The sequence below is a fragment of the Lysinibacillus sphaericus genome (assembly GCF_001629735.1).
GTDB lineage: Bacteria > Bacillota > Bacilli > Bacillales_A > Planococcaceae > Lysinibacillus > Lysinibacillus pinottii.
Genome location: NZ_CP015224.1, coordinates 865,072 through 922,742, shown reverse-complemented (window position 1 = coordinate 922,742; position 57,671 = coordinate 865,072). Strand labels below are relative to the sequence as shown.

The 57,671-nt window shown below is 37.8% G+C and carries 53 protein-coding genes, 2 pseudogenes and 1 riboswitch (1 of these 56 running past the window's edge); of the genes and pseudogenes, 24 read left to right on the top strand and 31 right to left on the bottom strand.

Features of this window, described 5'->3' with window-relative positions:
- From A2J09_RS04360 to A2J09_RS04350, 3 genes are all read right to left on the bottom strand, one after another.
- Nucleotides 1-1,558 carry the 5' portion of a hydantoinase B/oxoprolinase family protein gene (locus tag A2J09_RS04360; protein WP_012293860.1) on the bottom strand. It extends 122 nt beyond the left edge of the window, so only the first 1,558 of its 1,680 coding nucleotides appear in the window; it begins with the start codon at nucleotides 1,556-1,558; its stop codon lies beyond the left edge, outside the window.
- 3 nt (nucleotides 1,559-1,561) lie between these two features.
- Nucleotides 1,562-3,598, bottom strand: coding sequence for a hydantoinase/oxoprolinase family protein (locus A2J09_RS04355; protein WP_012293859.1), 2,037 nt, complete (start codon nucleotides 3,596-3,598; stop codon nucleotides 1,562-1,564).
- 436 nt (nucleotides 3,599-4,034) lie between these two features.
- Nucleotides 4,035-5,714 carry a formate--tetrahydrofolate ligase gene (locus tag A2J09_RS04350; RefSeq protein WP_031419539.1) on the bottom strand — a complete coding sequence of 560 codons (1,680 nt, stop codon included), beginning with the start codon at nucleotides 5,712-5,714 and terminating at the stop codon, nucleotides 4,035-4,037.
- A 213-nt stretch (nucleotides 5,715-5,927) separates the two neighbouring features.
- Here A2J09_RS04350 and A2J09_RS04345 point away from each other — a divergent pair, with 213 nt between their 5' ends.
- Complete coding sequence (locus A2J09_RS04345) at nucleotides 5,928-6,128, top strand: cold-shock protein (protein ID WP_004269397.1); 201 nt, start codon at nucleotides 5,928-5,930, stop codon at nucleotides 6,126-6,128.
- A gap of 104 nt (nucleotides 6,129-6,232) precedes the next feature.
- On the opposite strand, the gene A2J09_RS04340 is transcribed toward A2J09_RS04345, so the two are convergent.
- A complete protein-coding gene (locus A2J09_RS04340; RefSeq protein ID WP_031419536.1) occupies nucleotides 6,233-7,018 on the bottom strand; it encodes a VOC family protein in 786 nt (261 codons plus the stop codon).
- A gap of 158 nt (nucleotides 7,019-7,176) precedes the next feature.
- Here A2J09_RS04340 and A2J09_RS04335 point away from each other — a divergent pair, with 158 nt between their 5' ends.
- Nucleotides 7,177-7,662, top strand: coding sequence for a flavin reductase family protein (locus tag A2J09_RS04335; protein WP_012293854.1), 486 nt, complete (start codon nucleotides 7,177-7,179; stop codon nucleotides 7,660-7,662).
- A gap of 83 nt (nucleotides 7,663-7,745) precedes the next feature.
- Here the strand turns inward: A2J09_RS04335 and A2J09_RS04330 are convergent, their stop codons facing one another.
- From A2J09_RS04330 to A2J09_RS04310, 5 genes are all read right to left on the bottom strand, one after another.
- Complete coding sequence (locus A2J09_RS04330) at nucleotides 7,746-7,901, bottom strand: YezD family protein (RefSeq protein ID WP_012293853.1); 156 nt, start codon at nucleotides 7,899-7,901, stop codon at nucleotides 7,746-7,748.
- A gap of 69 nt (nucleotides 7,902-7,970) precedes the next feature.
- Nucleotides 7,971-8,066, bottom strand: a riboswitch (SAM riboswitch).
- Nucleotides 8,067-8,233: 167 nt separating this feature from the next.
- Nucleotides 8,234-9,328, bottom strand: a complete 1,095-nt coding sequence (locus A2J09_RS04325) for a DUF418 domain-containing protein (protein ID WP_012293852.1) — start codon at nucleotides 9,326-9,328, stop codon at nucleotides 8,234-8,236.
- Complete coding sequence (locus A2J09_RS04320; RefSeq protein WP_036161264.1) at nucleotides 9,318-9,914, bottom strand: TetR/AcrR family transcriptional regulator; 597 nt, start codon at nucleotides 9,912-9,914, stop codon at nucleotides 9,318-9,320. Before A2J09_RS04320 ends, A2J09_RS04325 begins: the two co-directional genes overlap by 11 nt.
- A 103-nt stretch (nucleotides 9,915-10,017) precedes the next feature.
- On the bottom strand, nucleotides 10,018-10,692 hold the full coding sequence (locus A2J09_RS04315) for a phosphopantothenoylcysteine decarboxylase domain-containing protein (protein ID WP_012293850.1): 675 nt from the start codon (nucleotides 10,690-10,692) through the stop codon (nucleotides 10,018-10,020).
- Nucleotides 10,693-10,766: 74 nt separating this feature from the next.
- Nucleotides 10,767-11,645 carry a LysR family transcriptional regulator gene (locus tag A2J09_RS04310; protein WP_031419531.1) on the bottom strand — a complete coding sequence of 293 codons (879 nt, stop codon included), beginning with the start codon at nucleotides 11,643-11,645 and terminating at the stop codon, nucleotides 10,767-10,769.
- Nucleotides 11,646-11,779: 134 nt separating this feature from the next.
- On the opposite strand from A2J09_RS04310, the gene A2J09_RS04305 reads away from it, so the two are divergent.
- Nucleotides 11,780-12,679 carry a DMT family transporter gene (locus A2J09_RS04305; protein WP_012293849.1) on the top strand — a complete coding sequence of 300 codons (900 nt, stop codon included), beginning with the start codon at nucleotides 11,780-11,782 and terminating at the stop codon, nucleotides 12,677-12,679.
- Between the two features lie 590 nt (nucleotides 12,680-13,269).
- On the opposite strand, the gene A2J09_RS04300 is transcribed toward A2J09_RS04305, so the two are convergent.
- Both A2J09_RS04300 and A2J09_RS04295 read right to left on the bottom strand, forming a co-directional pair.
- Complete coding sequence (locus A2J09_RS04300) at nucleotides 13,270-13,719, bottom strand: general stress protein (RefSeq protein ID WP_012293847.1); 450 nt, start codon at nucleotides 13,717-13,719, stop codon at nucleotides 13,270-13,272.
- A gap of 194 nt (nucleotides 13,720-13,913) precedes the next feature.
- A complete protein-coding gene (locus tag A2J09_RS04295; RefSeq protein WP_012293846.1) occupies nucleotides 13,914-14,354 on the bottom strand; it encodes a Dps family protein in 441 nt (146 codons plus the stop codon).
- 234 nt (nucleotides 14,355-14,588) lie between these two features.
- Between A2J09_RS04295 and pepF the strand changes: the two genes are divergently transcribed.
- Both pepF and A2J09_RS04285 read left to right on the top strand, forming a co-directional pair.
- Complete coding sequence (gene pepF, locus A2J09_RS04290; RefSeq protein WP_012293845.1) at nucleotides 14,589-16,406, top strand: oligoendopeptidase F; 1,818 nt, start codon at nucleotides 14,589-14,591, stop codon at nucleotides 16,404-16,406.
- Between the two features lie 227 nt (nucleotides 16,407-16,633).
- Nucleotides 16,634-17,617 (top strand): SEC-C domain-containing protein, encoded by a 984-nt coding sequence (locus A2J09_RS04285; RefSeq protein WP_012293844.1) that lies wholly within the window; start codon nucleotides 16,634-16,636, stop codon nucleotides 17,615-17,617.
- 65 nt (nucleotides 17,618-17,682) lie between these two features.
- On the opposite strand, the gene A2J09_RS04280 is transcribed toward A2J09_RS04285, so the two are convergent.
- Nucleotides 17,683-17,874 carry a zinc-finger domain-containing protein gene (locus A2J09_RS04280; protein ID WP_012293843.1) on the bottom strand — a complete coding sequence of 64 codons (192 nt, stop codon included), beginning with the start codon at nucleotides 17,872-17,874 and terminating at the stop codon, nucleotides 17,683-17,685.
- A gap of 190 nt (nucleotides 17,875-18,064) precedes the next feature.
- Between A2J09_RS04280 and A2J09_RS04275 the strand changes: the two genes are divergently transcribed.
- The 5 genes and pseudogenes from A2J09_RS04275 (at nucleotide 18,065) to A2J09_RS04255 (ending at nucleotide 22,351) form a co-directional block, all read left to right on the top strand.
- On the top strand, nucleotides 18,065-18,457 hold the full coding sequence (locus tag A2J09_RS04275) for a ribonuclease HI family protein (RefSeq protein ID WP_031419527.1): 393 nt from the start codon (nucleotides 18,065-18,067) through the stop codon (nucleotides 18,455-18,457).
- 251 nt (nucleotides 18,458-18,708) lie between these two features.
- Nucleotides 18,709-19,506: an amino acid ABC transporter substrate-binding protein gene (locus A2J09_RS04270; protein WP_031419526.1), complete on the top strand. Its 798-nt coding sequence runs from the start codon at nucleotides 18,709-18,711 to the stop codon at nucleotides 19,504-19,506.
- Nucleotides 19,507-19,571: 65 nt separating this feature from the next.
- Nucleotides 19,572-20,228 (top strand): amino acid ABC transporter permease, encoded by a 657-nt coding sequence (locus A2J09_RS04265; protein WP_031419525.1) that lies wholly within the window; start codon nucleotides 19,572-19,574, stop codon nucleotides 20,226-20,228.
- An 11-nt stretch (nucleotides 20,229-20,239) separates the two neighbouring features.
- Nucleotides 20,240-20,986: an amino acid ABC transporter ATP-binding protein gene (locus A2J09_RS04260; RefSeq protein ID WP_012293839.1), complete on the top strand. Its 747-nt coding sequence runs from the start codon at nucleotides 20,240-20,242 to the stop codon at nucleotides 20,984-20,986.
- 242 nt (nucleotides 20,987-21,228) lie between these two features.
- Nucleotides 21,229-22,351: pseudogene (locus A2J09_RS04255) on the top strand (tyrosine-type recombinase/integrase).
- Between the two features lie 379 nt (nucleotides 22,352-22,730).
- On the opposite strand, the gene A2J09_RS04250 reads toward A2J09_RS04255, so the two are convergent.
- Nucleotides 22,731-22,961, bottom strand: coding sequence for a hypothetical protein (locus A2J09_RS04250; protein ID WP_036161262.1), 231 nt, complete (start codon nucleotides 22,959-22,961; stop codon nucleotides 22,731-22,733).
- 71 nt (nucleotides 22,962-23,032) lie between these two features.
- Here A2J09_RS04250 and A2J09_RS04245 point away from each other — a divergent pair, with 71 nt between their 5' ends.
- Together A2J09_RS04245 and A2J09_RS04240 are read left to right on the top strand one after the other, a co-directional pair.
- A complete protein-coding gene (locus A2J09_RS04245) occupies nucleotides 23,033-23,881 on the top strand; it encodes a S8 family peptidase (RefSeq protein ID WP_051563215.1) in 849 nt (282 codons plus the stop codon).
- Nucleotides 23,882-23,894: 13 nt separating this feature from the next.
- Nucleotides 23,895-24,455: a hypothetical protein gene (locus tag A2J09_RS04240; RefSeq protein WP_036161260.1), complete on the top strand. Its 561-nt coding sequence runs from the start codon at nucleotides 23,895-23,897 to the stop codon at nucleotides 24,453-24,455.
- A 1,115-nt stretch (nucleotides 24,456-25,570) separates the two neighbouring features.
- On the opposite strand, the gene A2J09_RS04235 is transcribed toward A2J09_RS04240, so the two are convergent.
- On the bottom strand, nucleotides 25,571-25,960 hold the full coding sequence (locus tag A2J09_RS04235; protein WP_012293835.1) for a hypothetical protein: 390 nt from the start codon (nucleotides 25,958-25,960) through the stop codon (nucleotides 25,571-25,573).
- Between the two features lie 357 nt (nucleotides 25,961-26,317).
- Complete coding sequence (locus A2J09_RS04230) at nucleotides 26,318-27,199, bottom strand: LysR family transcriptional regulator (RefSeq protein WP_031419520.1); 882 nt, start codon at nucleotides 27,197-27,199, stop codon at nucleotides 26,318-26,320.
- A gap of 139 nt (nucleotides 27,200-27,338) precedes the next feature.
- Here A2J09_RS04230 and A2J09_RS04225 point away from each other — a divergent pair, with 139 nt between their 5' ends.
- On the top strand, nucleotides 27,339-28,349 hold the full coding sequence (locus A2J09_RS04225) for an alpha/beta fold hydrolase (protein WP_012293832.1): 1,011 nt from the start codon (nucleotides 27,339-27,341) through the stop codon (nucleotides 28,347-28,349).
- Between the two features lie 76 nt (nucleotides 28,350-28,425).
- Nucleotides 28,426-29,154, top strand: a pseudogene (locus A2J09_RS04220) (MerR family transcriptional regulator); the annotation flags it as partial.
- A gap of 126 nt (nucleotides 29,155-29,280) precedes the next feature.
- On the opposite strand, the gene A2J09_RS04215 reads toward A2J09_RS04220, so the two are convergent.
- Together A2J09_RS04215 and A2J09_RS04210 are read right to left on the bottom strand one after the other, a co-directional pair.
- Nucleotides 29,281-30,471, bottom strand: coding sequence for an MFS transporter (locus A2J09_RS04215; RefSeq protein ID WP_206701071.1), 1,191 nt, complete (start codon nucleotides 30,469-30,471; stop codon nucleotides 29,281-29,283).
- A gap of 5 nt (nucleotides 30,472-30,476) precedes the next feature.
- Nucleotides 30,477-30,875: a MarR family winged helix-turn-helix transcriptional regulator gene (locus tag A2J09_RS04210; protein WP_012293828.1), complete on the bottom strand. Its 399-nt coding sequence runs from the start codon at nucleotides 30,873-30,875 to the stop codon at nucleotides 30,477-30,479.
- Nucleotides 30,876-31,038: 163 nt separating this feature from the next.
- Here A2J09_RS04210 and A2J09_RS04205 point away from each other — a divergent pair, with 163 nt between their 5' ends.
- Entirely contained in the window at nucleotides 31,039-31,593 is a 555-nt protein-coding gene (locus tag A2J09_RS04205) for a DJ-1/PfpI family protein (RefSeq protein ID WP_012293827.1), read from the top strand.
- A gap of 35 nt (nucleotides 31,594-31,628) precedes the next feature.
- Here the strand turns inward: A2J09_RS04205 and A2J09_RS04200 are convergent, their stop codons facing one another.
- From A2J09_RS04200 to A2J09_RS04185, 5 genes are all read right to left on the bottom strand, one after another.
- Nucleotides 31,629-31,949, bottom strand: a complete 321-nt coding sequence (locus tag A2J09_RS04200) for a DUF3889 domain-containing protein (RefSeq protein ID WP_031419511.1) — start codon at nucleotides 31,947-31,949, stop codon at nucleotides 31,629-31,631.
- A gap of 87 nt (nucleotides 31,950-32,036) precedes the next feature.
- Nucleotides 32,037-32,168: a hypothetical protein gene (locus tag A2J09_RS24390; protein ID WP_004269370.1), complete on the bottom strand. Its 132-nt coding sequence runs from the start codon at nucleotides 32,166-32,168 to the stop codon at nucleotides 32,037-32,039.
- Between the two features lie 22 nt (nucleotides 32,169-32,190).
- Entirely contained in the window at nucleotides 32,191-32,415 is a 225-nt protein-coding gene (locus tag A2J09_RS04195) for a hypothetical protein (RefSeq protein WP_031419509.1), read from the bottom strand.
- A 128-nt stretch (nucleotides 32,416-32,543) separates the two neighbouring features.
- Nucleotides 32,544-33,380 carry a type II pantothenate kinase gene (gene coaW, locus A2J09_RS04190; RefSeq protein ID WP_012293825.1) on the bottom strand — a complete coding sequence of 279 codons (837 nt, stop codon included), beginning with the start codon at nucleotides 33,378-33,380 and terminating at the stop codon, nucleotides 32,544-32,546.
- A 417-nt stretch (nucleotides 33,381-33,797) separates the two neighbouring features.
- Nucleotides 33,798-34,532 (bottom strand): SDR family NAD(P)-dependent oxidoreductase, encoded by a 735-nt coding sequence (locus tag A2J09_RS04185; protein WP_012293824.1) that lies wholly within the window; start codon nucleotides 34,530-34,532, stop codon nucleotides 33,798-33,800.
- A 228-nt stretch (nucleotides 34,533-34,760) separates the two neighbouring features.
- On the opposite strand from A2J09_RS04185, the gene A2J09_RS04180 reads away from it, so the two are divergent.
- A complete protein-coding gene (locus A2J09_RS04180) occupies nucleotides 34,761-35,582 on the top strand; it encodes a squalene/phytoene synthase family protein (protein WP_080695181.1) in 822 nt (273 codons plus the stop codon).
- A gap of 303 nt (nucleotides 35,583-35,885) precedes the next feature.
- On the opposite strand, the gene A2J09_RS04175 is transcribed toward A2J09_RS04180, so the two are convergent.
- A complete protein-coding gene (locus A2J09_RS04175) occupies nucleotides 35,886-36,374 on the bottom strand; it encodes a metal-dependent hydrolase (protein ID WP_012293821.1) in 489 nt (162 codons plus the stop codon).
- Nucleotides 36,375-36,535: 161 nt separating this feature from the next.
- Here A2J09_RS04175 and A2J09_RS04170 point away from each other — a divergent pair, with 161 nt between their 5' ends.
- The 3 genes from A2J09_RS04170 to A2J09_RS04160 all read left to right on the top strand — a co-directional run bounded on the left by A2J09_RS04170 (nucleotide 36,536) and on the right by A2J09_RS04160 (nucleotide 39,617).
- Entirely contained in the window at nucleotides 36,536-37,762 is a 1,227-nt protein-coding gene (locus A2J09_RS04170; RefSeq protein WP_036161258.1) for a ferredoxin reductase family protein, read from the top strand.
- A 398-nt stretch (nucleotides 37,763-38,160) separates the two neighbouring features.
- Nucleotides 38,161-38,787, top strand: coding sequence for a nitroreductase family protein (locus A2J09_RS04165; RefSeq protein WP_031419498.1), 627 nt, complete (start codon nucleotides 38,161-38,163; stop codon nucleotides 38,785-38,787).
- 344 nt (nucleotides 38,788-39,131) lie between these two features.
- Nucleotides 39,132-39,617, top strand: a complete 486-nt coding sequence (locus A2J09_RS04160; RefSeq protein WP_012293817.1) for a hypothetical protein — start codon at nucleotides 39,132-39,134, stop codon at nucleotides 39,615-39,617.
- A 28-nt stretch (nucleotides 39,618-39,645) separates the two neighbouring features.
- On the opposite strand, the gene A2J09_RS04155 is transcribed toward A2J09_RS04160, so the two are convergent.
- A complete protein-coding gene (locus A2J09_RS04155; RefSeq protein ID WP_036161255.1) occupies nucleotides 39,646-40,707 on the bottom strand; it encodes a DUF1835 domain-containing protein in 1,062 nt (353 codons plus the stop codon).
- Nucleotides 40,708-40,849: 142 nt separating this feature from the next.
- Between A2J09_RS04155 and A2J09_RS04150 the strand changes: the two genes are divergently transcribed.
- Nucleotides 40,850-42,019 carry a pyridoxal-phosphate-dependent aminotransferase family protein gene (locus A2J09_RS04150; RefSeq protein WP_012293815.1) on the top strand — a complete coding sequence of 390 codons (1,170 nt, stop codon included), beginning with the start codon at nucleotides 40,850-40,852 and terminating at the stop codon, nucleotides 42,017-42,019.
- A 101-nt stretch (nucleotides 42,020-42,120) separates the two neighbouring features.
- On the opposite strand, the gene A2J09_RS04145 is transcribed toward A2J09_RS04150, so the two are convergent.
- Both A2J09_RS04145 and A2J09_RS04140 read right to left on the bottom strand, forming a co-directional pair.
- Complete coding sequence (locus A2J09_RS04145) at nucleotides 42,121-43,449, bottom strand: D-serine ammonia-lyase (RefSeq protein ID WP_012293814.1); 1,329 nt, start codon at nucleotides 43,447-43,449, stop codon at nucleotides 42,121-42,123.
- Nucleotides 43,439-43,912: a YaiI/YqxD family protein gene (locus A2J09_RS04140; RefSeq protein ID WP_031419490.1), complete on the bottom strand. Its 474-nt coding sequence runs from the start codon at nucleotides 43,910-43,912 to the stop codon at nucleotides 43,439-43,441. The genes A2J09_RS04145 and A2J09_RS04140 overlap by 11 nt, the downstream gene beginning before the upstream one ends.
- 174 nt (nucleotides 43,913-44,086) lie before the next feature.
- Between A2J09_RS04140 and gdhA the strand changes: the two genes are divergently transcribed.
- The 3 genes from gdhA to A2J09_RS04125 all read left to right on the top strand — a co-directional run bounded on the left by gdhA (nucleotide 44,087) and on the right by A2J09_RS04125 (nucleotide 47,148).
- Nucleotides 44,087-45,460, top strand: a complete 1,374-nt coding sequence (gdhA, locus tag A2J09_RS04135) for an NADP-specific glutamate dehydrogenase (RefSeq protein ID WP_012293812.1) — start codon at nucleotides 44,087-44,089, stop codon at nucleotides 45,458-45,460.
- 214 nt (nucleotides 45,461-45,674) lie between these two features.
- Nucleotides 45,675-46,361, top strand: a complete 687-nt coding sequence (locus tag A2J09_RS04130) for a phosphoribosylaminoimidazolesuccinocarboxamide synthase (RefSeq protein WP_031419487.1) — start codon at nucleotides 45,675-45,677, stop codon at nucleotides 46,359-46,361.
- A gap of 133 nt (nucleotides 46,362-46,494) precedes the next feature.
- On the top strand, nucleotides 46,495-47,148 hold the full coding sequence (locus A2J09_RS04125; protein WP_031419485.1) for a Yip1 family protein: 654 nt from the start codon (nucleotides 46,495-46,497) through the stop codon (nucleotides 47,146-47,148).
- Between the two features lie 38 nt (nucleotides 47,149-47,186).
- Here the strand turns inward: A2J09_RS04125 and A2J09_RS04120 are convergent, their stop codons facing one another.
- The 5 genes from A2J09_RS04120 to A2J09_RS04100 all read right to left on the bottom strand — a co-directional run bounded on the left by A2J09_RS04120 (nucleotide 47,187) and on the right by A2J09_RS04100 (nucleotide 56,779).
- Nucleotides 47,187-48,935 carry a methyl-accepting chemotaxis protein gene (locus tag A2J09_RS04120; protein ID WP_012293809.1) on the bottom strand — a complete coding sequence of 583 codons (1,749 nt, stop codon included), beginning with the start codon at nucleotides 48,933-48,935 and terminating at the stop codon, nucleotides 47,187-47,189.
- Nucleotides 48,936-49,164: 229 nt separating this feature from the next.
- Nucleotides 49,165-50,367, bottom strand: coding sequence for an NAD(P)-dependent malic enzyme (locus tag A2J09_RS04115; RefSeq protein ID WP_036161253.1), 1,203 nt, complete (start codon nucleotides 50,365-50,367; stop codon nucleotides 49,165-49,167).
- A gap of 397 nt (nucleotides 50,368-50,764) precedes the next feature.
- Nucleotides 50,765-51,595, bottom strand: coding sequence for an MBL fold metallo-hydrolase (locus tag A2J09_RS04110; protein ID WP_031419480.1), 831 nt, complete (start codon nucleotides 51,593-51,595; stop codon nucleotides 50,765-50,767).
- A 752-nt stretch (nucleotides 51,596-52,347) separates the two neighbouring features.
- The gene (locus tag A2J09_RS04105) at nucleotides 52,348-53,157 is read right to left on the bottom strand and encodes a sulfurtransferase (protein ID WP_012293806.1); all 810 of its coding nucleotides are present in this window, start codon (nucleotides 53,155-53,157) and stop codon (nucleotides 52,348-52,350) included.
- 10 nt (nucleotides 53,158-53,167) lie between these two features.
- Complete coding sequence (locus tag A2J09_RS04100) at nucleotides 53,168-56,779, bottom strand: dynamin family protein (RefSeq protein WP_012293805.1); 3,612 nt, start codon at nucleotides 56,777-56,779, stop codon at nucleotides 53,168-53,170.
- A 263-nt stretch (nucleotides 56,780-57,042) separates the two neighbouring features.
- On the opposite strand from A2J09_RS04100, the gene A2J09_RS04095 reads away from it, so the two are divergent.
- Nucleotides 57,043-57,465 carry a DUF4183 domain-containing protein gene (locus tag A2J09_RS04095; RefSeq protein ID WP_012293804.1) on the top strand — a complete coding sequence of 141 codons (423 nt, stop codon included), beginning with the start codon at nucleotides 57,043-57,045 and terminating at the stop codon, nucleotides 57,463-57,465.
- Nucleotides 57,466-57,671: the final 206 nt, after the last annotated feature.

The following is a 57,671-nucleotide window of genomic DNA, read 5'->3' as shown; positions in this document are numbered from 1 at the left end:
CTGTAACAAGCTCAATACGATCGCCTTTTTGCAATTCATAATTGGCTAGTACGCCAACTGGTCCAATCGTAGAGCCATCCTTTTTATGAACGATTAAATAGTTATGAGAGCCTTCGCCTCCTCCACTTAAACCGAATGGAGCGAATTGGTGTCTCCCTAAGTTGACTGAAACCTTTTGACCATCATTATTAATTGTATAGACACGGCGTACACCTAAGCCACCTCTAAATTGGCCTGTACCTGCACCGTCACAGTTTAAGCTATATTCATCAATTTGAATGCCATATTTCGTTTCTGCAATTTCAACAGGTAAATTATAGGTTTCACCGTCTCCCATACAATATTGCCCGCTTTGACCATCTTCATCATTTGATGCTCCCCAACCACCAACAGATGGTTCAACGATAAGGAAGGACTCATCATTTTCAGGATTTTTACCTGTTAGAATAAATGTACAAACGGATTGTAAATGTCCAGCAGATAATCTTTCTGGTAAATGTGGCGCAAGTGCTTTCCAAATTAAATCAGCCGCCCCAATACGTGCCTCAAAATTCATGGATACAGGATGTGGGCGCTTAGCCGAGACAATGGAATTTTCATCCGTTAAAATAGTTAAGCGTTTAAAGACTCCCTCATTAATGACATCTATATCACCTAGTAATGCTAGGAACATCACACGCACACTTGCCATTAAACCAAATTTGGAGCAGTTTACTGGCACATTTACCGCTGGGTGGGAGCCTCTAAAATCACAAATAAATTCTTCATCACTAATCGTTACTTTCACTTTAATCGGGTATGGTCCACCCTTTAATGGATCTCCCTCAATAAAGTCCTCTGCATAAAACTTACCTTTAGGCAAATGCTGCAGCTCTAGCTCTACAATTTTTTCACCTTTGTCCAATAATTTTTGAATCGACAATTTCACCGATTCAGCACCAAACTTTTGACAAAGCTCTGTGATTCGCTTTTCGCCTGTTTTTAAGGCGGCCACTTGTGCAAACATATCGCCGATAGATAGCTCTGGTAAACGAACATTTGTAGAAATAATCTCATAAATGGCTTCGTTCAATTCACCTTTATGATAAAGTTTGACACCAGGCAGTTGTAGACCTTCCTGATAAATTTCATTAGAATTACTTGTAAATGAACCAGGGTCCATGCCCCCTACCTCTGTCCAGTGTGCTTTATTGGCAGAGTAAGCAATAATTTCACCTTGATAAAAGATGGGAAGCACTAAACCAACATCTGATAAATGCGAGCCTCCCCCTACATACGGGTCATTAATAATAATGACATCGCCCTCATGCAACCTTTGACCATTATCGAATTTTTCAATTACTCTCTGCACCATTGGACTTAGCATACCAATAAAGCTTGTAACACCATTTCCTTGGCTAATTAAGTTCCCCTGTGCATCTGTTAAACCACAAGCATAGTCTAATACTTCATAGATTACGGGACTCATAGAAGAGCGCGCTAGAGCGACAAACATTTCATCCCCTATGGCTAGCAATGAATCCTGAATAATCTCTACAGCAAAAACGTCTTTTTTCATGATTTATTTTCCCTCCATCTCTACAATCAAATTTCCATATTTATCAATTTCTATGGATTGCTTTTCATTGATCACGACTGTAGATGTTGGATTTTCAACGATAGCAGGGCCTGTAATGACATAACCCGGAGCAAGCTTTTGTTGATCATAAACATTGACCTCAACCCACCCCTTTTCTTTTACATATAAGTTGCGTTTTGTTTTAATACAAGTTGACACATCAATATGAGAGAAATCTAATTCTTTAAATTGAACAGCCTCATCTTTTCCATAGATGGTAAGATGTAGATTCACTAATTCTATTGGAGTAGTTGGTAAATCGAATGAAAATTCTTGTTTATGTTTTACATGGAACGCTTCAGCCAATTGGAGAAGCCCTTTATCATCAATTGTGATATTCGATGCGTTCAATTTAACTGCATGCTCTTGGCCTTTATAACGTAAGTCATAATTAATTTCGAAATAATAATGCTCTTTCGATAAAGGTGCATCTGCATAGGCACTTTCAATAGCTTGATTAATATTCGCTTGAATGTCAGCAAGATGCACGTGATCAAAGTCCATTAAACTTGTTTGAATATAGTCTTGGCGATATTCTGTCATCATCATTCCTAATGCAGAAAAGACAGAAGAGCCATAAGGGATAATGACCTTTTTCATGCCTAATTCCTCTGCTAAATTAATAGCATGTAGTGGACCACCACCACCAAAGGCAACCATTGTAAAATCTTCTGGGTCATAGCCTTTACGAATGGAAATGAGCTTCAATGCATTTAACATATTAGAATTCGCAATATCTAAAATACCTTGCGCTGCTTCCTCGGCTGAGACATGAAACGGTTTCGCAATCGCTTCAATAAGTGCCTCCTCCACTTTGTCAATAGAAACTGGATTATCGAAGTTTGCTAATGATAATCTTCCCAAATAAACATTAGCATCTGTAATTGTTGGCTGTGTATTACCTAACCCATAGGCTACTGGACCTGGGTTTGCCCCAGCAGAATCTGGACCAACCTTTAAGGAACCGAACTGGTCCACACGAGCGATAGAGCCCCCACCATTGCCGATTTCCACTATATCTACAACCGGAGTTTTAATGGGATAGCCAGCAAATTTTTCATTTCTTTCAATATAGTAATCTGTCGTAACATTTACTTTGCCATCTGTAATAAGTGAGCATTTCGCTGTCGTCCCCCCCACATCAAAGGCGATAATATTGGATTCATTTAGAAGCTCACCTAATTTTGCAGCTCCAAACATTCCGGCTACAGGGCCAGATTCTACTAGATTGATTGGCAGCTCCATCGCTTTATCAAAGCTTGTTGTACCACCATTTGATTGCATAATTTTCAAATGGTCGGTAATACCAATTGTACTTAATTTTTCTTTTAAGCTTTTTAAATAAGCATGAGCAATTGGCTTTACATATGAATTTAAAACAGTTGTATTGGTTCTTTCATATTCACGATATTCTTTAATGGTTTCGCTTGAAAGCGTAATATACACCTCAGGCCAAATGTTCAATATTTCTACTTTTAATTGCTGCTCGTGAATGGGATTTTTATAGCCATGAATTAAGGAAATGGCAATTGCCTCTACACCTAACTCCTTAAATTGACGGACAATCTTACCAACTTCATCCCTATTAAGCGCTTTCATAATATTTCCTTTAAAATCAATGCGTTCATCAATTTCTTGTCGTAAATAACGCTCTACAAAAGGTGCTGGCTTTGTATATTTAAAATTATATAAGTCTGGTCGGTTACCACGTGCAATTTCTAATACATCACGGAAGCCTTTTGTTGTAATTAATCCAACTACGCCCCCTTTTCTCTCTGTTAATGTATTGATAATAACAGTAGAACCATGAATAAATGATTCAATGAGAGAATCCTCTGTTACATGTCGTCCTAATACGTTTAATATACCATCCTCAAAATGCCCTGGCGTCGTATGCCCCTTGTCAAAATGAAGATTTCCTTTCTCATCTGTATAAACTAGGTCGGTAAAAGTACCGCCAATATCTGTTGCGATTTTCAAGACTCCATCCCTCCGCGTTCCTATAATCGGTACAGTGTTCCGAATTAGAATTAAGTAAATTATATTTAAAATAAAAAGAAAATTCAATGTATTTTTTAAATAAAAATTCATTTGACAATTGCACAGCGTTGTAAAATTCCGCTTTTCCTTTCCAATATTAGATAATTATAAATAAAAATTACCAAACACATTTATATAAGAAAGCTTCTCGAGTTTGTAATGGCATGAAAAGAAATCCTAGTTTTTAAACTAGAAACTTAAATTTTCTAAAAAAGTGATGATGAATGTTTAGACAATTTTCAACTATAAGGGGAGAGGCCTATTTTAGTGGCACTGGTGGGAGAAATAGTAGTGAAATAAAAAATGTTTAGGCTCCTATCAGCCAACCAATAAAAAAAGCTGCCCCTATTTTAAAGGGCAGCCTTTCAACATTTTATTAGAACAATCCTACCGCATGTCCGTCATTGTCGACATTCATGCGTAACGCAGCAGGAGCTTTTGGTAAGCCCGGCATTGTCATAATATCGCCTGTCAGGCAAACTAGGAAACCTGCACCTAGCTTCGGTATCACCTCACGAATTGTCACTGTAAAGCCTTCAGGACGTCCAAGTAAACTTGGTTGATCGGATAAAGAGTATTGCGTTTTCGCCATGCAAATCGGCAAAGAATCCCAGCCAAATTTTTCGATTTGAGCCATTTGTTTTTTAGCTTGGTCAGTGAATTGGACATCTTTCCCACCATATACCTTTTGTACAATAGTGCGTACTTTTTCTTCAATGGATTCTGTTACATCATATAATGGTGAGAAGTTGTTTTCTTCTTCCAACACAGCTAGTACTTGTTCAGCTAAGGCTACTCCACCTTTACCGCCCTCTTCCCAGACATTTGTTCGGGCAATACGCACATGGTTTTCTTGACACCAGTTTAGAACTGCTTCCAGCTCTGCCTCTGTGTCTGTAATGAAACGATTTAATGCAATAATCGGTTCAACACCAAATGTACGTACCGTGTCGACGTGTTTAGCTAAATTTTCAATCCCTTGGAGCAGTGCTTCCACATTTTCACCGACAAGTGATGTTTTTGGAACACCACCGTGCATTTTTAATGCACGAATCGTTGCTACAATCACAACGGCACTTGGCTTAAAGCCTGCTTTACGTGCTTTAATGTTCATGAACTTTTCAGCACCTAAATCAGAGCCGAAGCCCGCTTCCGTCACCACAATATCCGCTAGTTTACGAGCAGTTTGTGTCGCCATAATGGAGTTACAGCCGTGGGCAATATTTGCAAATGGACCACCGTGTATAATTGCTGGTGTCCCTTCCAATGTTTGTACTAAGTTTGGCTTAAAGGCATCCTTTAATAATAATGTTAAGGCACCCTCTACCTGTAAATCACGCACAAAGACAGGCTCACGCTCAAAGGTATAGCCAATCACGATGCTAGCGATGCGTTCGCGCAAATCCTCAATACTTGTTGCTAAACAGAACACTGCCATAATTTCCGAGGCAACCGTAATATCAAAGCCATCTTCACGCGGCATGCCCTGAACAGGTCCACCTAATCCCACAATCACTTTACGTAATGAGCGATCATTCAAATCCATCACACGTTTCCAAATAATACGTCGTGGATCAATGTTTAAGACATTCCCTTGGTGGATATGATTATCAATAAATGCAGATAAAGCATTGTTGGCTGTTGTTATCGCATGAAGATCACCAGTGAAGTGTAAGTTAATATCCTCCATTGGTACAACCTGTGCGTAGCCCCCACCAGTTGCGCCACCTTTTACGCCCATTACTGGACCAAGCGAAGGTTCACGTAACGCTACCATCACTTTCTTATTTAATTGATGAAGGGCATCAGCTAGTCCTACAGTCACAGTTGACTTTCCTTCACCTGCTGGGGTTGGACTAATAGCTGACACTAACACAACCTTTGCGTCCTCACCTTGAGCTGTAATTTTTAATGGGTCAATCTTTGCTTTGTAGCGGCCATACTGCTCAAGTGCATCCTCTGGAATACCTGCAGCATGGGCAATTTCCGTAATAGGTTTGATTACTGCTTGACTCGCGATTTCTAAATCTGTTAATGGTTGATTTTTCGTTGTCATTTGGCATCCTACTTTCTATGTTGTTCATTTCCATTATAGTCTTAATTGTGAAAAAAAAGAAAGCCAGATATGCTCGCATTCCGACAATCAATTGACATTTTTGTTCAATTCATGTATGTTCTAAGAGAAAATGCTATTTTTTCACATTTTCTCATTGATAGCACGATTTCTTTAACTTTATTTTACTTTCAAGCGCATTGGAGGCGAATGCTTATGCAACAGGGGATCGTAAAGTGGTTCAATAATGAAAAGGGCTATGGCTTTATTGAATGTGATGATGGAGAAGATGTATTTGTACATTTTACGGGCATCCAGGAGGAAGGCTTCCGTACACTTGAAGAAGGTCAAAAGGTTTCATTTGATGTTGTGGAAGGCAATCGCGGCCCGCAAGCTTCAAATGTTGTAAAATTATAAGCTAGGAAACTGAAGGTGGATGAAATATTTAAAAATAGTTCAATCCGCTTTTTGACATGTTTACACATAAAAATCCACTTCAACGATTGAAGTGGATTTTTAATTTATCTATTAATCCAATAAAAAGCACCTGGACAAACTAATGTTTCCTTGGTTCTGTGTGGATCGTTCAATGTTACACCGATAGGCCCTTCTTTTAAATGCCCGAGCGTCATGCTAGATGCTGCCGCTTCCTCATAAAAATCCAAGCGCATATTCGGTAGCTGTAGAGACACAAACTGCTCATGCTGCACAAACTTGGGTAGCTGTAATACCTTCTGCCAAAGCTGCACCGTCTTCTCCACATCCCTGACATAAAACTGAATCGATTCCATGGTAATAGCTTGCGTTTCATCAATCGCGCCACTAGCTTTTAATTGAGCAAGACGTTTCTCATCTTCATCTGCCCATTCAATTAAGAATGGGAAATCCAATGCAAGGTCAGCCCTGCCAAAATGCAATAGCTTCCATTCGATTATCGTGCCATCTGGTCTTGTTCGACTACAAGCATCGGGACCATATACATCAAAGCCCAATGCACGCAATCGTTGACCCTCTTCTTCAATATTTTGGGTGCGCAAGGCAATTCGTGAAAATCCTTGGCGCTCATGATTACGTTTAAACGTATAATGTAGGGAATATGGGTACTGGGCCGCTTGCTCAAATAAATCACGATCATAAATAGCGATTTGTTCAATATAGCTTAAGCCAAAGTAGCTTAGCGTATTGTAAGTCCCCCACATCGTGTGTTGACCACCGTTCACTGTATGGACATTTCGTTTATTGAAGAAAACCTTTATATTTTCCGGAGATTCTACTTGATGTACCAGATGATCAAAATATAAAGTCATGGCAATTCCCCTTTCTTTCCCCCATTAGCTTTACCTAGATGTGTAATTGATTTAATATTTACTTAAGAAAAGGAGTTACTAGCTGGTATGAAAAAAAGTGCAATTTCCCTACTAACTCCGTTAACTAATTTATTACTCACTATAAAGAGGTGATTTGAATGACAGATCATGTAGCTGCTTTTAAATTGGCATTAGGTAACTATCCTACAGGTGTAACGGTTGTTACAGCATGTCATGAAACGAATCCAATTGGCTTAACCGTCAATTCTTTTGCATCTGTTTCCATTGACCCACTACTTATTTTATGGTCACTGGATAAAAAATCTCAGCTCCATCCTTATTTTATGGGTGCTGGAAAATTCGCTGTTAATATTTTAGCGAGTGATCAAGAGCATTTATGTACATTATTTGCAAGTAAAGTCCCAGATCGCTTTGCTCAGGCAAAATGGTCTACTTCATCATTTGGGCTACCGATTTTACATGATACAGCAGCTATTTTACAATGTAAATCATTTCAACAGATAGATGCTGGCGATCATACTATTTTTATTGGGCAAGTACTAGATATTACAAATTCTCAAAAGGAACCGCTTCTCTACCATCGCCGTCATATCGGTCAGATTCCAAAAAGCTTTTATAGCTAATTCTCATAAAAAAAGGGCCACTTGTAAGCAACGGAAACCATGCTTATTGGTGGCCTTTTCACATCGTTCATCTGAAATGATCTTTATTTCTTTTGTGGAAATCTCTGCTTTTCAAGCCTATTAATTTGAACAATTACACCATCCTGAATCGTAATATGCACTTCACCAAATTCAAGATTTTGAATGGCCTTTGCAATAGCCTCTAATTTCTTATCTTCTACCTTTGTCGACTGAGCCATACGATACACCCCTTCTTTCTGATTCTTGTTGTACAAAAGAGGCCAATGCATCAAGCTAATTGATAGCCCCTCCTATCTCTCAGACACATCTGTTGGATTTGGCACCTATTTTTCCGGTTGCCGAGGCTTCATTGGGCCAGGTCCCTCCACCTCTCTCGATAAGAGTACTGCGTTTCTTGAAAATAATTCTATAATTCTGTTATACGATTGTCAATATAAAATATTAGAAAACCTAGCTGAATACTTTGTAATGTGTATTTTAGATTAGAAAACTGCCTATACCTAAAGTATTTTATGCCTAATCAGTAAGAAATAGATGGCTATCCACTAATTTATTTCGAACTCCATTTCCTCATCAAGGATTCAAGTGGACCGTGATGATGTTTAGCTCTCCACCAAACAGAAGCAAACACACATCCTAAAAAGTAACAGCAGGCATACAGCATGGAAAAAGCAAGCGTTTGATTCTCCAGCTTTTGGCAAACAATTAGTATCCCAATCCCTATAAAAACATGGCCAACATAATGGGTTAAAGACATTTGCCCGGTTAAGATGAAAGCTTCAATGACTTTATTTTTACATGTCTCTACAAGATAGATGGAGCCTACAATGAGGACTATAGCCGAAGCCGAATTAGATAGGACATACATCATATTTGGTGGAATCGGTCCCGTATCAAATAAATACAATGCACTCTCTACATCTAATAAATGGATGGTTGTTGTTATCTTAATAAATAATATTGAAAAAGTCTCAGTCAATATGACTAGCAATAAACCTGTCACTAGTAAGATTTTTCTTATAGTACGATTTGTTAAATCTAATGTGCCGATTAACATCCCCATCAGAAAGAAGCAAATCCAGGGGAATAGTGGGTGATAGCCATTAAACATCAAATTTCTTATAAATCCTGCTGGTGTCCAAAAATCAAGATACTCTAGTAAGACATATGTTGGATGCCAACCAGCAAGGTAATTAAATTGAATTTGAAGCCATTGTGAAAGGATGAGGATAGCACCTATGATGAAGATCATCATTTTCTTGGATTGCGCAATCAGACATGCGGCCACAAACATATACACGCCATAATAATGTAATATATCTCCTGTCCAGCCGATCACATATAATATTAGCCCAATCGTAAATAACAAAAACGACCTTTTCCATAAAGTAAGTCGATTCTGACGAAGAAGCAGTGGGTCCTTAGTCTCTCTAGCCTGACGAGTCATTAAAGCTATCCCTATTCCTGCTAACATGACAAATACAGCGGAAGCACGCCCCTCGAAAAGATTTTGTAAGGTAATCATCCATGCTGAACCATTCGTTGTAGAACCTGTTATGACTCCAAAATTTACAATGAACATCCCTAGCATGGCGAGAGCTCTTGCAAAATCAAGACCTTCAATGCGCCGATTGTTATTGATCATTTTTGTCTCCTTGGATAACGCTATGTACTGCCTCCTTCCAAATAGCTCTATAGTTCAATTGGTTGCCTGTTAACATGAAATTACCGATATTATCATAAACCAGGGCTAGCATCTGTGCCTTTGCTTCTATATGGGGAGTATCCTCTAGCACCCCTAGCTTCACGCCATATCGTAGGACTTCAACAAAGCTTGTTAAAAAGCTAGTTTCTAGCTCCACTAATTGTTTCTTATAGTTTTCATCGCGAGCTGCTAATAGTACATATTGATTAAATATTTTATTAAAATAAGGATCCTTCCCCTGCGCTTCAATAGACTTATAGCCTAGCTCGAGTAATTTCTCCTTGAAATTCGTATGAGAAAGCTCCTTATAATTCACAGCGATATCCTGTTGAATTTCTTTATACAGTGCATCAAATAAGTAAGCAATTAATTGATCCTTTGATTGAAAATAATAGTAGATGGCTGGTTTTGATATACCGACCTCTGCAGCAATCATTGCTAAACTTGTTTTTTCAAACCCTTTAGTTGCAAACATCACATAAGCCACATCTATGATTTTTTGAAAAGTTTGTTCTTTATTACCCATCATAATCCTCCTTTTTTTACCGACTGTTAAGTAAATAATAAATGATACTCCGCTTTTAAACAAGAAAAAACTGTGTAGAAATATTTCTCTACACAGTTCATATTTATTGATTTTGCAAATACAGCATTAAAGCTTCGGCTGTTTTTTGCTTGCTCATTACTTTAGTTGGCTGTCCATCAGCAGGTACAATCCAATGGGGCTCGTCCCCGCCATATAAAGATTGAGAGCTATTGGCTACCATTAATTGAGCATGGGCTGTTTCCATTCGCAGTCGTGCACGTGCTAACAAAAACTCCTCGTCATTGGTTGCTTCTAGCTTAAACCCTACTAACGTCACATTTGGTTGCCAGCCCTTGATTTGTCCTAAGACTTTCGGCGCCTTTTTAAAATGAATAATAGGTGGCTCATCGGAAGGCATTTTCCCTGCTTCCTCCATCAAGTTGCCCGATTGATCATACACTTTATCAATGACCCAATCGGAGCCAGCAGCAGCCATAATCACAATATCAACATGTTCTTGTTGGACAGCATGACGAACTTTTTCTCCTAAATCGTCAATGCCCTCAAATTTAATCAATTTCATTTGATCGTGATTCACTGGAAGCTGTGCAAAATAGCCATGCATATATACTACATTAGCACCAGCAGCGAGTGCCGCCTCCGCTAAATAACAGCCCATTGTCCCTTTTGATAAATTCGTGTGCCCTCGTACACGATCCCATTTTTCAAGTGTTCCCCCACTTGTAATGAGTACGGTTTTACCTTGTAATGTCCCCATCCACTCACCTATTTTCTAAAATATATACACCTACTATTTTACCGTAATGCACGGATAGGCTTCAATAGATTCCATCAGACTGCACTTTTTTGTTCCATCAGCCATGCACTTAAAATCTCCGCAAATTTCTTCGTTACAGGTGATGCATTATGCTTCATGGCAATTCCGATTGTACGGTAGGCACCTTGCTTTAGTGGAATTGCTTTTAATGTAGGCGGCAAATTTTGAATGACCAATTGTGGTAAAATACTGATTCCTAGTTGATGAGAAATCATAGAAACAATACCTACCTCCTCTGAAAGTTCAAAGCGAATATTTGGCTTCACATGATATTGTTCCAACAACACTTTGACATCATTGGTCCCTTTATAGGAAGTCATAATAAAAGGCATATCTTCCAAATCAACAATATCTATCTCTGACTTATTAAATAGTGGGCTTTTATCTGAAACGATACATAATAAGGGATCCTGCTGTAATTCTGTATATTGATATTGCTCAGATTTTTGACCATTTAAAAATCCTGCCTCAATTTCCCCACTAAGTAACCATTGTTCAATTTCATAATAATCTCCCTCGCGTAATTCCACCTGTATTCCAGGAAACTGATTGTCCATAATCCTAATAATTTCTGGCATCCAATTAGAAGATATACTTGAAATAACGCCAATACGGACGTTTCCTCTTGTCACTCCATGAATATGAGCCGCCTCTTGTTGCAATAATTCCTGTGCGTCTAAAACCTGACGCATTGCCCTTAGCATTGTTTGCCCCTCACTCGTTAGGGTGACACCGGCTCTACTTCGATGTATTAAGGCAAACCCAAATTCTTTTTCTAAACTTGATACGGCATGACTGACAGCAGACTGAGTTAATCCTAGTGCATCTGCTGCTTTTGTAAAGCTTGCGACTTCTGCTACCTTTGTTAAAATCTCATATTTTACTAAGCTCATCGGCATTCCCTCTACATACATGAATTTTTTTAATCCTAATCATTATAAACATTCGTTTTACTAATCTCAATACAACATATATAGTAATTTTTAGTATACAAACTGTTTTAGTACACAGATGGTAGGTGAACATATTGAGTATCCAAGGAAAAGCAAATGTATTGATGGTTATTGTCACAATGTTTTGGGGACTATCTTATACCTTTATGGTCATGGGGCTTGAAACATTGGCTGTTTATAATGTGGTGGCTTTACGTTGTATCATCGCATTTATAGTAGCTGGGCTTATTTTTTATAAACGGATGATAAAAGTAGATGGTAAGACTTTAAAATATGCAGCTATCCAAGGATTTTTATTATTCATTGTGTTCGCATTAAGCTTATTTGGATTACAATCCACTTCCGTTTCAAATGCAGGCTTTATTTTAAGCCTAACTGTTGTACTAGTGCCGATTTTCAGTAGCTTCATTGATAAAAAATTACCTTCCAGAGCCGTGAGCTTTGCGATTATTTGTACCATGATAGGTATTACAGTGTTAACGGCGCAAGGCTCTTTCTCCTTCCATAAAGGAGATTTGTTAGTCGCAATCGCTGCGCTATGTTATTCTATTTATTTACTTTTAAACAGTTCATTTACACGGAATGTGGAGTCCATTTCGTACGGCATTTACCAATTAGGCTTTGCGGGTATTTATGCCCTGATCTTAACCTTATTATTTGAAACACCAGCTTTACCGAATAATACGACATCCTGGATGGCTATTTTAGGACTTGGCATCATTTGTAGTGCGTTTTGTTTCGTTGGCCAAACTGTTGCACAACAGTATACTTCTGCTACACATACAGGTCTTATTTTTTCCTTAGAACCTATATTTGCAGCAATGTTTGCGATGATGTTCATCGGTGAAGGATTGACAATGAAACTGGTTATTGGTGGTAGCTTTATTTTAATTGGTAATTTATTTGCCCAATTAGAGCATTTCCATGTATTACGCTTTATTAAAAAGGATGCTCCAGAAAAAGTCATTCATTAAAAAGCAGAGTGATCCACAATGATCACTCTGTTCAGACTGTAGACAAACTCAAAAAATTTGAGAGTTTGCCTACAGTCTTTTTTCTTTTACAATGAAATAAAGTAAAGCCGTTGATTTTCACTACGGGCGGACGCTTTCCGCGGGCGGGGTCGAGCTGCTTCCCTCGCTTCGCTCAGTCCAGGATTCTCGACTTTCCCGCTTTTCCCGCAGTAGTCGCCGCCCTTCGTTCCCATCAACTTCTACATAAAGTACTCCATCTACATAGGGTGTTGAAAAGTAAATTTTTGTAACTGATATTTACTTTTAACATGCTTGGACAATACTCAAACCAATAAAATTATTCTTCCCCATCAAGAACATAAGTTCTTTTTTCTTCTTTAATATTTTTCTTAGTAATTGTAAAATGTTTAATCTTTTAATAAATTTATATGTAAGAGTTAATAAAAATAAAAAGCACATCACTAAAATTTGTTTTTAGTAATGTGCTTTTTTATTTAATGTGTAACATTATAAATAAAATACTATTAAATAAGAATTAATGTACAATTACATGTACTTAATCTTACAGAGTAGATCACTCTGTTTTCCCTTTATAAAAATCTTCTAAGTTGCTCAGCCTCATTCATGCGCTCTTGTCTTAAACGTTCTTCCTGCTCAGCAGCTGTTTCCGGGTGTTGTGATTGTAGCGTATCATAATCATCATCACGTTCTGCAAATAATACGATACTCCCCTGCTCTACAAGATGAGCATAGTAAGCTATTTGCCCTTCGGAAAGATTAAAGCGTTTTAAGCCTTCTGTTACAGCTGAATCACCTGTAAACCAAGATTTAAATTGGTCCACCCAGTTACCAGCCTCATGTGTGTGGACATCATCATCCCATTTCACATCCTCCAACTGCTGGGAATCTTTCGCAATAATATGGATATCCTCTTTATGGAAACCTTCCGTTCGCATAGTTTCTAAAATATGAAGCATTTCATCCCTTGTATGGGCCACCTCAATTTTTGGATTTTGTTCATTCATCATATTCATGTTCATGTTCAATTCCTCCTATTTGTATGGCTTACTAAATAATTACCCTGATGATTAGGAAACAAACTCCTTTTGTCGCTTCGTTACCAAACTGTAATAATTGTTACTCTGCTTTTATACAAGTTCTCTTTTTGTCATATAGGGAAAGAAACCCTACAAAAAAAGCATCCCCACATAGTATGGGAATGCTATTAATCCGTTTATTTGTCTAAGAAGGCTTTTAACATCCATGTATGCTTTTCAAGAGATTGGTACATCGCATTCAGTAAATCCTCTGTACGATCGTCCCCTTCCTCTGCTGCCAGTGCCATAGTAGAATTTAGAGCTTTCATAAGCTTTTGGAAATCCGAAATTGTCGTTGCTACCATTTCCTCCGTCGTCTCATTTCCTGTTGCTTCCTCTACATAGGAAAGCTCTAGATGCTCTTTTAATGTCGCCACAGGCTTGCCATCCTTTGAAAGAATACGTTCTGCAATTTCATCTAAATTTAACGTTGTTTCATTATACAATTCTTCAAATTTTGCATGTAGTGTAAAGAATGCATGCCCTGTGACATACCAATGATAATTGTGCAGCTTTGTATAAAGCACAGACCATGTTGCTACTAGCTTATTTAATTGTTTGTTTAAGTTTTGTGTCATAATAAGTTCTCCTCCAATGTATCAATTGTTCTAGCCTTTAATATGTGTTGCAAATAATGTTGGCTATACACACATTGTTCCCGACTAACAGTATTTCAAACATACCCCATACAATTGAATGAAAAAACCAAACACTTTTCTTTAAGAATATTTCTACTATTCTATTAAATTATTTCACTTTCCGAAATAGTTTCGTTATAATGAAATCACTTACATGTAAAGGGGTGTTTATAAATGGAAGTTTTACCATTAAGAAAAGATATTGCAGTAGAAGAAACATGGGATTTAACTGATTTATTAAAAAATGATGCAGATTTTGAACCTACTTTAGCACAGCTTGTTGAAGAAGCAATTAGCTTCGAACAAACGTATAAAGGTACCATTACAGATGCGCAAAAAGTGATTGATGTATTAACAGCTTTCGAAAACTTGCAAAAAAGTATCGTTCCAATTGGTACGTATGCGAGCTTAAACCTACAAGCAGATCGCACGGATGATGTAGCCCAAATGCGTGCTGCAAAATTTAGTACAGCTATCGGTAAAATAAGTAGCGCCCTATCATTCGTAAGAAGTGAATTACTTGCTTTGGATGAAGCAGTATTACAAGAAGCGGCAACATTAAGCCCTCTTTACAAACATTATTTAGAGGAATTATTAAAACGAAAACCTCACCAGTTACATCCAGAAGTCGAAAAAGCGCTTGCTGCCTTTAGTTCTACTTTTGATGCACCTTACGAAACGTATAATACGACAAAATTAGTAGATATGAATTTTGGCGAATTTGAAGCAAATGGTGAAAAGCATCCATTAAGCTTTGTCCTTTATGAAAATGATTGGGAGTTTGAAGCCAATACAGAAGTTCGCCGTGCTGCCTTTAAAGCTTTTTCCAGCAAGTTGAGCGATTATCAACATACAACTGCACAAGTTTACAACACTCATATTCAACAAGAAAAAACAATGGCTGATCTTCGAGGATTTGATTCCATCTTTGATTATTTACTATTCGATCAAGATGTCGATCGCTCCCTTTATAATCGCCAAATCGATTTGATTTCTAAAGAACTTGCCCCCCATATGCGTCGATATGCAAAATTAATTCAAAAAGCGAATGGTATTGAGCACATGACATTTGCAGATTTAAAAATTGCTTTAGATGCTGCCTATGATCCAAAATTATCGATGGACGAGGCGAAGGAATATGTCGATAAAGCATTGGCGATTATGGGTGAAGACTACAATCACCTAATCGACAGAGCCTTCAAGGAACGCTGGATTGACTATGCACCTAATAAAGGTAAATCGACAGGGGCATTCTGTTCAAGTCCTTACGGTAGTCACCCTTATATTTTAATGTCATGGAATGAACGTATGAATGAAGTCTTCACCCTCATTCATGAGCTTGGTCATGCAGGTCATTTTGCGAATACGCATGCTCATCAATCCTATTTTAATAGTCGTCCTTCCCTATACTTTATTGAAGCACCATCTACGATGAATGAAATGCTGCTAGCAAATTATTTATTAACGCATAATGAAGATGTGCGCTTTAAACGTTGGGTCATTTCAAATATTGTCTCTAAAACGTATTATCATAACTTCGTCACGCACTTACTTGAAGCCGCATACCAACGTAAAGTATATGAATTGGTGGACGCTGGTGAATCTGTCAACGCGAATATTTTAAACCAGTTAAAACGTTCTGTACTAGAAGATTTTTGGGGCGATGCAGTGGATATTACGGAAGGTGTTGAACTGACGTGGATGCGTCAGCCTCATTACTATATGGGCCTTTACCCATACACTTATAGTGCGGGCTTAACGATTTCAACACAAGTATCTCAGCGCATTTTAAAAGAAGGTGATGCAGCCGTTGAAGAATGGTTAGCAGTCCTGCAGGCTGGCGGAACAAAATCCCCAGTGGAATTGGCACAAATGGCAGGTGTCGATATTACAACGGATCAACCACTTCGAGATACGATTGCCTACATCGGTCATTTAGTAGACGAACTAGAACGTCTCACACTCGAGATTGAAGCTGTCCAACAATCATAAATGCTCTAGAAAACGAATCTGTGCTTGCAACGTACAGATCGTTTTCTTTTTTTAGTTCTAAGTGAAAACGTGCATACATATACTTGAATTAGGGCGTCCCTCCACACTTTTTAGATATTTCAAAATAGACAATCATTTTTCTTCATACAAAAGTACCGTTATTATTAAGAGTACGCAAATTATTTAGCAATATACGATTAACAATTGTCAAAGGAAGTGTTCTAATTATGGTAAAACGTAATGATCCATGCCCATGCGGTAGCGGCAAAAAATATAAAAAATGTTGTGAAGGTAAACAGCAAGTAACAGTGGAAACAGTACAAATCGAAGAATTAGAGCGTGTGCTACAAACATTTTATTTAGAATACCCTGAGCGTAAAGATGTTCGTGCTTATATCGAGCATGTGGGCACATGGCAACCTAAATTAGAGAGCGTGCTACAGCGTGAGCTGATTGAAGCCATCGCTTTAGACGACTTTTTCTTCCATCAAGAGCCATCGATTTGGAAAAGTTATTTAAAGAAAACGAAGAAAAAAGCAGTAAGACCTTCTACAGTAAAAGTACTTGAAGACTGGTCTCACCCTGCATTATTTATTGGTACGGTATCTGTTGTTGAGGAAAATTATTTTAAAGCAAGTCATTTACTTACAAATGAAGAGCTTTATATTCGTCGTGAAAATGATAAACCAATTCCGGAAGGTATGCATGTCTTTGCCTTTATTTTACCGGATGGAACGAAGAAATTGTCACATTATTTAGCTGTGTCTACATTGATTTTCTTCCCTGAGGATCATCTAAAAGTATTTGAAGAGTTTAAGAAAAACTTTGAAGCATCTGAGAAAAAAGTTGGAGCATTCTTAAAAGAAGAACATCTTGCATTCTGGGAGCTACTGGTCTCCAACGGCTACAAAGGGGAAGAATTCACTAATTTTGAAAGCACAGTCCTATCACAAGTAAAAGAATTCTTGGAGCAAAATGATCGTGAAACAGCTCCAATGCTTGAGCTATTAGAGGACTATTTAATAGAAGGACAACCTACTGCACGCAAAGAAGCGGCCATTGTTGCTGGTGCAATCCGTTACGGGCAGGAAAAAGAGCTCTTTGAATCTCTTTCTATGACGGTAAAAGAAATTGCTGCAACTTTTGATATTTCTGCTTCTTCACTTACAAAGTATTACCAAGATTTAAATAGCTATGTCGAAACAAAATAATCCTATAAAAGAAGCTACATTTATCAGCAATTGCTAATAAATGTAGCTTTTTTCCAAACGATTCCTTATTTACTGTAAACTTTTAAAAGCTCTTCACCTAAAAACTGTAGCTTTTCTCCAATTGAACAGGCTTCAATACAGAAGCGATGAGCTCCTGGTTTACCACGTTCTTTACGTAATTGCTGAATGACTAAGCAATCTGCGCAATACGTATCATGCAGTTCGTCTATATCCTTCATAACCGTCACTTTATCCATGTGAACTCTCGCTCCTTTCACGTCCAAAATTCACTTCCTACTATTATGAAGCGTTCATTTTGAACAAGCAACTATTTTGTTTATCCACTTCAGCAATTTTTTCAAGTCCATCACTACTAGCACATAGATGTTTTACAGCGTATCCTTGTTGTACAATTATATGGAAGTCAAATAGTAAAGTAGGGATGTTATGTTAGAGGTTTATATAGATGCTGCTAGTGCAGGTAACCCTGGCCCAAGCGGTATCGGTATATTTATTAAAGGTGAAGGCCAACATATACAAATTAGTGAGTATATCGGGGAAACAAATAATCATATTGCTGAATTTACTGCTTTAGTCCGTGGCCTTGAGGAAGCACAAAAGCTTAGCTCTACGCTTGTTTCCGTTCGCTCTGATTCTAAAATCGTTGTCGCCTCTATGGAAAAAGAATATGTGAAAAACGAGGAATTTAAACCTTTTCTGGAAAAAGCATTATCGCTCTCCAACACCTTCGATTTATTTTTTATTAAATGGGTGCCTGATTCTCAAAACAAAGCTGCTGATGCCTTGGCACGAAAAGCTATCCAAAATAATAATCATTAAACAATGCATGCCAAGGGACTGTTATGGACAGTCCCTTTTCTCCCCTTCTATTCAGATACTTAATATCCCCCAATCCATTCTTTTTATGAAGTCAATTTTCTTACAAAGATCATACAAAATTAGCTCTAATACGCATAAAATTTTCTGATTAATCCAAAACGATATTGACATACATTAGACGCGGTGATATCCTTTAACACATTAGTAGTTTAGCAAACGAAAGTGATAGTTTTATATAGGGGGAAATAAGGATGAAACGTATAATAACTTTAGTGATGATGCTAACAGCTGTCATTGTTTTAGCAGCATGTGGCACATCAAAAGAAAAATCAACAGAGAAAGACCCATCTTCAGCTGATCAGGAAAAAATCATTATTGGCATTGACGATAAATTTGCACCGATGGGCTTTCGCGATGATAAAAATGAAATCGTGGGATTTGATATTGATTTAGCACGCGCGGCAGCTGAGCATATGGGCGTAGAAGCTGAATTCCAACCAATCGACTGGAAAACGAAAGAGGCTGAATTACTCAGCGGACGTATTGATTTAATTTGGAACGGTTATACCATTACAGATGAGCGCAAGGAAAAAGTATTATTTACAAAGCCTTATCTCGAAAACTCTCAAGTGGTTATGACTAAAGCAGATTCTAAGATTGTGAAATTAACTGATTTAGCAGGCACAGAAGTAGGCATTCAATCTCTTTCTTCTGCTGCAGACGCATTAAATGGTAACCCAATCCACAAAGAGATAAAAACAATTACAGAATTCTCGGATAACGTTTTAGCTTTATCAGACTTAAAGACAGGACGTGTTGATGCCGTAGTAATTGATGCTGTAGTAGCAGAATATTACATGACACAAGAGCCTGATACATTTAAATTATTAGAGGAATCACTTGCTCCAGAACAGTACGGTATTGGTGTAAAACCAGGGAATGAAGCATTATTGGAAAAATTGCAAGCTGCATTAGACAAAATGAATGAAGACGGTACAGCAGCTGATATTTCTACAAAATGGTTCGGTGAGGATAAAGTATTAAAATAAAGACAGGATATTTTTTGTAAGAGTTTCCTCTGCGAAACTCTTACTCTCTTTGGAGGGACATCACTATGACAGATTACTGGCAAACTATGATATGGCCGATGCTAGAGGGCGCGAAAATGACCGTTATCCTGTTTTTCATCGCCATTCTTATATCGATTCCATTTGGCTTTTTATTGACACTTGCAGTGAAAAGTCGCATTAAACCACTTTCTTGGCTTGCACATACGTATATTTATATCATGCGTGGTACACCACTATTGCTACAATTATTATTAATTTGCTTTGGTCTACCTATGCTGCCAGTAATCGGTGAATATTTAGTATTGGATCGTTTTGTAGCCGCGTGCCTTGGCTTTATTTTAAATTATGCTGCCTACTTTGCTGAAATTTTTCGTGGTGGACTACTCGCCATCGATAAAGGACAATATGAGGCAGCACAAGTACTCGGTTTATCAAAATGGCAAACCACAACACGTGTCATTTTGCCACAAATGTTCCGCGTAGCCTTACCAGCTTTATCGAATGAATCTGTTACGCTAATTAAGGACACAGCCCTACTCTATGCTGTAGCAGTTCCAGAATTACTACATTTTGCGCAAACAGCCGTCAATCGTGACTTTACGATTGTACCTTTCTTTATTGCTGGTGCTATTTATTTAATCATGACGCTGATCTTGACCGTATTCTTTAAATGGCTAGAAAAACGTTTTAAATTTGAATAGAGGTGATCTATATGGCATTGATGGCAGTAACCAACTTAAAAAAATCTTTTAATCAAGTCGAGGTTCTTAAACAAATTTCATTTTCTGTAGAGAAGAACGATGTCATTGCGGTAATCGGTCCCTCTGGGTCTGGTAAAAGTACCATGCTCCGAAGCTTAATTCATTTAGAGGAAATTGATGGTGGTAGCATTTTAGTAGATGGTGATTATCTTGTGCAGGACGGCGTGTATGCCAAGCCACAGGAAATCAAAAACCTGACAGCTAAAATGGGGATGGTCTTTCAACATTTTAACCTATTCCCCCACTTAACAGTGCAGCAAAACCTTGAAATGGCCCCTCGCTTATTAAAACAAGAATCAGCTGAAGCCATTTCGAGCCGTTGTCTAGATTTATTGAAAAAAATTGGACTTTCCGAGAAGGCAAATGCCTATCCAGCTAATTTATCCGGTGGTCAAAAGCAACGAGTGGCAATTGCCCGTGCTTTAATGATGAACCCTCAAATTTTATTATTTGACGAGCCAACATCTGCCTTAGATCCTGAGCTGACAGGAGAAGTATTAAAGGTCATGAAAAGCTTAGCTGAAGACCAAATGACTATGATTGTCGTTACACATGAAATGGGCTTTGCGCGTGAAGTAGCCAATAAGGTTGTCTTTATGGATGATGGACAAATTATCGAATCTGACCACCCCGATAACTTCTTTACAAACCCACAAAACGACCGAACTAAGGCATTTTTACAAAAGAACCTAAAATAAAAAGGAGGGCGGACATAGTTAAATAGACTAAACTAATAAGAGGATATTATGTTCAATATATGAGCATATATCCTCTTTTCTTTTATATATTAGATTTGTTAATTAGATATTGAAAATATCGTATAGTATGTATAAAATATTAAAGAACATACGTTCTTTTTTTGGTGGAGGATGTAGCCCACAGCGGGAGGCGTAGTGAGGTCTTTAGACCGAGCGTTAATATCTTTTCGGAGAGATGTGCTATGAGGGTACAAGAAGTTCTCATTGAAAATAACAAGAGGAGATACATATTATTGGATCAAGAGGGGTTTCCTGTAATGCCAGTGATGAAATATATAAAGTATTTAGATAAGACAGGAAAAAGCCCTAATACTCAAAAGACATATTGTTACTCCTTAAAGCATTTTTATGACTACTTAGTGGAAAAAGATAAGGATTATAAGTTCATTAGATTAGAAGATTTAGTTGATTTTGTGGGATGGTTAAGAAGCCCTTATCAGAGTTTAAACGTTATTCCCCTTCAACAAGAGAAAGCAAAACGAACGGAAAAGACAATTAACCTTACAATTACAGTAATAGTAAACTTTTATGATTACCTTTACCGTAATGAAGAAGTGCAAAATGACATAATGGAAAAGCTGATGAAGCAAGTGTTTACAGGGGGACACTCACATTACAAGAGTTTTTTACACCATATAAATAAGGACAAGCCCTCTATCAGAAACATACTGAAATTAAAAGAACCACGAAAAAAAGTAGATACACTCACAAAAGAACAAGTGCAGCAAGTATTAGAAGCAACTACTAATATTCGAGATAGATTCTTAATTCAATTGTTATTTGAAACAGGATTGCGTATTGGGGGGAGCTCTCGCTCTTTTCATAGAGGATTTCATTTTTGATCATGGCAAGGGACATCGAATTCGTTTAGTGGATCGTGGAGAATCAGAAAACGGTGCGATGTTAAAGACTGGTGAGCGAGAAATTTATGTATCCCAGTGCTTAATGGATTTATATGACGATTATTTGTATGAAGTGCTGGATGAATTAGATTTGGACACAAACTTTGTTTTTGTAAAATTGAGAGGAAAAGACGTGGGGAAACCGATGGAATATTGGAACGTAGAATCCTTATTTAAGCGTTTAAAAAAGAAGACAGGGATAAACCTACACCCTCACCTATTTCGCCATACACACGCTACCATCTATTATCAGAAAACAAAGGACATTAAACAAGTGCAAGAACGATCAGGTCACTCTCAAATTCAAATGACAATGAACCTATACCTACATCCTTCGGATGAAGATATTCGGGAAGATTGGAATAAAGCACAATCCGAATTTAACCTAAAGAAAAAAGACTGAAAGGAGTAACTGGATGAAGCAAATCCTCCGAATATTCAATTAAACAAGGTATAAACAAAGATGACCTATTTTCTTATTTGGTCGCTAAAAATTTAAATAAAACAAAGGGCTAATCTTCAATTGAGTAGATTTTGCCCTTTTTCTACGGACGGTTAGGACATAGGGATTTCTCATAGTACATCACAGGCACATCATTCACGTAAATTAATGCAACATGTATAATTTAACAAATCTTGCTCTCACCCTTTATGAAAGGTTCTTATGATCTGCTTCACCAATAAATTATTTGCCATTTATAGTTGTCACTTCCCCTGTATTTCCCCCTCACACAACTCCGACAAAAAACGAAAAAGAATGGTTAGCGCTACTCATTGAATCTTTACTGTTCCTCTTTCTCATTACAAGAAAACTCATAACTCTGAGTTAACTTATTAGTAATTACTAATTCGTACTCTCCATCATTTTTCAAACATCCTGAAGAAAGCAAGCCTATTTCTTTGTTATTAAAATAACTTTTTACAGCAATTAATATTGCAAATACCAATAACAAAGTAAAAACAATTATTATGGCAATTTGAATATAATTATAATCCCCATTAACATTCTTCACATAAATCTCCCCCTTTAAGCTATAATTAATTAGATTTTACCCAAAATATTGTAATAAAGGAAGGGATTTCTATGAAATCGAGGTTAATTCTCATGTGTTTTATTAGTTTATTTTTCTTAAACGCTTGTACTAACAATGAAAACAAGGATAGCTGGAATTTAAAGATTCAGAATGTTGGAAATTACTCTAAAGAAGACGGTGATAAAAAAATAAAAATAGCAATACTTGATAGTGGTATAAATAAGAGACATTTCGCAAAGAATCTTATCACAAAAAGCTATAACGTTATTACAAACGAAAATAAAACTAATGACGAATTCGATCATGGAACAAAAATTGCTAGTATTATTATTGATGAAAAAATAGGTATTAATACTAATGTAGAGTTATTTGATATCCAGGTAATTAATAATAAAGGACAAACCACAATAAATAACGTTTGTGACGGAATATCTAAAGCAATAGAATATGAAGCTGACGTGATCAATATGAGCCTAGGTTTTAATACAAACAACAAACAGCTAAAAGAATGTATAGATAAAGCCCACAAAAAAAATATTATTCTAGTAGCCTCTAGTGGAGATACTATGAGTGATATATCCGATTATCCAGCCGAATATAAAAATGTAATATCAGTAGCTGCTATAGATAAAAATAAGGAGTTATTTGGATTTTCTTCTACAGGGAAAATAGATTTCTTTGCTCCAGGAGTCGATGTTATAGCTAAAAATAACAAAGGAAATTATATAAGAACCGAAGGTTCATCAATAGCTTCGGCAAACTTCACGGGTGTTTTATCAATCTATTTAAATAAAAATATAGACAAAAAAGAAATCTATTTACAAGATAATGTTGAATTTTTTAATTTTAATGGTAGAGTAATAAATATACTAATATTTAACAAAAATACAAACAAATGAGAGGAATGTTATTATGATCAAAAAAATGTTTAAACTAGTACCATTGCTAATATTGACACTATTATTTAGCGCAATCGCTTCTCCTATCTCTAAAGCAAATGAAGTAGCAGCAAAAGATGATGCAATAAATAATTCTACTTACTATTCAGTGAAAACTCACGAAATAGTTTTATTTGAAGAAGAGGCTTTAAGTTTAAATCCATATTTAGAGAATCAAGAATTAAATTACGTTAAAAATTATCTGAAAAATTTAAGCGATGAAGAAATTGATGAAATCTTGATACAGAACGGGTACAATTTGGACGATATAAAAATCGACACAGAATTAGGTCACGCAAATATTGTTTGGTTTGTTCCAATAGTAGTTGGTGCAATTATTGTTGCTGGTGGTATTATCTTTTCTGCCCTTTACTTTTCTCATAAAGAAAAAATGACCCTAATTGATAAGTGTTACGCTAACGGTGGTTATCCAGAAATTGATTCAAAGGACAAAGCAGGAGCTAAAGGAACCACTGATGGTGGAGCTGCAACTAAAGCAGGTGGATATAAATTTGAATGTAAGAAAAAGAAGTGAGGCTGGGACATAACTAATTGGTTCCTTCATAAAGCCGAATAATCTCTAAATTACCAAAACACGATAAATAGAAAAACCGAACTATTCCGAGCTTTTCGGTGGATAGTTCGTTTTTTTTGTTGGCGATTATAAAAGCTTTTTGTTACTTTGAAATAAAGTTTAATTAAAAACACCTTACAAACCCGTATTTTACGGTAAATAAGAAGAATCCATTTTGTGCTGGTTTAAAATAAAGTTTAATTAAAACCGTGCTACAAATGCTGATTTTACAATAGAAGAAACCCATCCATTTTGAAAAAAGATTAATCACAATGGATGGATTTAATTTTGTGAAGGAGTTATTTTTTATAAAAAAGTTTGATTAAAACTCACTTAGAATTCTTACATCAAAAGAGACAAAATGGTGCAACTTTTTTAAAAACAGTAGAACTTTATTTTAAACGATACATCTTTTTTATAAACGGTACAACTTTATTTTAAATCTACAATATGATGAAAAGGCTGCATTTATATTATACATTGAAAAACTAATACAAAGTCTCTTGGATGTCGGAAAAGTATCATATCTCCAAGTCGAAGAAGGTATAAGAGTGTTTAAAGCTCATAAATTTCTACCTAACGACATTAAAAAGGCGGATGATAAGCAAGTAATACAGTTTAGTGGGTTTAGTAGAGGGTTAGTATATGATGAATGACTTTCTTAAAACTGATTGGTACCAGATAGTAGAGCAACAAAATATTCTTTAATGTGAAACAGTGGTCCGTTATTTTAGTTAAAAATCGAGAGCATAACATATTTTATATGACTAATATGTTATGCTCTTTATTTTATCTACTTTTTTTCAATTTAGGTCTTGATAACTTTTGCTGCTCTCCTTTCATTTCTTTATCAAGCTATAGTTTCTCTCTTTAGGAACAACATGCTATTGAATAGATAATCTATCTTTTAGTTTTATTTAATGGGAAATATTATTGCATAAAAGAGAGTCATTTAAGACTCTCTCAATAGTTGTGAACATTTAGTTTTGAAAAATCAATATTCTTTCATTAAAGCATTTGTTCTTCATTCATTAAAAATGTATTGATTTTTAATTTCACTATCTTTGTCCTTTAAGTTATTTATTTGCTAGTATTTCAAGTAATTCTTTTGATTCTTCTTTTGATAATTTAGTATATTTCATATCATTTTCTACCAGAGTTACTTGTTCTTTTGAATTGACATAGATTAAATAATAAGAAGACTTCAACTCCTTATCAGGGTCTATAAAATCAAAAGACATTCTAAACTTTAATAGTCCAAATGACTCTTTACTTTTTTCTTTCCATTTAACTTTAGTAAGAATTTTATTTATTATTGAGACTTGATCTTTATCTAGGATTTCTAAACTTTCTTTAAAATCTCCATTTTCATCAGCCATCTCTAAAATAATTTTCTTTGTATCATTAGAACATCCCACACATAGAAAAATCAATGCAAATGAAATAATAATTATTTTTCTTAACACATAAATACCACCCTTTACTTAATTTCGTATTTTAAAGCTCATTAACTTCTAAATTAAACCCTTTAAATGAAACGAATCTTAAAGACCTTGTGTTTGTTTATCTTACAGAATAATCTTGGTTCTAGCCACATTACATCTCGTTCCACGGTGGTTACTATTTGATTAGCTATTTCTCTAAATGCTGTTTTCAGGTTTAAATCCAAACTCTACACTTGATACAGGTCTATATTTACTATTTGATTGAACACCTACAATCATTGTAAACGGATTATCTTTATAACCTAATGTATTGATAAAGAAAATATTGATTGTGAAAATTGAGAGAGTCATTGTTAAATTGTTTATTGTGATTAAACTTCAAGCAAAGTCTCGTGCCAAGTTTAAAAAAGCTTGGATGGCAGGCGAAATCCACTTTTCTTCATGCCAAAACATTTGGGTGGCAAACGATGTGGCCGACATATCCCACGGCAACGAGACTAGTTCCCCCCTACTCAATTCTGCTGTCACAGCCATTTCAGGCAAGATGGCGATGCCCATCCCTATTTTCGCACATTGTTTAATCGCCTCCGCACTGTTAAATTCCAATTCCGTAATTCCCCCCATGCCCTTTTGAGAAAGACTTCGCTCAAAAAATGTGCGATAGGAACACCCTTTCTCCGTCAGTAAAAAGGTCTCCCCATTAAAATCTTCAATGTCCAATTCAGTACGTGAAGCTAATGGATGATCAGGCGCTACCAAAATATAAAAGGACTCATCCTGCATTTTTTCTCCGCAAAACCCAATCTCGTGCTTGTCCTCATCTAGCATAAAAATAATGTCCGCGTCCCCTTCTCGCAAACTTTGTTTCAAGTTCGCATGTGACAGCGGCTTAAAAATAAGCCGAATTCCTGGATATCGTAAGCGAAACAGACGCAGTATAGCAGGCAGGCGGTACGTACACAACGTTTCATCTGCACTAATGACCAACGTCCCCGTCATTTCGCCAGATTGCTTAACCGCATGCTCCGCTTCTTCAAGTTCACTCAATATACGGACTACATAATCTAGAAAACGTCTACCCGCATCAGTCAAGATTACTTTTTTTCCTAATCTGTCCACCAGCTTTACACCTAGTTCCTCTTCCAATGCCTTCATTTGCATCGTAACCGTGGATGGAACATAGTTTTGCACCTCTGCAGCGCGGCTAAAGTTGAGTGTTGAAGCGAGTGTATAAAAGGTCTTTAATTGACGCAATTCCATTGTATAGTTCACCCCATGATTCAAAAAAAATGAATGTTTTATTCAAAAACGTTTCTTTGACTTCACAATAGCATTCTCGTAGAGTAATGACAAGAAAGACCATCTATCCCATCTTTAATGACAAAAAGGAGTTTTTCACATGAAAGATTATAAACTTTATGAACTGGGAGACATTCAGCTACAATCAGGTGACATACTGCCAAATGCTGTTCTTGCCTATCAAACATACGGGACACTAAATGCGGAAAAGAATAATGCCATTGTTTATCCTACATGGTTTGCAGGCTTGCATACTGATAATGAATGGTTAATCGGAACTGGCAAGGCACTGGACCCAGAAAAGTATTTTATCATCATACCGAATATGCTTGGCAATGGATTATCCTCTTCTCCAAGCAATACACCAGCGCCCTATCATCAAGCAAATTTCCCACTCATTTCAATTTATGATAATGTGCGACTACAGCATCAATTGGTTACTCAAAAGTTTGGTATTAGTAAAATAGCACTCGTAGTTGGCTGGTCGTTAGGGGCTGTACAAACCTTTCAATGGGGAGCAAGTTACCCTGAGATGGTCGAACGAATCGCTCCATTCGGAGGGACTGCCATGACTAGACCCCATGCCAAGGTTGTATTTGAAGGAATGATTGCTGCCCTTCAAGCTGATTCTAACTGGAAAAATGGTTTTTACACCGAGCAACCTAAAGAGGGATTGGCTGCCATGGGACGCGTCTATGCAGCTTGGGGATTCTCACAGGCTTATTATTTAGAACAGCTCTATCAGCAAGAAGGCTATGAAACGCTGGAGGAATACCTCGTGGATTACTGGGATCAAGTGTTTTTAAGCTTTGACGCCAATGATTTAATCTCCATGCTACGTACCGGCATTACTGGAAATATTAGTGCCAATTCGACGTATGATGGTGATTTCGAGCTTGCATTAAGCAAGATTACAGCTCGTGCATTGGTCATGCCAGGAAGTACTGATCTTTTCTTTCCTCCAGAGGACAATAATTATGATGCACTACATATGCCAAATGCGCGCTTCCTCCCTATTGAATCGAAGTGGGGACATTGTGCAGGGATTGGACAGCATGAGCCAGATTCTGAATTTATTGATAAAAACCTGAAAATGCTCCTGCTTGAATAAAAACCACTTTACTCTTGACTTTCCCCTGCACGGGAAACTATATACTTCCATTATGATAGAGATTGGAGGTGATATTTTGTTTAAAATTAGTGTGTTTTCTAGGCTAAGCAAAGTATCCTTAAAAACATTGCGCTACTATGATCAAATCGGCCTATTAAAGCCAAGAAAGGTGGATCACGAAACTGGCTATCGTTACTATTCGGCAGACCAGCTCCTTGAAATCAACCGAATTTTTATTTATAAGGAATTAGGATTCACTTTGCCACAAATCATTCATTTACTCCATGAAGATATTACAATAAAGGATATTCAAGGAATGTTTAAGCTGAAAAAAAATGAAATTCAAGGCATTATCGATATGGAACAAGCCAAGCTTGCTCGAATTGAGGAACGTATGCAGCTTTTAGAAAGTGAGGGGCAAGTGGAAACCATACAAGAAATCAGAATCAAAGCTGAAAATGCCCAGCAGTTCCTTTCTTTGAAGGCGCATGGGAAAGAAGAAGACATTCCAGACCTATTTCGTACATTTAATCGAATATTATCAAAAGAAATTCGCCAATTGGCTCAAAGTCCTCAGGTCGTTTTATGGAAAGAAATAGAGGATAAAGAAGATGAATTCGAATTTGAAGTCGGTTATTTTTTAAGCTAGGAGCTTCCATTGTTTCCAGATACATTTCAATTACGAACTCTTCCACCTGAGCCGATGATGGCCACCATGACGTTTCGCTCGGATGCTAATTTTGCTAGTACAGCCTGTGTAGATTTAGCAAAATGGATTGTAAAAAATAACTATCAGATTAAGGAACTGATTAATGCTAGTAATGAAGGCGTTTCTATTGCTAATATTAAGAACACCTATTGGTAAAAATATTTCGTTGGCTATGGCCGCATATAAAAGTAAAAAACAGTTGGGGTCATCCCAACTGTTTTACTATATATTCACTACTTTTTTCGGCTTCATCTTGGCAAGACGTAGGAGATAAATAATAAAGACCACTCCTAGTAAACCGGCCCCTGATAAGTAGACAGAAGCATATCCTGCCTGTACGGCCACCATTCCTAAAATATAAGAGCCTAGAGCAATCCCAAGGTCAAACATCGTGAAATAGGTTGCTGTTGCGTAGCCGCTTCGTTGGATGGCTGTTGATTGAACCGCTAATGCTTGTAAGCTCGTTGTCACTGCTCCGTAGCCAAAGCCTACAAAAATAGCTGCACTTAAAAATAACATGGGTCCTTCAACGAAGGCTAGCATGATAAGTCCGATAGCAAAAGAGATAATACCTGGAATAATAACAAATTGAGGCCCCTTTGTATCATAAAGTTTTCCTGTATATGGACGTGTAATTAACATAGCTGCTGCAAACACGGCATAAAAAAGACTGGCAACCGCCATTAAACCTTTTTGCTGTGCATAGACCGATAAAAATGATAAAACACTAGCATACGAAAAAGCTACTAAACTAGCAATTGCTGCAACGGGCAATGCCTTTCGCTCAAATAAATCATGGAAGGTGAACGTTAATTTCCCTTTATGTGCTGGCTGCGGTAAATCGTCAGTATGAACCGTTAATGCTAAAATGCCTCCAGCTAGTATACAAAAACTCATGACAATAAATAACACGTTAAAAGTGCTATATTGAATTAATAATAGACCAATAAATGGCCCAATGACAACCGCTAGATTTGTAGACATCGTGAAATAACCTAAACCTGCCCCTTTTCGCTTGGCTGGTACAATATCTGCAGCTAATGATCCTGCGGCTGTTGTAATGATACTAAAGAAGATCCCCTGAATAAAACGAAGACCCAGTAAAAGTCCAAATGGATGAATAAATAAATATAAGACAGTACAAGCAAAATAGCCGGCTATGGATAGCACTAGCAATTTTTTCTTCCCAAACACATCTAATAATTTCCCTGAAAACGGACGTACAATTATCGCTGATAGTAAAAAACCTGACAATAACAAGCCGGCTTCCTTATCTGTTTGGTGTAGTTCACCGATGGCATAAAGCGGCAAAGTCGTTACTAGCCCATAAAAAACAAAAAAGACAGATATATTTGTTAAAAAGAGACTAATAAATCGCTTTGTCCATATTTGTGTATTCTTCCCTTGCTGCAAGTTAATCAACCTTTCATTTTTTCCAGTAATATCATAAACTGCTGCTGCTCCTCAGCAGTAAGTGATCCTACCATTTCTTCCTCAAAAGCTAAAATTGTTTCTGTAATGGCTGGTAAGCGGTCATTGGCTTGTGCAGTTAAGGTTACAATTTTTTCACGCTTATCTTCCCCGTCTAATCGTTCGACCCAGCCCAATGTCTCTAATCGTGTGATAGCTCTTGTAATGCTTGGTGCCTCTACATTTAAATATTTCCATATTTGCGTTAAGGTCATAGGCCCGTTTTTATGTAAGCAATATAAAATGGTCCATTGGGAGCTATATAATTGATGCTGCTTCAACACTTCATTTAAGCAGTTCGTTAAGTACCGACTTTTTTGAAATAAAGCATGGAATATCGGATTCATATGGTCTTCCTCCTAAAAATTATTTACCTAGCTAAATAAACTATACGCTTCATTTTTTCCTTTGTAAAGCAACTAATTTGGCAAAGGTCATTCTATCTTTGCAGGGAATTTTTTGCATATGTCGAATTAAGCAAGGAGATCACAAGGAAAAGGAGATGGAATCATGGGGAAAAGGGTTTTAATACTTGCAGGAGATGCAGTAGAAGCTTTAGAAATTTTTTATCCTTATTATCGTTGTCTTGAGGCAGGTTTTGATGTCACAATCGCAGCACCATCCGCAAAGAAATTACAGACAGTATTACATGATTTTGTAGAGGGCGTCGACACATATATTGAGCGTCCTGCCTATGGCTTAGAGGCACATGCTTCTTTTGCAGATATTGATCCATCACAATTTGATGGTTTAATGATTCCAGGGGGAAGGGCGCCAGAATATATCCGTTTAAATGAATATGTACCGACCATTGTGAGTCATTTTTTTGAAACCAATAAACCGATTGCCGCTGTTTGTCATGCAGCACAAATATTCGCAACCATCCCCGAAGTACTAAAAGGACGCGAACTTACAGCCTACATTGCTTGCAAACCAGAAGTTCAAGTAGCTGGGGCCACCTATATAGATGCCAATCTTCACACAGATGGTAACTTAGTAAGCGGTCATGCTTGGCCAGATTTACCAGGGCTAATGCATGAATTTATTAAAAAACTAGAGGGATGAGCATTAAGGATGCCTAAGCATAGGCATCCTCTTTTTTATGACTGGCTTTCCTGTAATTCAATTTTCTCTACTTCTTGCGTCGATGTAAGGTAGCTAATTCGTACATGAACTCCAAATTCTTTGTCAGGTTGCTTCAGCCAAAGCTTAAATTTTTCAATGGTTGACGCTCCATGTACTTCCTTTCCCTCATGTAAATAGTCCACAATCTTTGCATGGGGATACTTCCCCTTCACTTCTTCTACCGCTAGCTTTCCCCACTTCGCATAGGCAGGTGTTTCTTGCTGTGCCAAAACTATCTCTGGAATATGTAATGGCACGGCAAACAGAAGTCCAAGCATTACATACACATTTTTCACAGAAAACCCTCCTAATTAACGGTATAAAATGATGAACGAAGTAAAAAATAAGAGCTCCAAAAGTAATTACTAATGGAGCAGCGTTGTTTATTGTTTGGGCTGTTGAGGATTATTATGAATGACTTGGTTAAACTCAGCTGAGTATTCTTCTCGATCATTCTTTTTATGTGTATCCTCTTTCTTTTTCTTTTTAAAGCTTGTTTTCCTTTTCTTCGCCATTGCTTACACCTCCAAAAAATAATTAGTTCTTTTTATTGGATTGTTGATTTTTATCATGATTGGTTTTATTGTTTTTATTTTTGGCCTTCGCATCAAACTCTGCCGCGAACTCCTCATTCAAGTTGTCATTCGGGTTGTTATTATTACTATTACTTCTATCGAGGTCTTTGCTTTTGTAGGTGCCAAAAGGATTATGCGTTCTGGCATTCATGGTTTTTTTGCTGTTTTTATTATTTCGATTGCCCACAGATATCACCTCCTACATATAATTTGCTCAGGTACTCGCGTTTATATGAGGTATTTTTTTCGGGCATTTTTGTAAAAAAAAAATGAACATCCCTAACCCAAGTTAGTCATGTTCATTCTAATCTGTCTCTAGACAATGGTATATTCCGTTATATTTAACAATGCTCCCACAGCTCCAGAAAAGCCATGATCATTAATAAAGACAGGTGTATGCTTTTTCGTGCGTGTATAATTGGCAATTACGCGGGCAAGATGTTCATTATTGCTGAGAGTCGATCCAATATAAACGATATGCTGTGTATTTTTTTCCTCAGCATATTGAATACTTAATGTTGTAATCACTTCACCAACAAGTCCCTGTACAGTTGCAATAATATCCTCAGCAGGATGCTTCATGGATTGTGTAATGCCCACTTTACCAAAATTACTCGCAGTTAAATGCCCATCAATGGGTGTATCCATTCCTTGATAAATGTCTTTGACTAATAAATCTATACCTTCTCGATGACCATTAGCAGCCATTTCACGAATTTCATTATAATCTGTAATGCCTGTTGTAAGCGCTGACAATCCTATTAATGTTCCGCCACCAACGCCTGTCCCACCAACACGTATATGTGTATTATCTTCCATATAATGTATAGAAGTACCCGTTCCGATATTAGTAATCATACTACGTTCAAACAAGTAGCCTTCCTTATTTAACAAAAAACGAACACCTTTTAATGTAGCTTCAAATTCTACTATATAATGAATCGATTTCATTGTTTTAATGACATCAAGTAATTGTTCTGTACGTCCCCCCGTAACACCAATATCCTCAATATCTGGATGATCAATAATCCAATTTTTCACAGATAGCAAATCATTTGACGGGAAGGTTGTTAGAATAAGTTCATTGTCTTCATCTAAATAAGCAACCTTTGTCAATGTGCCACCTGCATCAATACCTATAGCCTTTGGCATACAATTCTCCTTTGTGTTTATTACGTAACCTCATCTATTACGAATGATCATTACGCTAGTAGTCAGGCAACTAAATAAGTTCCATGCCTTCATTGGTGTCAAGGATTTTGCAAGGAGTTTTGGTGTGCCAAAATCCTGACTAACTAGTCATTGTCCGAAACGATAACGCCTCGTCCAGTCCCCCAAATCTTGTAATGACATTTTCGCCCTTTCTAAACTTTAACGCTGTTGAAATAATTGTGCAATAACTTCATAAACATTCATAAAAAAATCACGAAAAATATCAATTTATTTCTCATCTACAAGTGAATCTTGACGAATTATAATACTTTAACATCATTCTACTAAAAAAACAAAAAAAGTGAAAATGCACTGCTTGCAAACAGGCATTTCCACTTTCTTTTACGATGCAATTAATTAACGTGCTGAATAACCACCATCAATAACTAACTCAGCACCTGTAATATAAGAAGCTTCATCGGATGCTAAAAATAAGATTGCATTCGCTACTTCTTCTGGTTGACCAAGACGACCCATTGGCGTAGTTTTTACTAACATATCCATAGCTTCTTTTGCTTCCGATAATTTTGCTGTCATCGGTGTTTCAATAACACCTGGGAATACGGTATTGACACGAACATTGAAAGCACCAAGCTCGGAAGCCGCTGCACGAGCGATCGCACGTAAAGAGCCTTTAGATGCTGTATATGCATTGAATCCTGCACCAATAATGGCTGTGTAAGATGATGTATTTACGATTGAGCCCTTCCCTGCTTCCTTCATATATTTAGACGCATGTTTAATGCCAAGGAATGGACCAAAAGCATTGATATTGTGCATGATGGACCAGTCCGCTTGTGTAATTTGATCTGGACCTTTTTCTGAAGAAATACCAGCATTGTTAATTAAAATATCGATACGACCATATTTTTCGACAATCGCTTTTGTCACTTCTGCCCAGTTTTCGTCAGAAGAAACATCTAATTTCATGCCCTCTACATTTTCGAGCTCTGAGATTTTCGCTAGGTTCTCCTCGTTAATATCTGCTGCAATGACTGTCGCACCTTCTTGTGCAAACAACTTTGCCATCGCTGCCCCCATTCCAGATGCTCCACCTGTAATCATTGTAATTTTATTATTTAAACGTCCCATTACTTTATACTTCCTCTCACTTGAAATTTGTCTGTCGTACTAGTATAAACCGTCCCTTTTAGACCACAATAAAAGTATAGGTTTAAATAGTTTACTATTAAACTATATCATTTTTAGTAACCGTTTTCAAAGAATATCTCCATATTCATGAACAATCTGTTTTATCTTTCCCCATTTTTACGATACGATATACTATAGATGTGGAACCATTTGAACGGAGGAATACAAGTGAAAGATCAAAAAAGACTTTATAAAGAAGCGATGCAGGTTTTAAAAGATACAAGTCGCACTTTTTATATACCCATCACTTTCTTAAAAAATGATTTAAAGGTATCGGTAGCAGCTGCCTATTTAGCGATGCGTGCCATCGATGAAATAGAGGATCATGAACAGCTTTCCAATGATGTAAAGTTTGATTTATTATCGGCAACTAGTGACCTTTTAAAGGACACATTTAATAATGAGGCATATCAAGAATTGGTAGCGCCTTATGCGGCACAGTTACCTGAGGTAACCCTTCGCTTAGCAGATTGGCTAGCATTCTGCCCTGAGGAATCTCGAAAAATTGTCCAAGCTTCTACAAGTGAAATGGCCTTTGGTATGGCGAAGTGGGCTAAAGCTAATTGGCAGGTGCATACACGCGAGGATTTAGATGATTATACATACTACGTAGCAGGGCTTGTTGGGACAATGCTGTCTGAGCTTTGGGCGTGGGGTGCAGACATTCAAACAGATCGCGATTTAGCAATTGGCTATGGTCGAGGTCTCCAGGCTGTCAATATTTTACGCAATCAGCATGAGGATATGGATGAGCGTGGCGTAAGTTTCGTTCCTGACGGCTGGACACGCGAGGATTTATTTACTTATGCAGAGGAAAATCTCGCGAAAGCTGATCTTTATATGAAAGATATTAATAAACGCACAGTATTATTATTCTGTCGATTACCACTTGCATTAGCGCATAAAACATTAAAAGCCATGCAAGACGGTCGTGAAAAAATAACACGTACAGAGGTTGAGCAAACCGTTGAAGAGGTACAGGCAGACTGATGGGCGGCTCTCATTTCTAGAATGACCCATTAATATGTAATACCAATAAAACCCCTGCATGAGAATTTTCTCGTTCAGGGGTTCCTTTTTGAGCAGCACTTTATAAAGGTTTGCGTTACGCAAAGGTCAATCGCTAGTTTCAGATATTTTTTAAAGCTCCATAAAAATTACGGACAATCTCCCATTGGTACGCATACTTTCTGCTTGCACAAAGCTTCAACTCAAACAAAGCTTACAAACATTACTCCCCTTAAATAAACTGCTACCTACCGGGGGGTCTTACACTTTAGTGGGTTTCTTTCCTTAATTTGTAGCAAGAAGCTGCACAATGATTTCATAGCTAAAAAAGACTGACAGCATTGTTAACAATGTAAACACTATTTTTTCCACTTTACTACCTGTTTTTGTAGTAAGCGGTAGACGCACCGAAATGGAGACTGGGAAAAATAGCTTTACACCCTTTTTGGTCCCCATATCTAATAAAACATGGCTTGCCATCCCTAATAAAATACCTATTGTAACGGACTTATAAGGTATAAATGTATGTAGTAGCATCCCAATCAAAAATAAAAACAGCAAACTATGTGTAAAGGAACGATGCCCAAACAGCGAATTAACTATTTTTGAAATGATAGGAAGCTTCCTTCCGATTTTGCTACCACCATGGCAAATATCTGGAAGTAATGCACCGATAACGCCTGCCCCTACCAAAACAAGCGGATTATCATTTGAAATTTGTGCAAAGGCTAGACTTGCTGTAATGCCCCCAACCATATGGGTATTCCCTTGCATAAAGTACTTCCACCCTTCTTACGCATTTTGCGAACCATCTTAATGTAACATAAATACGCCCAAAAGGGAACATACATTCCGAACGTACGATCTGAAATATTTTCATCCAATAATTGTATAGCCATAAAGTATATGGTTAAAAATAGGGATGGAGGTTATTTATGAAAGCTTATAGAGGACTACTTTTTATTATATTGGTAATGGGCAGTAGTGCGTGCCTTTGGTATTTTGCTATCCCCCTGGCCCCCATTCATCCACTGAACAAGCTTGCTCATATTATTGGAGGCTTAGCGATTACAGGACTCTTCCTTGTGTTTCTTTTCTCAACAAGAATGAAACTACTAGAGCGTTGGTTTAATGGGCTAGGGCGCTTAAATTTTTATCATAAAGTATTGGCCATGTTTTCACTTGGTTCTATCATGATCCATGGGCAATTGCAAAAGATGGTTCCTGATCAAGAACTCCCGCAAACATCTTTTCGTGAATGGGCGAAAGAGCTTGGAGAGCTCGGGCAATATGGATTTATCATCCTAATCGCCCTTGCATTCCTAGCAAAATTTTTAAAATATGAGCATTGGCGCTGGTTACACCGCTTTTTGCTTCTTCCTTATACATTGGGTATTTACCATACTTATTTTTCGAGCGAATATGATTTATTACAGCCCTCAGCATTGGGTATTTTCACTGCTCTTACAACAACTATTGGTTTTATGTCTGCCCTGTATATGATGACAATGTATCAAGATATGTTTTTCCGGTATAACGGTTCTATTTCCAACATTCAAAAACTAAATATCCATGTCATCGAATTAGAACTGACCCTTACGAAAAAGCTTCATTACCGACCTGGACAATTTATCTTTCTAAAAATCTTTCAGGAAGGCATTGAAAAAGCACCCCATCCTTTCACTATTTCTGGTGGGGATGGAGAAAAAATTAGAGTGACGATCAAAGCAGTCGGCGATTTTACAAAGCAGGTCTACAAACAAATACAATTGAACACCCCTGTTGCCATAGATGGTCCTTTTGGCCATTTTGACTTTGCCAAAGGAGCCAATCAACAACTTTGGGTTGCTGGTGGCATTGGCATTACGCCGTTCATAGCCTATTTACAAACAAAACCTACTAAGAAAATTGATTTATATTATTCCTTTCATGGTGTGGATAATATGGTATATAAAGATTTTTTACTGAACTATGCGCAATCCAATGATAAATTTACGGTCACCTTTATTGATACAACAGAGCAGGACAGGCTTTCCTTTGACCGGATGACCATACCAGCTCATACAAGTATTTATCTATGTGGACCCGAAAAAATGATAAAGCACTTCAAATCGTCCGCGCCTACTAGCCATATAGAATGGGAAGCATTTAAACTAAGATAGCAAGTGTTACCCTTCGGACTATAGACAACCTCAAAAACATTTGAGTGGAACTATAGTCTTTTTTCTTTTAACCATTTAATGAAGAAAGGACGCTGTTTTCCACTATAGGAGATTGAGGAACTGCTTTGCTTCGCACAGAAAACACCCACTCCGTTCAATCAACTTCTCCATAAAGCACTCCTCTACATTTTTTCTAAAAGATAAATTCTATCTAAAGCATGAAAAAATTCAGTTGTTTCTCCTTGCAAATTTCGAGTTTGGTGCGTCATGACATTCAGGCAATCATCCTCTCATCAGAAATCCTTCATTCAAGACTCTCTAATTCGAGCAATTTACTTGGAATTTGAGTTCATTTATCGTATAGTAAACACGCAACTTATAATGAAGGAGTCAAAATGATGACAGTGACAAAAAGCAATATAAATAAAGTTATGCATGACCGTAAATCTGTTCGTAAATACGACGAAAATTATAAAATCCCTCAAGAACAACTAGAAGAATTACTAACAGAAGCCACTTCTGCGCCATCTTCAAGTAACTTACAGCCATGGCGCTTTATCGTCATTCAAGATGAAGTAATAAAAAAAGAGTTACGTGCCATTGCTAACAATCAAGAACAAGTGGAAACTTCCTCAGCTGTTATTGCTGTGCTAGGCGATACAAAAATGTACGAAAATGCGGAGTCAATCTTTACAAAAAATTACGATCTTGGTTATATTAATGAAGCAACTAAGGATTTAATGATAACTAATTCTATGAACTTGTATTCTCAGCTTCCTCAGGAGATTTTAAAAAATATCGTTACATTTGATGCTGGTCTAATTTCCATGCAAATCATGCTTTTAGCAAAAGACATGGGCTATGATACAGTACCAATGGGTGGTTTTAACAAAGAAGCCTTCGCCAAACATTTTGAATTAGCTGACCATATCGTACCCGTTATTTTAATTGCGATTGGTAAAGCAGCAGCCCCTGCCTATAATTCTTCACGTATTGAGCTCGAGCATATCGCCAAATTCATGTAATACATGTAAAATGGTCACCTTTCTATATAGGAAGGTGACTTTTTTGTGAATAGGCTGGCATGTCAGGTACCACTACAAACATAGGATAGTAATGTTTGCGAATAGTAAACGGTGAAAAATTTAAAAAATGATTCTCCAACACTAGCACAATAATTTTCCCAGGGATATTTTTTGCATTTCTTTCCTTCATTACTCAAAAAATCATCATAAAAGAAATAATGGACATTTTCTTTCTAGTACATTTGTGTGATTGCTACTAAAAATTACATATAAATGCTTGTAGATTAAACATAATAGGATTGGTATCATTAGGAGGTATTTTCTTAAGAAGGGAGGTTTTTCTGATGGACTATAATTATTATAACTCTGATTTAGATGCAGCCATGGGAGGCTTATTTCTTATCCTAATTTTAGCATCTCTAGTTCTTGGGCTAATCGCCTACATTATTAGTGCACTAATTTATTTTATGACATCTAAAACAAATGGTTTTGGAGATGTAGCCTATATTGCTTGGATTCCTATCATTAATGTATACAGTCTTTTCCTACTGACTGCTGGTGGAGATAATCGAGAAACGATTCGTGCAACGGCTCTAAAAAATACGCTTATTTATGCAGGCTTGTTTATCGTTTCGTTTATACCAGTTATCGGTATACTCGCATCACTAGGTATGGTGGGCTTTACATTGTATTTCACATATCGCCTATTCTATCGCTGGTGTGGTGAAACTGGTAAGGCTGTACTTTTCACAATTCTAATGGTTATTACAGGCGGGCTGTTCTTTGCTATTTACGGTTTAATGCGCATGAACAAACCATTCGTAGCCTAGTTCACCATCTTAAAACCTCTTTAAGTCTTCAGACTAAAGAGGTTTTTTGGCGTAGTTTCACATAATAATGCCGCATAGATTTAGGAATTCCTTTTAATACTAGAGTGCCATTATAAACTAAATATCGGATTCTATATTCTAAATAAAAGATGTTTGGCTGTTTCTCCATGCTAGCAAGTAGCTCTAAAAGAAATGTTCCAGTTTGAATAAAATCCACATGTCCCTGCTCCTGATGCATTTCTTTTAGCTTCTTCACGATGAAAGAGTCATAAAAATTTTCAGGCACCTCTTGAATATGCTGATGCTCCCATTGACGAAGTACTGCTGTTGATTCTGCCAAACCTTCCCATTGCTGTAGAAATTTTTGACGTCCCTTTACTGATAATCTCTTTATATCATACAGATTTGGATTCCACTGACGTTCGATCACTTGCTGTCCATTTGAATGTATAAGAAATATTTCATTGTGCTGATCACGCAATACATAGAGGAAAAACCGAAGCCCACATTGTTCTTCTATATGGTCCCCACACCAAATATAGATAGGTAGGTGACTAGGGATATCACGTATCTCTCGAATGGCATCTCTTATTTTAGTAGGACCAACAAAGTCATCCATCTCATCGTTAATATTTTCCATTAACCACTTTTGGCGGAATGCTTGTCCTCTTTCTTCATCAAGCTTCCACAGCGGTCCTATAGACAAATCCTCAGGAAAGCCAATGACATATTTAGGCGGAGCAAGTTCCACTCGTAAGGAGCCAGCTGCAGATTCTGAGCAAACAATATGTGCACCTCGGGCAGTTGTCGTCATCCTGTTTCTTTGAAGCTGAATGTAATCATTAATGGTGTCTACCAAATAGCTAAGGTGTTCCGCCGCAGCCCAAAAAGACCATCCCTCTTTAGGATCACTTTGTTCATGCCGAAATGTTGTAAATGGCTCTGATGGCGGAAGCTCATACCTCTCCCATTCTCCATTTTCCACGACATTTGCTAATGTAATGGAATCGAGCGTTTGAATTGTATATACAAGCACCTGATTGTGGTCGTACAAAAAATAGATAAATGGGTAGTGCATCACTGTTTCCATATCCTTGGTCTCCTTTTCAAATGATAGCTTTATACTAACCTCTTCCATTATTTATTCAAAAAGCAGCTAGTCCCTACAAAAAGTATGTTATTATTATAGTTAGAAAATTTTGAATTTCTGTCAAGTAAAGGGGATTGATAATATGTATGAAAATATTTTAAGACATCCGGGGCCGACACCGATTCCAAAGAGAGTTCAGCTAGCGATGAGTCGGGATATTTTTAGTCATCGGAGTCAAGAATTTGTAGAATTATACCGAAAAACGATTGAGGCGGTAAAGCCTGTCTTTGGCACGACACAGGACATTTTACTCTTGCCATCGGGCGGGACAGCTGCACTAGAAGCTGCGGCAGTCAATACGGTTGCCGCTGGTGAGGAAGTTGTGGTCATTACGGTCGGGGCATTCGGTGACTATTTCGTTTCCATTTGCGAGCAATACGGCTTCCATGTACATAAGCTTGAAAAAGAGTGGGGACAAGCTTGCACACCTGAGGAGCTACAGGCATTTTTACAGCCATTACAAAATATCAAAGCGGTTTTTATCACATATAACGAAACTTCTACAGGCATTTTAAACCCTGTTGCTGAATTAGCACAAGTGATTCAAGACGAAACAGATGCACTCGTTATCGTGGATGGCGTAAGCTGCATCGGTGGCGCGCCGGCTGAAATGGATGCTTGGGGTATTGATATTCTCGTGACAGGCTCTCAAAAAGCGATGATGCTACCGCCTGGACTCTCTCTTGTCAGTGTGAGCGAAAGAGCTTGGCAAGTCATTGAAGATAATCAAACGCCAGCCTATTATTTAAATCTATTAAGTTATCGTAGTTGGGCTGAAAAGGGGATGACGCCAAATACTCCTGCTATCACGCTTATTGATGGCCTGCATGAGGTTTGTCAGTTAATTGAACAGGAAGGTGGCTTCCAGCAAACAATTGCCCGTCATGAACTCATGAAAAACATGGTACGTAGCGCTATGAAAGCATTACACATCGAGCTCTTAACTGAAGATCAATATGCCTCCCCTACCATTACAGCTATTATGGCACCAAAGGGAATTGAGCTTGGTGAATTCTTAACACACCTTAAGCAGCAATATCACCTAGATTTTGCAGGTGGCCTTGGTCACCTACAAGATAAAATTTTCAGATTTGGCCATATGGGCTACTGCTTCCCAAGTGATATCCTACAAGCTGTATCCTTATTGGAGGCCGCGCTTCAAGACTTCGCTTATGACTTCCAGCCAGGCGCAGGTGTCCTTGCCGCTCAAGAGGTATATTTAGCAGCTCAACGTAAAGCATTGCAACGTTAATAAGAAAACAGGTGAAGCATTTTTCTTCACCTGTTTTTGTGCTTTGAATAGCTTGATTTGGGTAATACCTTCTCTTTTTTAAACAAAAAGTATGGTCATTGTTAAACTAAATCTCTGCTCTTAGCTAAATACGTGGCACGCATGCTATCAGGGACCATACTCCCTCCTGTTGCCCAAATCAGATGTGTTGCCTGTTCCATTTTGTCCGCTAAGTTATGCTTTTCCAAATAGCTTTGCCCGTTTTTCATTAATCGAATCGGTCCAAACATTCCCGCATGTGCGGATGGCTCTAAAAATAATTTTTCGCTATCCATTGCTAAACCTAATGAGGTAAACAATTCTTCATCCGTCACTGTATAGCAGCCGCTTATATACGTCTCCATTACTTTTCCTACAAACTTGGAGGCGCGGCCCACTGCCAGACCATCTGCTTCGGTTTTATTGTCTAATTCAATATCCTCTACGCTAATAGCATCATGAAGTCCAGTCATTAAGCCTAGCGTCATGCAAGGAGATGCCACGGGCTCCGCAAAGAAAATATGCACATGTTCACCAAATAGTTCTCGTAATCCGTAGGCAACTCCACCTGGTCCTCCTCCTACCCCACATGGTAAATAAACAAACAATGGGTTTGTAGCACTGACTGGCACATTCATATGTTCTAATTGCCCTTTTAAACGCATTGCTGCGACTGCATAGCCAGCAAACAAATCCTTAGAGTTTTCATCATCAATGAAATGACACATCGGATCTAATTCTGCTTCTTGGCGTCCCTGTTCAACGGCAGCACTGTAATCACCCTCATATTCAACAACCGTGGCACCTTTTTCTCTGAGTAAAGCTTTTTTCCATTCCTTGGCATCACTCGACATATGTACAACGACATTAAAGCCGAGCTTCTTGCCCATAATGCCGATACTTAAGCCTAAATTTCCTGTTGAGCCAACTGCGATGGTGTATTGCTGAAAGAAGGATTGAAACTCCGCAGATGCTAAACGCCCATAATCATCTATTTTTTGGAGCTTTCCACTCGCCAGCGCCAGCCTTTCAGCATGCTTTAAGACCTCATAAATGCCTCCACGCGCCTTGATGGAACCTGAGATAGGTAAAGCATGATCGGATTTTAAAAGTAACTGACCTTCTATAAGCACACCATATTTATTCTCAATCGCACCTTTCATAGCAGGGATTTCTTGAATACCTGATTCGATTAATCCATTACTTGCCACAAGCTCAGGGAACGCCAGCTTTAAATATGCGGAAAAGCGTTGTAACGTTTCCTCTGCCTCCTCCACTTCTTCCATAGTAAAAAGCGATGTTGCCGGATTCTTCACTCTATTTGTATTTTCCCAAAGTACAGTATCTTTTGCCGCCATCAATTTCAACTGTGGAAACTGCTCTAAAAAATCATGTTTAAGTTCATTTTTCACCTGTAGAATCCTCCATTTTTTGTGCAGAAATCGCTCGTTCACAAATTTGTCGAAATTTCATTTCAAACGAAATATTGTTTTCTTGTGTCCTTTTTTTAGGGCCCTTGGTACGTCCACCTGCCCTTCGAATTTTTTGACCGACATGACGCATATCGAGCAAACGTTCGATATTTTCATTAGACATTTCTCGTCCATTTTGATCAATAGGATACCCTCCTCTTGCTAAAACCATTGCCGCAAGCCCGTAATCCTGTGTAATGACAATATCATGTTTTGAAAGCGCGTTCACTAGCGTAAAATCAACCGAATCAGGACCTTTCGGTACAATAATTGTTATTACATTATCACGTTCCACACGGTGGGATGTATCGCAAAATAAGATAGTTTCAATCTCAAACTCAGATGATACAGATAGCGCCAAATCCACTACTGGACAGGCATCAGCATCTATAAGAACCTTCACAATAAGGCATCATTCCTTTCTCATAATTAGATGAATACTAATACAATAAATTATTTTAAAATAATATTTACATGACCCCTCTTGCTCAATTTTTCACAAACTCAAAAAGTATTTTATTGAATAGTTTGAAAAATAAATATACGATACACCTATCAACTAAATGGGGGTTTTACTATGACAATCACAACTGTTAGCAATGAACAATTAGCTAAAGAATACGTAGATGGCGTATTCGAGCAACTTAAACAACAGAACTGTCATCAAGCGGAGTTTCTACAAGCAGCTGAAGAAATTTTTATTTCATTAGTACCTGTATTCGTCCAACATCCTGAATATATTAAGGCCAATATTTTATCACGTATTGTTGAGCCTGATCGCATCATTTCCTTCCGTGTCGCTTGGCAAGATGATCATAATCAAGTCCAAGTAAATCGTGGATATCGTGTACAATATAGCAATGTCATGGGGCCTTATAAAGGCGGTCTACGCTTCCACCCTTCGGTAAATGAATCCATCATTAAATTCCTTGGCTTTGAACAAATCTTTAAAAATGCTTTAACAGGCCAACCAATCGGTGGTGGTAAAGGTGGCTCAAACTTTGATCCGAAAGGTAAATCAGATTCTGAAATCATGCGATTCTGCCAAGCGTTCATGACTGAATTATACCGTCATATTGGTCCAGATGTCGATGTTCCTGCTGGTGATATTGGTGTAGGCGCTCGTGAAGTAGGTTATTTATGGGGGCAATATAAACGTTTAACGAAAGCTAGTGAATCAGGTGTATTAACTGGGAAAACTCCTGGGTATGGTGGCTCTTTAGCACGTAAAGAGGCAACGGGTTACGGTACAGTTTATTTCGTTAATGAGATGTTAAAAGATGTGAATGATTCATTTGAAGGAAAAACTGTGGTCGTTTCTGGTTCTGGAAACGTTTCGACGTATGCAATTGAGAAAGCACAGCAATACGGCGCAAAAGTAGTTGCCTGCTCTGATTCCTCAGGCTATATTTATGACCCAGAAGGCTTAGATTTAGATGTCATTAAAGAAATCAAAGAAGTAAAAGGTGATCGTATTTCAACTTACGTAAGTTACCGACCAAATGCTACTTTTACTAATGGCTGCACTGGCATTTGGACAATTCCTTGTGACATTGCTCTACCATGTGCAACTCAAAACGAAATTAATGGTGAATCAGCTCGTACATTAATTTCTAATGGGGTCAAAGCGATTGGTGAAGGTGCCAACATGCCTTCTGATCTTGAAGCAATTAATGAATTCTTAAATGCAGGTGTATTATTCGGACCAGCAAAAGCAGCGAATGCTGGAGGAGTTGCTGTATCTGCTCTTGAAATGGCACAAGATTCAAGCCGCGTATTTTGGTCATTTGAAGAAGTAGATGCGAAACTTCATCAAATTATGAAAGATATTTATTCAGATAGTAAAGCTGCTGCTGAAAAATACGGCTTCCCTGGCAACTTAGTTATGGGTGCAAACATCGCTGGCTTTATTAAGGTGGCAGATGGAATGCTTACTGAAGGAATTTATTAATTACTGACCTAGCAATCTAGCATAAATCCACCACCCAGTTACGAAGCATTTCAAACACACAAGGTGATGACGATTATTCGTTATCACCTTGTTTTTTATTGCAAATCAGCAATAAATGATATAAATAAACACACAAAACGAACATTTTTCATATTAAATATTTAAAATATTCGTGTTATAATTTTAGAGTACTATGAATATTGGAGGGTTTTTTGTGGAATTATTGTATACAGGGAAAACGAAGAATGTGTTCAGATTAGAAGACGGTCATTATTTATTAAAATTTAAAGACGATGTAACAGGTGAAAACGGCGTGTTCGACCCAGGCGCTAATACGGTTGGCTTAACAATGGATGGTGCTGGCTTAGCGGGTTTACGCTTAACTTCTTATTTCTATTCTAAATTAAATGAACAAGGTGTTCCTACTCACTATGTAGATGCAAACTTTGATGATGCAACAATGACTGTAAAACCTGCAACAGTGTTCGGGAACGGTTTAGAAGTAATTTGCCGCTTTAAGGCAGTTGGCTCATTCCTACGACGCTACGGCGCCTATGCGCAGGAAGGCCAAGATCTTGATGCCTTTGTGGAAGTTACCATTAAAGATGATGATCGCCAAGATCCTCCAATCTCTGAAGATGCATTAGCTATGTTAAACCTGTTAACACACGAAGAATATGCCATTTTAAAACAACGTACAATTGAAATTTCTAAATTTGTAGGAACTGAGCTTGCTAAAAAGGGCTTAACGCTTTATGACATTAAATTGGAATTCGGCCGTGATGCCCAAACTAATGAAATTTTATTAATCGATGAAATTTCTGGTGGTAATATGCGTGCTTACAAAGGTGAGCAATATATTAAACCATTAGAGCTTGAAAAAATTATACTAAGTAACTAAGAAGAGTCGCCGTTGTGCGGCTCTTTTGTCATGAAAATAACTTATTTTTACTTTCTACGAAACTTTTCACTGTGTCGCTCGTATACTAACTATGCGTAACATGCAATTATTCTATTATTTTGGAGGTAGTTTAATGGAAAATTTTAATGACACACAAAATGAAGAAAGGCCAAAGATGAATCCGTTTATATCCGTTTGGTTACATCCAAAGCAAACCGCTCGCTATATGATTAACGAAAAATCAATCGGCTTTGCTATTTTGATTATGTCCATCGGTTATATCGGCTCTATCATGTCAGGGCTGACGGATTCGGAGTTTTTCACTGAACTTTCCCCTTGGTTATTGGCTTTACTGTGTGTAATTTTTGCTCCAATCGCTGGTATTATTGGGACAGCTATATCCGCTCTCATCACATGGCTATTTGGTAAGCTATTTAAGGGTACTGGTACGTATTCAGACTTATTTAAAGGGCTGAGCCTTACAGCTGTACCATTTATAGTGCTTATTCCATTTTATTTAATCTGGTTAATCACTTCTCCGGAATCCTTATTAGATCCAAACTTTATGGGCTCACTGCCATGGATTTTTTGGCCAGCCATTTTAGCTTCTATTGTTGTCACTATTTGGTCTTTCGTCATTTCTGTCGGTGTGGTAGCAGAAGCACACCAAATCACTAATTGGATGGCCTTTTTCACGATCTTTATTCCAGGAATTATTTTATTCATCTTGTTCTTCGTTCTATTCTTCATTATCCTAGTTGGGGCTATCGGAGTAGGCATGATGTAAAAAATCTCCCCTCTCATTTAAGAGAGCGGGAGATTTTTTTACAGTTTAAATTGGGCAACCAATGTCTTTAATTCTATAGCCAATGTTGATAATTGGGCTGATTTCCCCGCCATAACCTCCATTGAGCTACTTGTCTGTTCTGTTGTCGCTGTCGTTTGCTCCACACCTGCTGCAGATTCTTCTGCGACCGCAGCTATTTCTTGAATAGCACTATTCATTTTTTGACCATCTTCCGTTACTTTTGATAAATTTTTGGAAATCAATTGAACACTTTCTACAACATCATTAATAGAATCACTAATCGTCGTAAACGTTTCACTCGTAGCTTTAATTTGAGTTGTCCCTTCTTTTACCTCCTGATAGCCATCCTCTAATGAGCTCGTAACAACATCAAAATCTTGCTGAATATTTGCTACAATTGTTGTAATATCATTGACTGAATAGCCTACTTGTTCAGCAAGCTTGCGTACTTCATCCGCAACCACCGCAAATCCCTTGCCATGTTCACCTGCCCTAGCAGCTTCAATCGCGGCATTTAAAGCTAATAAATTGGTTTGATTGGCAATATCTTTAATGACCACCACCAATTTAGAAATTTCCTGTGCTTGGGCATCTAAATTTTTTACTTTCTCTACTGCATTTTGTACAATACTATCAATCTTTTTCATTTGAGAATTCGAAGATGTCATGAGCTGACTTCCTTCATTGGTTAAGCCTAACACTTCAAAAGAAGATTGATGAATATGCTCACCATACTGATTTGTTTCACGCAAATCCGCAGTAAAACGTTCCATCAGGGAAGTTAATTCGTTCGAATGATGTGCTTGTCCTTCTGCCCCAGATGCTAATTCATTCATTGTTATCGCCACTTGCTCTGCACCCATATTTACTTCATTGGCCGATTGTGAAAGCTCCTTACTAGAAGTATTAATTAAATCAGATGCTTGAGCAATATTGTGTATCATGTCCTTCAATTTAGATTGCATTTGATTCATAGCGTTTGCCAGTTTGCCAATTTCGTCTTTTGAGCGAATAGACATACTTTCTTGCGTCAAATCACCCTCTGCAAATCGCTCCATCGCTTGGACCACTCGGTTGATAGGTTTAACCATACTACTTGCATACTGCCAAATAACTAATATCCCAATAATAATAGCGACACCAATTACAATCATCGTTAATTTCAAAATACTCTCCGCTGGTTTATTAAAGTCTGCTAAATAGGTACTGGCACCAATAACCCATCCCCAATACGGATCCGTTTCTGCATAGACCCCTTTATCCTCTAGTTGATCTGAATTTGGTAATGGCCACGAATAGGAGACAAATCCACCACCTTCATTCCCCTTGGCAATGATTTCTTGCATATACTTAACTCCATTATCATCCTGTTCATCCCAGACATTATTTCCCTCGATGTTCGGATGTGCAATAGAGGTCCCCTTTTGGTCTACAACAAAGATATAACCATTCTCACCTAGTTTAATATTTTTATTAATAGGTCGCTTTCCGTCATTATCCTTTTTCCCTAAAATAGCGACCTTCACTTTCTCTTGTGCTTCTTCTAAAGTTAAATTACCTGCCTCTACCTCTTGATTAAACTGTTCAATCATGGCAATGGTCATTTCCACACTGTTTCTTAAGTTTTCTTTTCCCACCGACTCTAAATTTGATTTACTTTGTTGATAGCTTAGATAGCCTAAAATAATCAAGGGAATCATTAAAAGCAATAAAGAGAAAGCAATCAGTTTGCCTTTAATAGATCTAAATGGAACGAATGTATTCATGTATTTTTTCTCCTCTTTAAATAGACTTAAGACCTATTTCGTTTCAAAAACATTGCAAAATTATGTATTTATACTTTTCAATCCATTGCACAAGTCATTACCTTATACTCACCAATTTTATTACATAAAAAACCAAACAACAACATTTTTCGAGCAAATTCGATAAAAAAATGTAGAAAAGCATTTCTTTACTTTTCTACATTTGCCGTATTTCGATATCTGTAATTTGTTAAACTGTTAGCGCTGTAGTTTGTTGGAACAATTCCGAGACTCCAGATTCGACCGCTGCACCGCTAACTGCACGAGAGACAATGGCAACAACACGTTCATCTAATGACTTAGGAACAATATATTCCTCCATAAGCTCTTCATCACTAACAAGTGAAGCTATTGCTTCCACAGCAGCTAGTTTCATGGTTTCATTGATATCCGTAGCACGTACATCTAATGCGCCACGGAAAATGCCAGGGAACGCCAGGACATTGTTAATTTGATTCGGATAATCCGAACGACCCGTACCCATTACACGAACTCCCCACGCCTTGGCATTTTCATACGTAATTTCTGGATTTGGGTTAGCTAATGCAAAGACCACCGGGTTTTCATTCATAGACGCAATATGCCCCTCTGTTAATAGATTGGCAACCGAAACACCAATAAAAACATCCGCACCAACGAGCGCCTCACTCAACGTACCATGTATTTTCTCTGGATTTGTTAAATGAGCAACCGCCTCTTTAATCGGATTCATCCCCTCTTTACGTCCCTCATAAATAATACCTTTTGTATCACACATAAAAATATTTTTATAGCCCATTTGCACAAGGATTCGTAAAATAGCAATCCCTGCTGCCCCAGCGCCATTGATGACGACCTTCATTGTCGCAATATCCTTTTGCACAATACGATTCGCATTAATCATAGCGGCACCTACTACAATAGCTGTACCGTGCTGATCATCATGGAATACTGGTATATCACATTCCTGACGCAGTCGATCCTCAATTTCAAAACATCTAGGTGCTGAAATATCCTCTAAATTCACCGCCCCAAACGTCGGAGCAAGCGCCTTCACAATGCTGACGATTTCATCCGTACTTTTTGTATCTAAACATATTGGAAAAGCATCAACATTGGCAAAACGCTTTAATAAAATCGCTTTCCCTTCCATAACTGGTAATGCAGCTTTAGGACCAATATCCCCTAATCCTAAAACTGCCGTACCATCTGACACAACTGCCACCATATTCCCCTTCATTGTATAGTCATAAACCAGCGATGGGTTTCTTTCAATTTCCACACATGGTGCAGCCACTCCAGGTGAATAAGCAAGACTTAAATCATAAGAATCCTGTACTGGAACTTTCGAAATCACCTCTAATTTACCGCTATAATGTGCATGCATTTCTAAAGCTTTCTTCATGACGTCCATTCCATCCCATCCTTTTCCCTTTGTTTTTCATTATATTTTAGAATCATATTACTTTGTGAAAATATAGTCAACGAATTTTCTGTCAATTTATTTTTCATTTCGAAAACACAGCATTACAAGACTTCATACACGCCTTTCTGTCAAATTAAACTTTTCACAATCAATTATTTTAAAATAGTTAATATCATAAGGATGAATATTGGGAAATGTACAACTATCGCCTTTCAAGCTGTTCAATATTTCACATAGTATTTTTCTTGTGTAAAAGAGAATTTTTTCACAAACTTTTGTAAGCGTATCCATTGAGCCAAGTGAGTTTGTCACAAATTATTCACATTTTTTCACAAAGTTTTTTACTATTGCTGTTACCGCATTTAAGCCCAACAAAAAAAGAGCCCTATTGCAAGGACTCTTCAGTAAAATGACGAATAAATGCTCTGATTATATGCTTAGAAGACCATTGATCGCCAGACACTTTAATAATGGGATACTCTCGAGGGAAAATATTGGACGTCATCTCCTCTACTGAATAACCTTGTACAAACAAGTGACGAACCTTCTCTTCCATTTCTTCAATATACGCTATTTTTTCTAGTATTCTATTTCTGCCATCTGTTAAATAGCCTGCATGACAACAATAAACTTCGTTAAAATCATAGGTTAATAATTTTTTTAACGATGCTAAGGTATGTACAATATTTTCTTCATCGAGTACTACCTTCGTTTTCGTTTGAATGTATAAATCTCCCGTGAACATAGCACCTGATTGACGATTATAGAAGGCCAGATGATCTGTCGTATGTCCAGGTGTTTCAATAACGTCCCAGACAGCTGTTTTTGTTTGCAATGTAGTGCCTATTGGCTGCGCTAGAAAAGCTGGCCGCTCCCCCCATAATGCTTGACGGTACAAAGGATAATCACCCTTCTTCGTACAAGCCTGAAGAGATTCACGGTGAAGATAAATAGGAATATCCATTTGCTGTTGAAGCCAGGCGGCATTGCCCGCATGATCCTCATGCGAATGAGTAAGGGCAATTTGCTCCATTGGTAGCTCCTTAAAAAATGATTGAAACTCCTGTGCCAGCGAATTTGAGCCTGTATCGATTAATAAGCCATCAACAAAAAAGCTATACACACTCATACCAAACCCCTGAACAGCTACCTTTCCAAGTGCACATTGTACATCACCATGGCGTTGAACTCCTATGCTCGTCTCACGTTTAAACATCCACTTTCCCCCTTTTAAAAGAGTGTAGCATAAAATGAATGGTGAGTCATTTTGAATTCGATCGGCTTTTTTAAGGGTTGGCTATCCGTTTGTTTTGGCATTTGAGCCATAGATTCAGTAACTCTATCTATTTGTTTCGAGCGAGCTAGACGGGAGACGCTTTTTTGGCTCTATCCGTCGGTTTTGGCTTTCTATCCCCCAGTTTCAGCTTCCTATCCGCCACTTTTGGCATCCTATCCGTCACTTTTGGCATCCTATCCGTCACTTTCTCCTTTCTATCCGTCCGTTCCAGGATTCAGCCCTACCTACGTATATCAAGCAAGCTAGACAGCTCTTTTTCCGCTCTATCCGTCACTTTTGTTATTCTATCCCCCAGTTTCAGCTTCCTATCCGCCACTTTTGGCATCCTATCCGTCACTTTCTCCTTTCTATCCGTCCGTTCCAGGATTCAGCCCTACCTACGTATATCAAGCAAGCTAGACAGCTCTTTTTCCGCTCTATCCGTCACTTTTGTTATCCTATCCGTCACTTTCTCCTTTCTATCCGTCCCGTCCGTTCCAGGATTCAGCTCTACCTACGTATATCAAGCAAGCTAGACAGCTCTTTTTCCGCTCTATCCGTCACTTTTGTTATCCTATCCGTCACTTTCTCCTTCCTATCCGTCACTTTCCCACTTCTATCCATCACTTTCCCCCGCACCCGATCCACCACCAAAAAAACGCCCACCAAAGTGAGCGTTTTTGCTTTAACCCTTATTCATTTGTACCTTTTTCAACCTCATATTGTGTAATCCAATCACTAAAGCTACCTACGTATAACTGAATGTTTTCATAGCCTTCATCTGCTAATACGGCATAAAGCGGGGATGCGGTTACACCACTGCCACAGTAGACAACCACATGTTCATCTTGTGCAACTTTTTGACGCAATGCATCGTTAGCCTGCAATTGTCCATCTTTCTTTAATTGCTCCCAGTCAAAGTTTTTTGCTGTTGGTATATGACCTGCTACTTTATCTAATGGCTCGAATTCCCCACGATAACGCTCAGCCGCACGAGCATCGAGTAAAGTTGCTTTCACTTCTCCGTCCACAATCGCCTTTACTGCTTGGCGTGGTGCATACAGCTCATCCTTCCAATCAAAATCAATGATTGTTGGTGGGTATTTTACGACGTCTTTTGTAAATGGCACTTTCGTTTCCAATGCCGATGCTCCCCCGTTAACAATGACAACATTTGGGAAACCAGCATACTTAAGCATCCACCAAGCACGTGGAGCGAAAGGTGCTGCTCCTTGATCATAGATAACGATTTGATCTTCATAACGTAAGCCTAATTCTTGAAATACAGATGTCAATTTTTCTTTGTTCGGCATTGGGTGACGACCGTCTTGACTGTCCATATCAGATAGCTGCTGCTCTAAATCCATATGGATTGCTCCTGTTGCATGACCTTCTTCAAATGCTTTTTTTCCAGCTTCTTTGTCTTGTAAATCAAAACGAGCATCGATAAAACGGACACCATCAAACTGAATTTCATCTACTGATTTGAATACTTTTCCCATAGGAATCACCTCATGCGTTTTGTAATTGTGCGTAAATCGCTTTCCAAGAAGCTAAACGGCTTTCTTCTTGAAGCGCCAATCGCTCTGTTTCAATTTGCTCAAGCGCTTGATGATAAATATATAAACGTAATTTTTCTGCTTCCTCTGCAATAAACGTAATGGCCCAAGTCATGAGAGAAACTTTCTGTGCATCTAAATAATCCTGGGCATCCGGCTTTGTTAATGCTTCTAACGCATCGCTCAGCTTCACTTTTTCATTCTTCTCAAAGAAAGCTTTTTGATTACGGAAGTGAGATTTTACGCTAGTATATTTCGAAATATCACCAAATGGGCCTTCAAAATCAAGTAAATTTGGCTCAGAAGATTCAAATGCTAAGAACGAGAAGCTACGGTTAAGCTCTTTTAGCTCCCGTACTTCATCCTTAAATCGGTGCTGCATTTTTTTGCTTATAAACTGTGATAAACGGAAGTTTGTCACACGCATTTCCTGTGTAAAGTCAAAACGTAAGCTTTGCATCACTTCCTTCAACGCATGCTCCAATGCCTGCTGTGCTGGCATGGCCGCAAATGTTGAAGGATTGTATCCTTCCTTAAAGAATTCAGGGTAACGATAGTAGACACGTTGTAGAACATAATAGAGAAGCTCATCAAGCTCTTGCTTTGTCTCACTTTCCAGCATACTTGTATTCAGCACACTAAACTTGGATTGCACATGCTTTTCAAGTACGGTTAATTCCTCTAAGCGCTCGTCTTTACGTTTGAGGTTTTCCTCCGTTTGTGCAATTAAATCCGCTAAGCGTTGCTCTGTTTTGTCAACTTCCTCCGCAAGAGCCTGCACTGCTAATGCACTCAATTCATCATTTAAAAATGTATGGAAGTCGTTTTCAAACGGTGGCATGCCTGATGTTAAATCTGAACCTTCCACCTTCTCCTTTAACGCTAAAAGACTCGATACACCATACAGTCTCGGGAAACGAATACCAAATCGCTGTAATTCTGAACGTACATAGCCTTTTACATCTTCCTGCTCTTCATCCGTTGTTGCTAAATCAATAGCATTCACAATAAAGAACATTTTATCAAGCTCAAAGGCATCTTTTACACGACCAAGCTGAATTAAAAACTCACGGTCAGCTTTGGCAAAAGCATGATTATAATACGTAATAAATAGGATGGCATCGGCATTCCGAATATATTCAAAGGCTACACCTGTATGACGAGCATTTATAGAGTCTGCTCCTGGAGTATCCACAAGTGTAACGCCCATGCGCGTTAATGGACTATCATAATAGAAATCGATATTGTCCACAAAGCATGATTTATTTTCTTGCGCGACAAATTTTTCAAATTCAACGCGATCCACACGAATAATAGTACCAAGCTCAGACTTAAACGTTGGATACCCTTCCTTATAAGCACGAATAAATGATTTGTGCACATTTAAACGCTCATCTGTCAACTGTACTGCAAGCCCTTCGTCAGCACGATTATACGCTTCCTCTAATGACTGGACAGATAAACCAATCGCTGCATAGGACCCTTGAATATCCTCTAACATTTGCTCAGCTGTTTTAAGCTGTACATCGGCTGTTTCATGTGGATGCTCAGGCGATACAGGACGAATTTTATTGATAGCTGCAGTTGTTGGGTTTGGGGATACAGGTAATACCTTCGCCCCCATTAATGCATTAGAAAAGGATGACTTCCCAGCACTAAAAGCCCCAAACAAAGCGATGGTAAAATCTTTTTTCTGTAATCGTTCCACTTTATTTTCAAGATATTGAGCAACTTCAGCAAAGCCTTGTACTTCTTTTACAGCATTGGCGGTATGCAGGGCACGATTAATAACGCCATCGATTGGCAAACTCGTTGCACTAACTGCTTGCTGCACTGCTTCTTCCTGAATGACTTGTTCTTTTGGTTGTAGCATGGATTCATCAAACAAACGAATCTCTGCTAAATCCTGTTTAAAGGAATTTTCCCAATTTGTTAACTGATCATTCGCTACGTTCCGGATTTCATTGCTCGCTTGATGCATAATGCTCGCACTATATTGTTGGTAACCCTCGATTTCAAGTACAGCCTTAATAGCATCCACTTTATCCTGCATGCCTGCCATTTTTAATTTCGAAGGAGCAGCTGTTTCTGTTGCCACTGCTTCTAATGTTGTCGCTTGTGCTTTTTTCCAGCTATCTGTTTCCTGAATAAAATAACGCTTTGTTGCCTCTGCCACACGATTGGCGAAGTTTAATACCGCATCACCTGTTAACAGTGCACCTGCTTGAACTTGCTGCTCAATCAATGCAAATGGTAAGTCAAACGGATAAGCATCAATAGCTGAGGCACGTTCCTCATTTAAAGCACCCACGTCCTTTAATGCTTTTTTCATAAGGCCCTTTAAATGCCCTGTAATTTGCGCATGGACGACATTTTGATAAGCACTATAAGCATCTTCTTTACGACGGTTCCGCTCTTCCTCTGTTTTTTTCTTCGCAGTAAAGAGCCCCCCTACCTTAAAGCCCTCCTGCATACTTTCTAAATAAAGACGTAAGCGATCACGCAAGTCGGCTGGCATAATCGCAGCATTGGCAAGCAATTCTTTACGTTGCTCCTCAAATGTTTCGTTCCACGCCTCAACAGAGAATAATTCAACCTGACGATTTAATTTATTGTATTGCTCTAAAATATCTTGATGGTGTGCCCAGTCATCCGCACTTAAAATTTCTTCATCAATCGCTAAACGATCCTGTCTTTCTTCTATTAAATAGTTATCATGCTCACTTTGCAATAAACGCAATGTATTTGTTGCTGTTTGGACAAGCTGGTCCTGCCAATCGTTCATACTATCCATAACAATTTTCTTTACGGCTTCAAAATCGTTATGTGGGTGCTCAGGCTCTCTCAAAGATGTGAAAAATACACCTTTCGGCACAACGCCCCATGCCGCAAAGGAATTATGAACCGTTGCTTTAAACTCTTCAAAGCTCAATTCATTTTCTTTATGCTTGTCAATCATATTAACAATCAAATAAACATTTGGATTATATTTCATTAATTGCTTCGTAAATTGGAAATTTAACTCCGATTGCACATGGTTGTAGTCCATTGTATAGAATACGATATCGGCAATATGGAGTGCAGATTCCGTCGACATGCGGTGAGCATCATCTGTTGAGTCTACTCCAGGTGTATCCATCACTGTAACACCAAACGGTAATGTTGATGCGCTATGGCCAATTTCTATTTGAGATACCAAATCCCCATTTTTACTAAGCTCTTTTACCGTTTTAAAATCATAGCCTGCCTCAAATTTAACAGGCTTTTCCTTGTGCATATAAACAACTGCAAAGTCTTCCTCTGATTTATGCACTTTAACGATATTTGCACTTGTTGGAATCGGACTTGATGCTAATAAATTCTCGCCAGACAACGCATTAATCATACTCGACTTCCCGGCGGAGAAATGGCCTGCAAAACCAATCACATACTCTTTTTGCTGAATTTTTCGAGCAAAAAGTGATGTTTTATCCATGCGCTCCGTATCACCATTATGCTGATATATTATGTATTGCAAAGCGGCTTGCTTTAGTAGCCCCTCCAATTGTTGATCAAAATCTTTCATGAAACCAGTAACCCCTTTTTCGTTAATTATTCATAATTAGTATTCTACCTTATTCAACTAGCAAAGTATAACACTAATTTACGGTAAAAGGCATGTATGCCAACGCTTCAATTTGACTAGTATTGTTAAAAAAACATGGTTATCTGAAAGAAACCTTATGGAATGATAGATGCTCAACTAGATTGAATTTTATTTTCTTCATATTTTATAGTAAACGAATTGGGGGCAAAGGTTAATTTTACAAGAATGGAGTGTGATAACACATGGTCAACCCTAAACATGGTCGAATAAACAATGGAAGCTGTGATTGTAGCAATGAGGAGCAATTTATTTGGCCCCGTATAAAAGCCACTAACGGTCCAATCGTTCCTCCCATCGAAATTGTCCCAGAAGGTATAATAATTCCAACGATTAATAGATATTTTTACATTTTAACAAGCGATCTTGATTTAACAAACGGAACAACCTTGCCTGCAACTCTCTTTTGGAATGATCATACAGATCCCATTACTGAATTTGTGATTTTTTCACCAAATGGCTACGTCAATCTGTATATTAATGCTGTCATGCAAGAGGGCGGTATTTATACAATATCAGATACTGCATTAACCATTACTCCTTACAATGGTACTCTATTTAGAGGAACACCTATCATAATTGAATCATTAGGCTTCACCATGAAATAAAGTGTGTGAATAGTTAGGTTAAAGTAATAAGTAGTTTTAACAAAAATAGATAGCTGTTCAAAGAACCTTTCAATTGATAGAATAGCAGGTTATACTGAAAACTACGACCTCTTGTCGATTAGCTTGGGGATGAAGCTTTTTTAGGGTGACTAGAAATCACAAACGGTAATAAAGCAAAAATTAGATAATCGAGAAATACGTAACTG

What these genes read in the sequence shown, in the direction of transcription:
- A2J09_RS04205 (WP_012293827.1), top strand. Translation starts at nt 31,039, where the DNA reads ATGGGGAAAAGGGTTTTAATACTTGCAGGAGATGCAGTAGAAGCTTTA.
- A2J09_RS04320 (WP_036161264.1), bottom strand. Translation starts at nt 9,914, where the DNA reads ATGGGTAATAAAGAACAAACTTTTCAAAAAATCATAGATGTGGCTTAT.
- A2J09_RS04315 (WP_012293850.1), bottom strand. Translation starts at nt 10,692, where the DNA reads ATGGGGACATTACAAGGTAAAACCGTACTCATTACAAGTGGGGGAACA.
- A2J09_RS04115 (WP_036161253.1), bottom strand. Translation starts at nt 50,367, where the DNA reads ATGGACGTCATGAAGAAAGCTTTAGAAATGCATGCACATTATAGCGGT.
- A2J09_RS04110 (WP_031419480.1), bottom strand. Translation starts at nt 51,595, where the DNA reads ATGTTTAAACGTGAGACGAGCATAGGAGTTCAACGCCATGGTGATGTA.
- A2J09_RS04240 (WP_036161260.1), top strand. Translation starts at nt 23,895, where the DNA reads ATGATCAAAAAAATGTTTAAACTAGTACCATTGCTAATATTGACACTA.
- A2J09_RS04150 (WP_012293815.1), top strand. Translation starts at nt 40,850, where the DNA reads ATGTATGAAAATATTTTAAGACATCCGGGGCCGACACCGATTCCAAAG.
- A2J09_RS04325 (WP_012293852.1), bottom strand. Translation starts at nt 9,328, where the DNA reads ATGATCAATAACAATCGGCGCATTGAAGGTCTTGATTTTGCAAGAGCT.
- A2J09_RS24390 (WP_004269370.1), bottom strand. Translation starts at nt 32,168, where the DNA reads ATGGCGAAGAAAAGGAAAACAAGCTTTAAAAAGAAAAAGAAAGAGGAT.
- A2J09_RS04165 (WP_031419498.1), top strand. Translation starts at nt 38,161, where the DNA reads ATGACAGTGACAAAAAGCAATATAAATAAAGTTATGCATGACCGTAAA.
- A2J09_RS04300 (WP_012293847.1), bottom strand. Translation starts at nt 13,719, where the DNA reads ATGAACATGAATATGATGAATGAACAAAATCCAAAAATTGAGGTGGCC.
- A2J09_RS04260 (WP_012293839.1), top strand. Translation starts at nt 20,240, where the DNA reads ATGGCATTGATGGCAGTAACCAACTTAAAAAAATCTTTTAATCAAGTC.
- A2J09_RS04275 (WP_031419527.1), top strand. Translation starts at nt 18,065, where the DNA reads ATGTTAGAGGTTTATATAGATGCTGCTAGTGCAGGTAACCCTGGCCCA.
- gdhA (WP_012293812.1), top strand. Translation starts at nt 44,087, where the DNA reads ATGACAATCACAACTGTTAGCAATGAACAATTAGCTAAAGAATACGTA.
- A2J09_RS04120 (WP_012293809.1), bottom strand. Translation starts at nt 48,935, where the DNA reads ATGAATACATTCGTTCCATTTAGATCTATTAAAGGCAAACTGATTGCT.
- A2J09_RS04170 (WP_036161258.1), top strand. Translation starts at nt 36,536, where the DNA reads ATGAAAGCTTATAGAGGACTACTTTTTATTATATTGGTAATGGGCAGT.
- pepF (WP_012293845.1), top strand. Translation starts at nt 14,589, where the DNA reads ATGGAAGTTTTACCATTAAGAAAAGATATTGCAGTAGAAGAAACATGG.
- A2J09_RS04155 (WP_036161255.1), bottom strand. Translation starts at nt 40,707, where the DNA reads ATGGAAACAGTGATGCACTACCCATTTATCTATTTTTTGTACGACCAC.
- A2J09_RS04280 (WP_012293843.1), bottom strand. Translation starts at nt 17,874, where the DNA reads ATGGATAAAGTGACGGTTATGAAGGATATAGACGAACTGCATGATACG.
- A2J09_RS04295 (WP_012293846.1), bottom strand. Translation starts at nt 14,354, where the DNA reads ATGACACAAAACTTAAACAAACAATTAAATAAGCTAGTAGCAACATGG.
- A2J09_RS04285 (WP_012293844.1), top strand. Translation starts at nt 16,634, where the DNA reads ATGGTAAAACGTAATGATCCATGCCCATGCGGTAGCGGCAAAAAATAT.
- A2J09_RS04225 (WP_012293832.1), top strand. Translation starts at nt 27,339, where the DNA reads ATGAAAGATTATAAACTTTATGAACTGGGAGACATTCAGCTACAATCA.
- A2J09_RS04095 (WP_012293804.1), top strand. Translation starts at nt 57,043, where the DNA reads ATGGTCAACCCTAAACATGGTCGAATAAACAATGGAAGCTGTGATTGT.
- A2J09_RS04125 (WP_031419485.1), top strand. Translation starts at nt 46,495, where the DNA reads ATGGAAAATTTTAATGACACACAAAATGAAGAAAGGCCAAAGATGAAT.
- A2J09_RS04350 (WP_031419539.1), bottom strand. Translation starts at nt 5,714, where the DNA reads ATGACAACGAAAAATCAACCATTAACAGATTTAGAAATCGCGAGTCAA.
- A2J09_RS04160 (WP_012293817.1), top strand. Translation starts at nt 39,132, where the DNA reads ATGGACTATAATTATTATAACTCTGATTTAGATGCAGCCATGGGAGGC.
- A2J09_RS04310 (WP_031419531.1), bottom strand. Translation starts at nt 11,645, where the DNA reads ATGAGCTTAGTAAAATATGAGATTTTAACAAAGGTAGCAGAAGTCGCA.
- A2J09_RS04175 (WP_012293821.1), bottom strand. Translation starts at nt 36,374, where the DNA reads ATGCAAGGGAATACCCATATGGTTGGGGGCATTACAGCAAGTCTAGCC.
- coaW (WP_012293825.1), bottom strand. Translation starts at nt 33,380, where the DNA reads ATGCCAAAGGCTATAGGTATTGATGCAGGTGGCACATTGACAAAGGTT.
- A2J09_RS04265 (WP_031419525.1), top strand. Translation starts at nt 19,572, where the DNA reads ATGACAGATTACTGGCAAACTATGATATGGCCGATGCTAGAGGGCGCG.
- A2J09_RS04245 (WP_051563215.1), top strand. Translation starts at nt 23,033, where the DNA reads ATGAAATCGAGGTTAATTCTCATGTGTTTTATTAGTTTATTTTTCTTA.
- A2J09_RS04330 (WP_012293853.1), bottom strand. Translation starts at nt 7,901, where the DNA reads ATGGCTCAGTCGACAAAGGTAGAAGATAAGAAATTAGAGGCTATTGCA.
- A2J09_RS04270 (WP_031419526.1), top strand. Translation starts at nt 18,709, where the DNA reads ATGAAACGTATAATAACTTTAGTGATGATGCTAACAGCTGTCATTGTT.
- A2J09_RS04105 (WP_012293806.1), bottom strand. Translation starts at nt 53,157, where the DNA reads ATGGGAAAAGTATTCAAATCAGTAGATGAAATTCAGTTTGATGGTGTC.
- A2J09_RS04340 (WP_031419536.1), bottom strand. Translation starts at nt 7,018, where the DNA reads ATGACTTTATATTTTGATCATCTGGTACATCAAGTAGAATCTCCGGAA.
- A2J09_RS04335 (WP_012293854.1), top strand. Translation starts at nt 7,177, where the DNA reads ATGACAGATCATGTAGCTGCTTTTAAATTGGCATTAGGTAACTATCCT.
- A2J09_RS04185 (WP_012293824.1), bottom strand. Translation starts at nt 34,532, where the DNA reads ATGGGACGTTTAAATAATAAAATTACAATGATTACAGGTGGAGCATCT.
- A2J09_RS04345 (WP_004269397.1), top strand. Translation starts at nt 5,928, where the DNA reads ATGCAACAGGGGATCGTAAAGTGGTTCAATAATGAAAAGGGCTATGGC.
- A2J09_RS04100 (WP_012293805.1), bottom strand. Translation starts at nt 56,779, where the DNA reads ATGAAAGATTTTGATCAACAATTGGAGGGGCTACTAAAGCAAGCCGCT.
- A2J09_RS04230 (WP_031419520.1), bottom strand. Translation starts at nt 27,199, where the DNA reads ATGGAATTGCGTCAATTAAAGACCTTTTATACACTCGCTTCAACACTC.
- A2J09_RS04210 (WP_012293828.1), bottom strand. Translation starts at nt 30,875, where the DNA reads ATGAATCCGATATTCCATGCTTTATTTCAAAAAAGTCGGTACTTAACG.